Source organism: Amycolatopsis sp. NPDC006131 (genome assembly GCF_040614175.1).
Classification (GTDB): domain Bacteria; phylum Actinomycetota; class Actinomycetes; order Mycobacteriales; family Pseudonocardiaceae; genus Amycolatopsis_E; species Amycolatopsis_E tucumanensis.
This window is the reverse complement of sequence record NZ_JBEXTX010000074.1, coordinates 1-41,532: the sequence shown is the minus strand read 5'-3', so window position 1 is coordinate 41,532 and position 41,532 is coordinate 1. Positions and strand designations below refer to the sequence as shown.

Here is a 41,532-nt window from a genome sequence, read left to right as displayed (position 1 = left end):
GCTCGGACAGGTCCGGCTCCGCGGCCTTGCGGGACTTCTTCGGGCCGCTTCGGGTCCGTGGGCCGCTTGCCGTCGCCGGCCTTCGGCTTCGCGTCCGGGTCGCGCTCGCGGTAGATCCGGACGATGCCCAGCACCAGGGTGCAGCCCGTCGTGATCGCCATCGTCGGGAAACCGTTGATCAGCGGCGTGCCGACCGCCAGCACCTTCGTCAGCATGTCGCTGTTGTCCGGCAACCCGGAGACCAGCAGCACGACCCCGGGCACGGTGATCCCCAGAATCAGCGGGGGCTGCACCATCGGCCCGAACAGACTGCGTCGCTGCGCACCGCACACCGCGCCCACCGCGCCGACGAAGTACGCGCCCTGGAACAGCCAGCCGAGCTTGTTCTGCGTCTGCATGTCGATGACCGCGCCGATCACCGCCAGCCCGAAGGCGAGGAGCACGGCACCCCACCACGGCAGGCCCCGGCGTTCACCGACGATGGGACGCTGATCCCACGGCACGGGGATGTCGTCGGCGTCGGAATCGCTCCGGCGATCGGGAATGGCGGTCACGAGGCAACACCGTAACCTGTAGCCGGCCCCACTGGCTCCCCATCCCGGCGAGGATGCGGTTCAGACCACTGGCGCGCCCCTGCAGGAACCCGTCGTGATCAGGGGTTTCGGCTCGTCCGGCCGTGTTGGCAACGTGCCGGTAACGCGAATTTTTCGCTAGCTCGCGGCTATCTCGTCCCCCCTTCGGATGGGCGCCACCTCGGTCGGGCTCGCGGCCGCGTCCGACAGTGGCGCCACGGCTGCCCGGAACCCTTCGAGCGCCTCCATCTCCCGCCGGCGCGCCGACAGGAACCGCTGCAGGTGGGTGCTGCTGAGGTTGAGAGCCTCGACCGCGTTGCCCGCTGCCCGGTGCGCGGCCGCCGCGCCGGCCCGCACCCGCTCGATGTCGTCCACCACCGCCCGGTCGCTCGCGGCGAACAGCGCGGCCGACGCCACCACCGCGAACCCGGTCGGTCCGCACAGGAACACTCGCCGGTCGAGCATCCAGCGCAGCAGTTCGGGATCGGTGTCCAGCGCCGCCACCACAGCCGCGTCGGACGGCACGAACATCACCGTGCCGTAGATCGCGTCGGCCCAGCGCTGGTACCCCTTGCCCGCGAGCTCGGCCGCCCGGGAGCGGAGGTTGCGCACGTGGACCCGCAACGCGTCCATCCGCTCGTCCGGATCGTCGGTCTCGACCGCTTCCGCCCAGCAGGCCAAGCTCGCCTTCGCGTCGACCGGCACGGCCCGGTCGCCACCGACCCGCAGCACCATGTCCGGTTTGGCCGATCCACCGCCACCCAGGTCCGTCTGCAGTGTGTAGTGCAGCCCCTCGCGCAACCCCAGCGCCCGCGCGGTCTCCGCCAGTACCTGCTCGCCCAGTTCGCCCCTGCCGGTGATCGAGGCGAAGGCCACTTCGTACCTGCGCAGCGCGGCCTGCTGCTGATCCACGCGTGACCGCTCGGCTTCGACCTGGCGGGCCGCCGCGTCCGCGCGGCGCATGCTGTCGCCGTAGAGCCGCCACAGCAGGGCGACCGCCACGACCAGGACCAAAGCGATCGCGACGGCTGCCGTGCTGATCACGGTGGAGGCCACTGCCGCCCTCCTTTCTTGATCGTCGAGAACGTGACCGCATCATGACGGAGGGCACCGACAAAAACGGGGCCCGGCCGCGCGGATCCACTCCGAACACACGTTCGGGTGAAGCATCGCGGTGTGTCTGCGGGATTCTGTCGGACCCCCCTCCTAACTTGGGCCACGTGAGACTCCTGCACACCTCCGACTGGCACGTCGGACGCACCTTCCACGGGCTGGACCTGCTCGCCGAGCAGGACGCCGTGCTCGCGCACCTCGCGGACGTGGTGGCCGCCGAGGGGGTGGACGTCGTCCTCGTGTCGGGCGACATCTACGACCGCGCCGTGCCGTCCGCGGAGGCGGTGCAGGTCGCCAACCGCGCCCTGAGCCGCCTGCGGCACGCCGGCGCGCACATCGTCCTGACCTCCGGCAACCACGACTCGGCCCCGCGGCTGGGCGCGTTCGGCGAGTTCGCCGCCGCGGGCGGTCTGCACCTGCGGACCACGATCGACCGGATCGCCGACCCGGTCCTGCTCGACGACGAGCACGGGCCGGTCGCGCTCTACGGCATCCCTTACCTGGAGCCGGAACCGGCGCGGCACGCGCTCGGCGTTACGGGCGCGCGCGGGCACACGGGCGTGCTCACCGAAGCGATGCGCCGCATCCGCGCCGATCTCGCGGATCGCGCGCCGGGAACCCGCTCGGTCGTGCTCGCGCACGCGTTCGTGACCGGCGGCGCGCCGACCGAATCGGAGCGGTCCATCGCCATCGGCGGTGTGGAACAGGTTCCCGGCGCGGTCTTCGACGGCGCAGACTACGTCGCGTTGGGACACTTGCACGGCCCGCAGACGCTCGCCGAGCACCTGCGGTACTCGGGCAGCCCGGTCGCCTACTCGTTCTCCGAGGCGCAGCAACGGAAATCAGTGTGGATCGTGGACCTCGACGCGTCCGGCCTCGCCGGCGTGCGGCGGCACGAGCTGCCGGTTCCGCGCCGGCTCGCGAAGATCACCGGCAGGCTCGCGGACCTGCTCGCCGACCCGGCGCACGACGAGCTGGCCGAGTGCTACCTGTCGGTCACGCTCACCGATCCCGTCCGTCCGGTGGACGCGATGCGGTTGCTGCGGGAGCGGTTCCCGCACGCCGTGCACCTGGAGTGGCAGCCGGAGAACGGTAAGACGTCCGCCGCGTTGCGGTACGCCGCGGCGGTGCGGGGCCGGTCCGACGAGGAGATCGCGCACGGTTTCCTCGACGACTGCCGTGGCGCGCCGCCGAACGAGCGTGAAGCCGCGCTGCTCCGGACGGCCCTGGAGAAGGCGGACAGGGAGGACGCGGCATGAGACTGCACCGGCTGGAGGTGGCGGCCTTCGGACCGTACCGGTCCCGCGAGGTCGTCGACTTCGACGCGCTCGGCGCCGACGGGCTCTTCCTGCTGCACGGCGACACCGGCGCGGGCAAGACGACGCTGCTGGACGCGGTGGCGTTCGCGTTGTTCGGCACGGTTCCCGGTGCGCGCGGTCAGGTCAAGCGCCTGCGCTGCGACCTGGCGGATCCGGACGAGCCGACCGAGGTCGTGCTCGAACTGACCGTGCAGGGGCAGCGGCTGCGGTTGCAGCGCAGCCCCGAGTACCAGCGTCCGAAGCGGCGTGGCGAGGGAACGACGACGCAGCAGGCGAAGGCGGTGCTCCGGTGGGTCGGTCCGCCGCCCGCCGGCCAGCCCCCCGAGGGCCTGACGCGGATCGACGAGGTCGGCCGCACGGTCCAGCGCCTGCTCGGGATGAGCGCGGAGCAGTTCTTCCAGGTCGTGCTGTTGCCGCAGGGCGAGTTCGCCCGCTTCCTGCGCGCGGACACCGACGAGCGCGAGAAGCTGCTGGAGCGGCTTTTCGGCACGAAGCGGTTCGCCGAGGTCGAGGGCTGGTTCCGGGAGCGGCGGGCGGACCGGCGGCGCGAACTCGACCAGCAGCGCCAGGACCTGCGCGAGTGGACGGCGCGGTTCGCCCAGGTGGCTGGGGAGGATGTGCCTGAAGAGGACGTCGCGGGCTGGGTCGCGCGTACCGGCGAGCGGATCCGCTCCAGTGTGGAGCAGGCCCGCGAAGACGAGAAACGTGCCAGGGCGGCGCGCGAATCGGCTGACGAGCTGCTGGCCGAGCGGCTGTCGGCGGCGGAACGCGTGCGCCGGGTGCGGGAGGCGCACCGGCGGCTCGCGGCACTGGCGGAGCAGGAAGAGGACCGGAAGCGCTGGGCCGCCGAGCTCGAGGCGGCGAGGCGCGCGGCGGCAGTGGTGGGTGTCGCGGCACAGGCGGACCGGTGCGCGACACAGCTGGACGAAGCCCGCGTGGCTGAGGAGCGGAAAGCAGCCGCCCTCGTGGCGACCGGCTTCACGGACGCGCAGGCGGACACCGCGGAGTTGCGCAAGCTGTCCGGGAAGCTGCGCGAGGAGGCCGGTGCGCTCGCCGGGCTGGTGGCCGAGGCCGAGCAGCAGGTGCGCGATCGACGGGACATCGAGCGCCATGCCGAGGCCGCGAGCGAGGCCAGGGCCCGCGTCCAGGTGCTCGGGGAGAAGCTGGCGGGCATTCCGGAGCGCGTGCGGGACCTGCGGGGGCGGCTCGACGTCGCGATCGACGCCGAGGCGAAGCTCGGTGAGGTCCGCAAGCGCGAGTCCGAACTGGTCGCCGCGGTCCGGGACGCGGAACGCCTGCCCGCGGCCGAGCGCGCCGTGGCGGATGCCGGAGCGGCGGCGCGCGAGGCCATCGACCAGCACCAGGAGGCGCGTGAACGGTTCCTCGAACTGCGGAGGTGGCGGCTCGACGGGATGGCGGCCGAGCTCGCGTCCCGGTTGACGTCCGACTCGCCGTGCCCGGTGTGTGGTTCCTCTGACCACCCGGCTCCGGCCATGGCGGCGCCCGAAGCTGTTTCACCGGAGCAGGAGCAGGCGGCCGAAGAGGCGGAGAGCCGGGCGGAGCGGCGCCGGAAGGCGGCGGAGGCGGCCAAGCACGAAGCCGAAACGAAGCTCGCGGCGTTGCGTGAGCGTCTGCGGGGCCGGGACGGCGCACAGCTGACCGAGGAACTTTCCTTGCTGCGCAGGGAGATCGCGGGTCTCGACGCGCTGGCGAAACAGCGGGCGCCGCTCGCGAAGCAGGTGCAGGCGGCCGAGACCGAGCAACGGGAACTGGAAGAGAAGCGCGCTGCCGAACTGCAGGCGGCCACGGCCGCCGAGACCCAGCACCGGGCGCTGACCGAGCGCGTCGCCGAACGCGCCCGGCGCCTGGAGGAGGCGCGAGGTGAGCACCCCGACGTCGCCGCCCGGCGCGCGCACCTGACGGGAATCGTGCGAGCGCTGGACGCCCTCGCCGAGGCGCGGTCCGCGGCTGCGAGCGCCGCTGAGCAGCTCGAGCGTCAGCGCGCTGAGGTTCGGGAAGCGCTGTGGCGAGCCGGTTTCGAGACCGTGGAGGAGATGCGGGCCGCCGCGCGTGACGAGGCGACGGTCCGTGATCTGGAGAAACGGCTGGCTGACGCCGGGAAGGCAGAGGCAGCGGCGCGGGCCACGCTGAACGAGCCCGAGCTGTTCGGGGTCGGGCCGGACGACGAGGTGGACGTCGAGTCGGCGAGGGCGAAGGCCCAGGCGGCGCGGGAACGGGCCGAGGCCGCGGTGGCTGTGCTGCGGTCGGCGGCCGCCCAAGCCGACGCCCTGGGCACGCTGGCCGAGCGGCTGGCGGCCGCGACCGAGCGGCTGCGGCCGCTGGAAGAGGAGTTCGCCGAGCTCGACGCGCTGACCGACGTGGTCAACGGGCGCGGGCAGAACGCGCGGAAGATGTCGCTGCGGTCGTACGTGCTGGCAGCCCGGCTGGAAGAGGTGGCCATCGCCGCGACGGCGCGGTTGCAGACGATGAGCCAGGGCCGCTACTCGTTCGTGCATTCCGATGCGGCCGGATCGCACGGCACGAGGGGCGGCCTGGGACTGGACGTGCTGGACGACTTCTCCGGCACGGTCCGTCCGGCGAAGACGCTGTCCGGCGGGGAGTCGTTCCTCGCGTCACTCGCGCTGGCCCTCGGGCTGGCCGACGTGGTCGCGGCGGAGACCGGCGGCTCGCTGCTGGACACGTTGTTCGTCGACGAGGGCTTCGGGACGCTCGACTCCGAAACCCTCGATGTGGTGATGAACATCCTCGACGAGTTGCGGGCCGGAGGCCGAGTGGTCGGCCTGGTGTCCCACGTGGAGGAGCTGCGGCAGCGGATCCCGACCCGGTTGCGGGTGCGCAAGTCCCGCACCGGGTCGAGTTTGGAGCTGCAGATGGCGTGAACTTCAGGAGCGGTACGGGGTTTCGTGGTCGAGCAGCCAGCGCTTGACGTCCACGCCCCAGCGGAAGCCGCCCAGCGCGCCACCGATGCGGAGCACCCGGTGGCAGGGCACGAACAGCGCTGCGGCGTTGCGGGCGCAGGCCGACGCTGCGGCGCGGATGGCGGCGGGGCGGCCGGCGAGGGTGGCGTACTCGGTGTAGGTGACCGGCTTGCCGGCGGGCACCGTGCGCAGCACGTCCCACGCGTGCTGCAGGAACTCGCCGGACCGCTGGCGCACGGGGATGTCGTCGATCGCGTCCAGTTCGCCGTCGTGGTAGCGGCGGATCGCGGTGCTCACCGCGCCGAGGTCGCGCTTCTCGCGGAGGTCGGACGGGCGCAGTGAGGGGGAGATCTGGGGAGTCAGTTCGCCGAGTTCGGCGGTCCAGCCGGAGGCCAGGACGGCGCCGTCGCTCGCGACGATGGCGGTGAACGGTCCGATCCGGGTGTCGGTCGTGGACCAGTGGGCGATGCTCATGTCGGTTCTCCTTGACGGGGTTCAGGCTTGGCTCGAGCGCCACAGGTACATGCCGGCGTAGGACCGCCAAGGTCGCCACGCCTGGGCGCGTTCGGTGAGTGCGGGGATGTCGTCGGCGATGCCGAGGGCGGCCGCGCCCTTGCGGAGGACGAGGTCACCGGTGAGCAGCACGTCGGGAGCGCCGAGGACGCGCATCAGCACGTAGTCGGCGGTCCACGGGCCGATGCCGTTGAGGGCGAGGAGTTCGGCTCGCAGCTCGGCGGGGTCGCGTCCGACGTGCACGTCGACGTCTCCGGACGCGAGTGCGGCAGCGGCGCCGAGGATGGCGTCGGTCCGGCGCTTCGGGCCGCGCAGCACCTCGTGACCTCGCTCGGCCACCGCCTCGGCGGTGGGGAACAGCAGGAGGTCGGGCTGCCACGGGACCGGCTCGCCGAGCGCGGCGGTGAGCCGGCCGGCGGCGGTGCGCGCGGCGGCGACCGAGACCTGCTGGCCGAGCATGGCGCGCAGCACCAGCTCGAAGCCGTCGGCGGCGCCGGGGACGCGGATGCCCGGGGTCGCGGCGACCGCCGGTGCCAGTGTCGGGTCGGCGGCGAGCACGCGCGCGACGGCCTCGGGGTCGGCGTCCAGGTCCAGCAGGCGCCGGGCCCGGGTGACGGCCGCGCCGAGGTCGCGGACGTCGGCGAGCCGGAGGTCGCAGCGCACGTGCCCGTCCTGCGGCGTCAGCGTCACCGTCGCGGCGCCGTGCGGGAGCCGGAGGGTGCGGGCGTAGCTGTGCTCGTCGACGGACTCCACGCCGGGCACGGCCCGGGCGGCGAAGAAGCCGAGGAGCCCGGCGGCGTCGAACGGCGGCCGGAACGGCAGCCGCAGGGACAGCCTGGTCCCGGCCGTGCCCGCTTCGGGCTCGGCGGCGCCGGCGCGGCGGCGTGCTGCGGCGGCGGCCGTGCGCAGCTGCGACGGGGTGCGGGCGAAGACCTCGCGGATGGTGTCGTTGAACTGCCGGACGCTGGCGAAGCCGGCCGCGAACGCGACGTCGGCCAGCGGCAGCTCGGACAGCTCGATGAGCAGCCGTGCCGAGTGCGCCCGGTGCGCGCGGGCGAGTGCCAGCGGTCCCGCGCCGAGTTCGGCGGTGAGGACCCGGCCGAGCTGCCGCTCGGAGTAGCCGAGGCGGCGGGCCAGGCCGGGCACGCCCTCGCGCTCGACGACGCCGTCGGCGATCAGCCGCATGGCCCGTGCGGCCAGGTCGGCGCGCACGTTCCACTCGGGTGAGCCGGGCACGGCGTCGGGCAGGCAGCGGCGGCAGGCGCGGAAGCCGGCGGCCTGCGCCGCGGCGGCGGTCGGGTAGAACCGCACGTTCTCCTGCCGCGGGGTGAGCGCCGGGCAGGACGGCCGGCAGTAGATGCCGGTCGTGCGCACGGCCGTGATGAACTGGCCGTCGAAGCGGGCGTCGCGCGAGGCGACGGCGCGGTAGCACCGCTCGTTGTCGCGCCAGAGCGCCTGCTCGGCCGGTGCGGCGATCGCTGTCATGGGTTCGATCCTGCCAGCAGGTCAGGCGCCTGACTGGCGGAATTCCGACATGGCCGTGAACGGGCGGCCGGGCCGGGTGGTGGGCCCGCCCCGTAGACTTCGGGCCGTGAGTCTGACCCTCGGTATCGTCGGCCTGCCCAACGTCGGCAAGTCGACCCTGTTCAACGCGCTGACCCGCAACGACGTGCTCGCCGCGAACTACCCGTTCGCCACCATTGAGCCGAACGTCGGCGTCGTGCCGCTGCCCGACGAGCGTCTGGACAAGCTCGCCGAGATGTTCAGCTCCGCCCGCACCGTGCCGGCCACGGTGTCCTTTGTGGACATCGCAGGCATCGTCAAGGGCGCGTCCGAGGGCGCCGGCCTCGGCAACAAGTTCCTCGCGAACATCCGTGAGGCCAACGCGATCTGCCAGGTCATCCGCGTGTTCGACGACCCGGACGTGGTGCACGTCGACGGCCGGGTGGACCCGTCGTCGGACATCGAGACGATCAACACCGAGCTGATCCTCGCCGACCTGCAGACGCTGGAGAAGGCGCTGCCGCGGCTGGAGAAGGAAGCCCGGACGAAGAAGGAGAACCGGCCCGCGCTGGAAGCCGCGCAGAAGGCGAAGGACATCCTCGACAGCGGACGGACATTGTTCTCCGCGCAGAAGGAGGTCGACACCGCGCTGCTGCGTGAGCTGAGCCTGCTCACCCTGAAGCCGTTCCTGTACGTCTTCAACGCCGACGAGGGTGTGCTGACCGACCAGGCGAAGCGCGAGGAGCTGACGAAGCTGGTCGCCCCCGCCGACGCCGTGTTCCTGGACGCGAAGGTCGAGGCCGAGCTGCTCGAACTCGACGACGAGGAGTCGGTGCGCGAGCTGCTGGAGTCGGTCGGCCAGACCGAGCCCGGCCTGCACGCGCTGGCCCGCGCCGGGTTCCACACGCTCGGGCTGCAGACCTACCTCACGGCGGGCCCGAAGGAGTCCCGCGCGTGGACGATCCCGCAGGGCGCCACCGCGCCCCAGGCCGCGGGCGTCATCCACACCGACTTCGAGCGGGGCTTCATCAAGGCGGAGGTCGTGTCCTACGACGACCTCGTCGAAGCCGGCTCGATGGCCGCCGCGCGCTCCGCGGGCAAGGTCCGGATGGAAGGCAAGGACTACATCATGGCCGACGGCGACGTGGTCGAGTTCCGCTTCGCACCAACGTCTAAGCACTAGCCAAGCGGACCTCGACGCGAGTCGGCCCCGGCGGGTGGTTGCGTCACCACGCACGGGGCCTAGGCCGGAAGCGAGGTCCGACCCATGCGTGACACTACCCCCTGCCCTGGTGGGGGCGTTGCCCTGTGAGCATCGAGGCGATCTCCTGGGCGCTGAACCGCGCACCCATCCCGACCTGCCGCAAGGACGCGTCCAGCCTCGCCGTGGTGTTGATCGGCTTGGCGAACCACGCCGATCCCTGGGGGCGCAACGCGTTCCCGTCCGCCGCGACGCTGACGCGGTACACGCGGCTGAGTGAGAGCACCGTCCGGCGCAGCCTGGACCGGTTGGAGGCCCTGGGGCTGATCACCCCGTCCGACCCCGCGATTGTGGCCGCCCACATCAAGCGGGCCGACCGGCGCCCGCAGGGATGGGACCTCCAGTTGTCGCTGGGGGGTGTGGATAACCCTCCGAACGGGGTGTCACCACGCCATCCCGCTGACCTCGACGAGGTGTCATCCGCGCCGAACGGGGTGTCATCCGCAGGGGAACGGGGTGTCACCACGACACCCGAACCGTCCTATAACCCTTCCAGGAACCGTCCCGCGCGCGAGCGCGCGCCCGAAACGGCGCGCTCGCCGCTGCCGCCGGTGTGCGGCCAGTGCGACGCCCGCGAGTCGGACCCCGTGAGCGCCCGCGTGGTGTGGGACGCCGACGACCGGTGCACGCCGTGCCCGCGTTGCCACCCCAGCCGGATCGGGGGTGCCCGATGACGCGCGCTTGGATCAACTGGGGCGGCCTGGCTGTGGTGGCGCTGGCGGCGGCCGTGCTGTCGTTCGCGTCCCTGCGGCACCTGGCGATCGTGTGCGGCACGCCGACGGGCCTGGCGTGGCTGCTGCCGGTGTGCATCGACGCTGCCGCCGTCGTCGCCACGCGGCTGTGGCTGTCAGGCGAGACGCCCGCCGAAGCGCGCCGGTTCGCCCGGGCGCTGGCGCTGGCGATGATCGTCCTGTCCGTCGCGGGCAACGGTGCGGATCACGCGCTGGCCGCGTACGGCATCCTCCCGCCGTGGTGGGCGGTGGTGGCGGTGGCGTCCGTTCCGCCCGCCGTTCTGGGCGCGGTGGCGCACCTGTCGGCACTGGTGACCGGTCGTCCCGCCGACGCGGTTCCGGAGGTCCCGGCGGCCGTACCGGCGCCGGTCGAGGTCCCCGTACCGGAACCCGTCGCCGAGGTGCCGCCGACCGTGGCCGCGCCGGAGCCAGTTCCGGCCCCTGAACCTGCCCGTACCGGTCGTGACCAGGGGCCCCGCCGTCCCCGTCCCGTTCCGGCGGGTCACACGGACGCGGAACTGATGACGCGGCTCCGCGCCCTCGCCGACGAGCTTGGCGGGCCTCCGTCGGTCGGTCGGACCCGTACCGCGTTGGGCGTCGGTACCGGCCGTGCACAGCGGCTGCTGGCTGCCCTGAACGAACCCGTGCGCCTTGTCTCGACCGGCACGGACGGGGGTGCGCGATGAGCCAGAACGCGGTGGAGCTGGCCCCTGAGGTGCTGACGGGGGAGCTGCTGACCGAAGAGGAGTACCGCCGGTCCAAGGCACGCCGCCTGACGGAGACGGCCCGGTCCCGGCTGCCGGTCCAGTGGCAGACGCCCGAGTCCAGGCGCCAGGTCGCGGGAGCGCTTGCCGGCCAGTTTGCCCTGGCGCCTGTGCGCTATCCCCGCGCAGTGGGCCGGGGCCTGGTGATCGTCGTCCGTGCATGGTGGGGCTGGGTCCGGGTGAGCGACTTCTACGAGGCCGCCAAGGCGGGGGACAAGCTGGCGGACAAGTGGCTGGAGATCGCGGCCCTGCGGCGTCGGCGGGCCATCATCACGCTGGTGACGCTGGGCGTGCTCGGGGTCGGCTCCGGTGTCGTCGGCCTGGCCGTCGGGTCCGCCCCGGTGCTGCTGGCCGGAGGGGCGGCCTCCGCTGCCCTCGCGATCGCCGGACGCCGCAAGGACGGCGCCGGGGGCCGCAAGGCGGTCGTGGGCGCCCGGACGCTGGCGTGGGCGATGGACGGGGATCACCTGGTAGAGGCATTCCGCGCGGCCAAGGTCATCGGCAAGGACGACGGGTTGCAGTTCGTCCGGCTGCCCAAGCGTGACGGCTCCGGGTGGTACGTGGTGGTGGACCTGCCCGCGTCCCGCCGCGCTTCGCAGGCTGTGGCGCACCGGGAAGACCTCGCAAGCGCCCTCGCCGTGGACGAGTCGCGCCTGATCCTGGAGCGGGTACGCGGGGACGACGGCCACGCCGGACGGCTGGCGCTGTGGGTGGGCGACAGCGACCCGTACGCCGCGCCACCGGTGGAATCGCCGCTCGCCAAGGCGGAGAGCTGGGACCTGTGGCGGCCCCCGCCGTTCGGCACCACGGCGCGTGGGACGGCGGTGGCGCTGCCGGTGGTGTGGACGTCGCTGCTGGTCGGCGCGATCCCCCGCATGGGCAAGACGTACGTGATGCGGCTGCCGCTGACAGCCGCCGCGCTGGACCCACACGTGCGGTTGATCGTCGCCGACGGCAAGGGCGGCAAGGATCACCGGCCGTACGAGCTGGTGGCGCACCGGTACATCCGCGATGCCCGGGCCGATTCGGTGGTGCGGCTGATCGCGGTGCTGGAGGAAGCCGCCGCCGACGTGGAGGACCGGTTCTCTCGGCTGGCCGACATGGACGACGAGGTGTGCCCGGAATCCAAGGTCACGCCCGAGATCACCCGCAACCCTCGCTACGGGATGCCGCTGACGGTGATCGGTATCGACGAGATCCAGAACTACCTGGAAGACGACACCCCGGTGGACCCCGGCAACCCCAAGGGCAAGAAGCGGGGCCAGCGGGTGCTGGAGCTGCTGACGTTCATCGCCAAGACCGGACCGGCCGCCGGGTATTCGCTGGTGCTGGCGACGCAGAAGCCGGACAGCGCGGTGATCCCGGACAAGCTGCGCGGCCAGTTGGGCACCCGGTTCGCACTCAAGGTCATGACGTGGCAGGCGTCCGAAACCATCCTCGGCGCGGGCACCTACAAGGCGGGTATGGACGCGTCCAAGCTGCTGACCAGCCACAAGGGTGTGGGGCTGCTGCGCGGCGCGGACGGCGAAACCGACCTCGACGCGGGCGAGGCCGTCACCGTGAAGACCCACCTGCTGCCGATCAAGGACATCCGCGCGGCGTGTGAACGCGGCCGGGCGCTGCGCGAGGACGCCGGAACCCTGACCGGCGACGCGGCCGGGGACCGCGCGGTGGGCGACCTCCCGGCGCACGTGGCGGCCCGCATCGAAGAGGCTGCCCGGGTGGAACCGGCCACCGTTCCCGCGTCCGTGGACATCCTGGACGCCGAGGTGGTGGACGACGACTTGCCGGAGCCGCTGGGCGCCCTGGTCGACGCGATCGACGACGACGAGGACGGCCTGGTGGCGACGGCGGATCTGGCGGGCCGGATCGGCTGGGAGGCCAAGGATCTGGGGCAGGCGCTCCGGCGGTTGGGCGTGCCCGCGCCGACCCCGCCTCGGCAGCGCATCAACGGCTCACCGCACCCCGTCGCGGTGGTGAACCTCGCCGACATCCGGGCCGCCGTGGTGGCCCACTACGACGGCTGAGGTCCGCACAGGGGTCCGCACACCGTTGTGCGGACCCTGCCCGGGGTGTGTGCGGAGCCGCGGAGTGCGCCGAAACGGGCGCTGAGCTGCCCGGACAGCTCCGATCACGGCCAGCCGATGAACCTTGTGCCGACCGGCGCCGAACACTCCGCACAGGCCCGCACAGACCCCGTTTCCCAACTCCCCGGCGCCCGCCGGTTGAGGTCCGCACAACCACTGGAGGAGCAATGTCCCCGAGCACGGTCAACCACAGCCGCGAATTCCGGCCCCTGCGGTGGCTGGGATGGGCGCTGGTCGGGTGCGCGGTGTCGTTCGTGATCGGACTCGCCGCTGCCGAGTCGGCGACGCCGCCCGCCGACAGCCCGGTGACCTGCGCTCCCTGACGATCACCGGAAAACCCCCCGCCGAGGGGCTTACCCTGGTGTCGTGGCCTCGACCGGAAACACGCTCCGGCAGATCCGCCACGCGCGGGGGAAGTCCCTCGCCGTGGTGGCGGGCCTTGCTGGCATCTCCCCGTCGTACCTGTCCCGCCTGGAGTCCGGAGAACGCGCCCTTGACCGCCGATCGCTGATCGTGGCGCTGGCGAGCGCGCTGGAGGTCGCGCCCAGCGAGATCACCGGCGCCGCGATCACCGCACCCCGCGAGGCCGAAGAGGACCGGGCGCTGTCGGAGGTCCGCCTTGCTCTGCTGGCGGTCAGCCTGAACGAGCCACGCGGCGAGGTCCAACCGGTCGAACAGCTCCGCGCCCGCGTCGGCGGGGTGGTGTCCGCGATCAACGACGCCCAGGCCGACGCCGTGGGCGCGCTGCTGCCCGCGCTGATCCGGGACCTGCACACCACCCGCAACGCCAACCGCCACGAACGCGAGGTGCTGCACCTGCTGACGCTGGCCCACATGCAGGGCACCCAGGCGTGGCTGGCGATGGTCGGCGCCCCGATGGACCTGGCGTGGCAGGCCGCGACGCTCGCCCGGCAGGCCGCCGAGGAGCTGGACGAGCCGGTGCCGCTCGCGATCGGCGCCTACGGGACGTCGATGGGCCTGCTGGCGGCCGGAGCGTTCGACCTCGCCGCGCGGACCCTCGCCGCCGTGGAACTACCGCTGGTCACGACGGAGGACCTGCAACTGGCCGGCTCACTCGCACTGGCGTCGTCGCTGGTGGCCTCGGCGCAGAAAGACGCCGCCGAACGGGCCGCCGCGCTGGAGCACGCCGCCGAGCTGGCCGAGCGCACCGGCGAGACCAACGTCATGGGGTTCGGGTTCGGGCCGTCCAACGTGGGCGTGTGGCGGATGCAAGGCGCACTGGAGGCGGGCGAGCACGCCGAGGCCGCCAAGATCGCCGAGACCGTGAACCCCGACGCCCTGACCGTCCGCGCGCGACAGGCCGTGTACTGGCGCGACAGAGGCCGCGCCCTGGCGCGTCTGCCGCGTCAGCGGGACACCGCCGTGATGATGCTGCGCCGGGCCGAGGAGATCTCGCCGGAGCACGTCCGGCGGCACCCGTTCACGCTGTCCGTCGTGGCGGAACTGGTCGCCAAGGCCAAGCGTGACGCTGTCGGCCGGGAGCTGCGCGGGCTGGCGTACCGGGCCGGTCTGCCCGTGTAGTCCGTTCGGGTGTTTGCCACGCAGGCAACTTCCGTGGCCGCTCCGGCGCCAGGCTGATGATCATGAGCCTGACGAACCGCGAGCGGACCGCTCGATGACGGTCCGCCTGCTGATCGGCCGACCGCTGCCCGGCGTTGTCGGAGAGGCGAGGCGGGTGGCGCACCTGTTCCCCTCCAGGGGCCGGTACCCCGACACCCTGACGGCCTACTGTGGCGAGGTGTTCTGGTCCGGGGACCTGGAGTGGCTGGACGGTCCGGCCGGGATGCCGTGCACGGCGTGCCTGCTCCGCTCGCGTCGTTCGCAGGCTGCCGCCCCCCGGCCGGTGCGGGATGCCTCCCCCGAGATCCCCGACGCCTCGCACCGGCCGGGCCTCCAACCCCCCGGCGGGGGGTGAACCGCTACTGTCCGGCCGTGCCGAACGACGACTACAAGCTGTTCCGTGTGACGGTCCGCCCGCCGCCTTGGGATGAGGAGCCGGTGCGGCACATCGTCGAGGCCCGCACTGCCCAGGAAGCGGCCAAACCGTTCCCGCGCAACAGCGTCATCAACGTGGAGCGCTACAGCGGCGTGAAACAGCCGACGATCCGCGTGGAGCCGGAACCCAGCCGGGTCGGCCGGGGCATCGTGTGGGCGGCCCGGCAGCTTTGGCGCGGGACCAAGGCTGCCGGACGCGGCGCTCGGGTGGCGTGGCGCTGGGCGTCCAACAAGGACGCGCGCTGATCACGCATCAGCAGCGGCCCTGTAGCTCGCGCACGGCGCCGTCTTCGGCAACGGCATAGAGATCGATCCGCAGCAGCGTCAGCACCCGCTCAGGGACCCGCTGGGCCGCCCGGACTGATCGGGGCTCGTCCCGGACGACGAGCGCATAGCGGGCCGCCGGATCGTCGCTGGTCGGCATTCGGGCGAGGAGCTGCCCGATCGCGGTATTCACGTCCAGGCCCGGTGCTGAGGTCTTGCCCTTGGCCTCGGCGTACAGCCGGTCACCGTCCCGGTCGGCCACGACATCAACGTGGTTGACCTCTGTGCGAACGGTCCACCCCGCAGCCGTCAGCCACGCGCAGAACGCTTGGACGACCTGCGCCTCGTCGCCCCTCATGGAAACTCATCCGCGCCAGCGTCGCGGTTAAGGACGACGGTCGTGCCAGCCAGATACTCCAAGGCGAGGGCGGTGGTCTCTACCAGGACGCGGGCAGATGTGCGCATCAGTGGCAAGGGGCGGGGTTGGGAACCCACCACAATCTCGGCTGACTCGATGACCTCCAGGTGCATAACGCCCCCGCGCGCCAGGTGCGAAACCCACAGGTCGTGGTTGTGCCCGGCGGTGTACTTCGTGCTGGGCCGCCGGTAGTTGGCCAAGCGGGACCTGAGCGAGCCACCCTCACCGATGTACACCTCGGGAAGGTGTTGCCCGGCCCGGCCTGTCAGGGATACCCGGTAGACGCCCGGCGCGGAAGGCAGGGGCGGCAGCACGAGGAAACGGTTGGCGTCGAGCGTGATCGGTCCGGCCGCCCGCCACTCAAAGCGCACGGTCCCTTCGGTGATCACTGCGACTCCGGCAGCGGCGGGATGATGCCGGGCCTTCGTGGAGGTGGGGCAGGCGGTATGGACCTCGCTTCCGCCCTGTTCGCCGGGTCCGCTAGGAAGGCCAGCATCTGCTGGAGGTCTGTCAACTCGCAGTCGTCCCGCCATGGGAACCCGTGCTCCTTGACCAGCCACAGCGAGATCGTGCGCGTGTCGTGTCCGACCTCCTCCGCCAAGCCCTCCACCGCGCGGTGTACCTCGGTCCGATGGGCGTAGTACTGGTCGTGCTTGCCGAACCGTCCGGCCAGCGCGTGCAGGTGCCAGATCCGCTCGTATTCGTCGTTCGCAGCCTCGTAGTCGCGCTCGCGGGCCTCGACGCCGCCGGGATACTCTCGGCCGATCTCAAACCGTGGATCGTCGTACGGCTCGGGCGGCAGGGGCGGCAGCGTGGAGCCCATCAGAGACCGATCCCAGCCACAGCGTTGTCGGCCCACTGGTCGACCACGCGCATGTACCCGTGCAGGACGGCGGACGTGGGCGACCAGCCGCCCTGCGCGGCGATGGTCTTGGCGTCGTGCCCTGCACGCCGCGCCTCCGTTGCCAGCCCCGCGCGCGCACTGTGCCCCGTGTAGCGCACCGTCAGGCCCGCACGGGCAGCGGCGCGGTTGATGACCTCGCCGACCGCCTGCCCACTCAGGCCTCCGTCCTGGAGCTGGTCGTGCCGGTTGATCCGGCGGAACGCCGGGCCGTCGACCAGGCCCGCCACGGTGCGCCAGCGACGCCACGCACGCACCGGGCACGTGCCCTCGTGGCTGCCGTACGGAACGGCCACCGTCCGCGCGCCCGTCTTGCCGAACCGCACGGTGACCACAAGACCCTCCGGCTGGTCCACGATGTCGCTCACGAGCAAGCTCGCCACCTCGGACCGACGCCCCGCGATGCCGAACGCCAGCAGCACCAGCGCGCGGTCCCGGATACCCGCCAGCGTGTCCGGACAGGCAGCGCAGATGGTGCGCAGGTCTTTCACGGTGAGGGCTGGTGCCTGCCCGCGTCCCCGCTTCTCGCCAGCCTCGGCGAGGCGCCGTCGGTAGCCGTTCAGGGCCGCACGGGCCGATTCGGACGCGGCCTTGGGGGGATTGGCCCCGCGTGCTCGGAGGCCCACCACGACACCGCCCAACCGACGGTCGATCGTGCTGGGCGCCGCGCCCCTGTTCTCCAACCACGCCACGAAGCCGACCAGCGCCCCGGCGGTGTCGCTGGATTCGGGGATGCCGATCTCCGCCGTGTACTCCTGCCAGGCCCGCCAATCGGCGGCGTACGCGCGGATCGTGTTGCGCGGCCGTTGCGTTGCCACGTAGTCAGCCGCCGCGCGCTCCAGTTCGGCGAGACGAGGAGTGGCAGGGGCGAGTTCAGCACCGGTCATGACAGTGATCCTAACCCACGATATGGAAACATATCGGTGGTTAGGAGTGCGGCTGAGCGGTGACCGTGCAAACCACACGCCTGCCACGTTGCGCCACTGCGGGGGTAAACCTCATTCGCGCTGCTCATGCTGGGACCGGGGCGGGGTTGGGGGCTGCCGCACGCCTGTCGCCCACTCTGGTCGTGGCAGTCCGCGGAGTCACCCCACGTCGGGGGGTGAACCGTCGGCGAGCAGCCCCACCAGGTCGTCCAGGTCCGTGTCCGTTGCGATCACCGCCAGCAGTTGCTGTATCTCGGTGTCGATGACGCGCCGTGCCACGATCGGGCACCCCGGTGCGTCGAGGTCGCGCACCAGCTCGGTGCGCTCCGGCTGTGGGTCGTGGTGGGTCATGGTGCGGTCGGGGCCGTCACTGGCCGGCTGCCTTCCTGGCCTTCTTCGCGGCCGTGCGCTTGGCCTTGTCCGCCTTGTGCTTGGCGCGGGCCTTCCGCCGCTGGAGGTCCAGCTTGCGGCCGTGGACGCACATCGGGTCGTGGCGCACCGCGAACACCACGCCGGGGCCGTCGTGGTCGCCCGTGTGCGGCTCCACGGTGCTGACGCAGTCCGGGCACTGCGCCTGAGCCACAGCCTCCTGGTAGGTCATCAGGCCGGGGAACGGCGCGAGGACGAGTTCACGGGTGGACTTCGGCATGACGGTCTCCTGTCTGTGCGGTGATCTGCCGGGCCTGCTCGGCGAGGGCCGGAAGCGCTTCGGGGTAGTGGGCCGTGATCTCGGCGAGGGCGGCGAGGCCGGTGCGGACGGTCTCGGCGATGTCGGCGCGGACGCGGTCAGTCATCACGGCACCAGCTCCATCGCCCGGAGCTTGGCCTGCATCTCGGGGGAGCCCTTGTTGGCGCGGCGAGCCCACTGCGCCAGGGTCTTCGCGCTAGGAACCTGGAAGCGGCGGTACACGTCCGGGACCCTGTCGTACGCCTCAGCTGCCCAACGCTCCGGGTCCGGGATGTCCGTCCACTCCGGCCCGGAACGGGTGTCCTCGGCGTCCTCAGCCCTCTTTCCGGCCGGGGACGGCACGGTGTCCGTACTGGGCTCCCGACTCGCCTCGTGCTCGTCCTCAGCCTCTTTCGTCGGGGACGGCACCGACGGGGCGTTGGCCTCGCTGTCGGCCAGCTCGTCCGCCCAGTCGTAGGCGTCGCGGCCTTCCTCGGGGGAATCGCCGACGGGGTCGCTGGCGCCGCCCCGCGCCGGAGGCGTGGGGGAGGCCGCGCGGCCGGTGGAGCGCGTTCCCCCCAGCGGGGGGCGGAGGGGGGAGAAGTTGGTGTGGTCCTCCTTGGTGTGGTTGTAGTTCGTATGGTTCTTGTCCCCATTCGGGGACCGACCCATGTCCTCGTTCAGGGGCGACCCCGTGTCCCCGTTCGGGGACACACCCCGATCGGGCGCAGCCCCTGTAGGCCCGGTTACGGGGGCATGTCCCTGTTCGGGGACGTCCCCCTTCGGGGACGTACCGTCGCCGGGGACCAAGTCCCGCAGGTGGGTCGGCCACTGGAGGCCGGTGGGCGGGTTCTCCGCAAGCGTGTACTCGTTGTGAAGGCCGTGCCGCGTCCTCACCTTCGCCACCGAGACCGCGCCGATCTTCTCCAGCTCGCGCATCCACTTGCCGATGTTGTTCCGCTTCGCGAGGCGCATCATCGTCGCGAGGCGCTCTTGCGACGCCCACACTCGCCGGTCAGGGGAACCGTCTTCGAGCTTCCTTGTGCGGTTTACATGGGACATGAGAACGCAGTAGAGGCGCACGGCCTGGGTCGAGATCGGAGCCGAAAGCACCCACTCCGGCACCTGGACGAACGGCAGGCGGCTACCAGAATCCCCCGCAGGCGGGGTAGAATCGGCGGTAGGAAACGTCCTCCCAGCAAGGGTTTCCGTGGCCGCCCCGTTGCCCCCGGGGCGGCTTTCCCTTGTCTTCACCGGATTTCACCCCCCGTCGAGGGGGAAAGCAGGGCTGCCAGGCGGGCGCGCTGCTCGTCAGTCAGCGGCGGCCACGTCGCCAAGGCATCGGTGATGTGCCTCTGGAGGATCGCCGCGCGGAGTTCACGCTGGAGATCCTCCGCGTCCGGCTGGTTCCACCGCTTCGCGTTCGCTACACGGGCGCGCAGGTGGTGGATCGTGCTGCTATCACCACGGACGGTCAAGGAGACCGCACCTCCCTCACGGGCCGGTGTCCCGGCCCAGTCGGTGCGCGGTGGATTCTCCTTGTTCAGTCGTTCCGGTGCGCTTGTTTACTTCGGACGGCCTTGATCCTTCCATCGGTTGGACGCGGCCAGCAACCGTCGTTCTCCGGGTATCCCTTGTGGCACAAGATTTTTACCCCATTTCGGGGGGTAAACATGTTGTGTGACCAGGGAAAACGCGATCGCGTTCGTAGTGTGATCCGTGCAGCACGACAGATAGTCGGGGGCGTGCTGTTCGCGTCCATCGCGCGTAGGGCCGACAGTGGGTGCGTGCGCGCAGGGCCTAGCCCGGCTCACCTCGAATGGACAGACACAGCGCCGGAGGCCTAGCCCGGCTGGGGAGTCCACGGAACCCCTACCTAGGAGGCACACCCAATGCGGGTGACGACTTTCAAGCAGGCTGACGAGGTGCTGGCAAACCTCGCTCGATCGGCGGCCAAGTACCGAGGGCAGTACACCGAGGAGGCGGTGCGGTCGCTGGAGCAGTTGGCGGCTACCAAACGCGAGGTGCTCGCCCAGAAGGCACGCCTGGAGGCCGCCCAGACGCCCATCCGCGCGGAGGTGATCATCCCCGGCCAGGGCACTGTCAAGAGCGCGGATCGGCTCGTGGAGCACGTTGCGGACGCCCTCCAGCGCACCGCAGGCGCTCCGGCGGCGAGCAGCAAGGTGCTGATGCGGGTGAACACCACCTATCCGGAAGCGCGGACGCTCCAGACCGGCGTGCCCTCCGCAGGCATCATGCCGAGGATCGACGCCACGCGTTCCCTGGATGCGCTGACCGCCGCTGGTGGCCTCTGTGCGCCTCTGGAGACGGTCTACGACATCCCGGTGGTGGGCGTGGCTGATCGACCCGTCAGGGACGCGCTGAACCGGTTCCAGGCTGAGCACGGTGGTATCGAGTTCCGCCGGGTGATCGATGCCAGCAACCTGACGGCTGGCGTGTGGACCGTGGACGACGATGTGGCCGCCGACGCACCCGACGGCGCGCGCAAGACGGTCCAGCAGTTCGACTGCCCGCCCGTGGAGACGGTCGCGGTACGGGCGATCTACTCCGTGCTGGAGTTGGCGAACTTCATGGCACGGTTCGACAGGGAGTACGCGCAGGCCGCCGTGGAAACGAGCCTGATCGCGGCTGCCCGCGTCGCCGAGAACGAGCTGCTGGCCGACATCCTGGCCGGGTCCACGCTGGTGACCGTCCCGAAGCGGCTGGGCGCGGCCCGGGACCTCCTCGCCGGTCTCGATCAGGCCGTGAGCTACTACCGCAGTCGCCGCCGCTTGGCGGTCCAGCCGCCGCTGACCTGGATCGCGCCGGTGTGGCTGCGCGACGAGATCCGCGCCGACATCGTCCGCCAGCAGGCCAGCGCCGACACCGCGCAGGCTCTCGCCGAGGCTGATGCGGAGATCGAGCGGTGGTTCGCGGTCCGGCACGTCACGCCGGTGTGGCACCTGGACGGCCTGCCTCAGCAGACCGTGGGCGCCCTGACGATCCCGGCGCAGTCGTTCCCCGCTGCGCTTGCCGGCCAGCCCCTCCCCGCGTGGCCGACCTCGGTAGACACGGCCCTGTTCCGGACCGGCGACTGGCTGTACCTCGACGGTGGGCGCCTGGATCTCGGCGTGGTGCGGGACAGCGAGCTGAACGCCCGGAACCGGTTCCAGACGTTCGTGGAGACGTTCGAGGCCGCCGCGTTCGTCGGTGTGGAGTCCCTGCGCGTGGTGTTCCAGAACCTCGCGCCGACCGGCGAGGCCCAGGCCCCGATCGCTGTGTAGGCCTCGCACAAACGGCCGTCAGGGGTCTTCTCCCGCCCCTGGCGGCCGTTTCTCATGCGGCCAGAGACTTCCGCCACAGCATCACCACGGAGTCCTCATCGAACGTGCGGCGCCCGCGTGGCGCTGGAAGCAGGAACACCATCGCCAGCATGTCGATGACGTTCCGGCGGATCATCAGCGGTGAAGCCTCGAACGCCGCTACTGGGTCAGCAGCGAGCAGCAGCGATGCCGCGCCCGTGTTAACCGACAGGCGCGCCAAAGCGGCCTCGGCTCCTACGAGTTCGGCCTGAACCTTGGCCGTCGCGACCTGGTACCGGCGGCCATCGATTAGACCGCTGTCGTAGTCCTCGCCGATGCGGTCCAGGCGGGCTCGCAACCGGGCCACTTCCTCCTGTGCCTCCGTGGCTTCACCGGACTCTCCCAGTGGCAGCAGGTCGGCGAGGTCCGGGGCGCCCAGCCGCGCCCGGATGTGATCCGTCACGAACGTATCGATGCCTCGCTGCGCCCGGGTGATGCACCCGCTTGGACAGCGGTACCGGTTGCCCGACCACGACACCACCGGCGACTCGCACACGCCGCACCGGTACAACCCGGCGCCGAGGTGCTTCCGGTCGGTGCCGTAGCCGTTCGTTCTCCGCCGAGGATCGGCCAGCCGAGCCTGGACCACCGCGAACGTGTCGTCAGGCACGATCGCCTCCCAGGTCCCGCGCTTGCCGATTTCGCGGCCCTGATACACCGCGCGTCCGGCGTAGCGGGGGTTCGTGAGCATCGTGCGGACGCTGGACGGGTTCCACGCCTGGCCGCGCCGCGTCGGCACGCCGCTCTCGGTGAGCCATGCCGCCAGCGAGCGCAGGGAATCCCCTGCCGCGAACCGGTCGAACACCTTGCGGACGATCTTGGCTTCCTCACCGATCAGCTCACCGGACACGGTGTAGCCGGTGAGCCGCACTCCGAGGGGCGGTTTCCCCATCTCAGCCCGCTGGGCTGCCGCACGTCGCTGCCGGGCCGCCTTGCGCTGGACCTCGCTCCGGGCAACGCTCGCCTTGATCCGGGCGAAGAGTTGGCCCGCGTCCGTGGAGAGATCCGCTTCGCCATTGGCGGTGACCAGCAGCAAGCCGCGTTCCTCGGCGGCCTCGATCCAGTCTTCGAGCTGGCGAGGCTGCCGCGTCAGACGGTCCAGGTCCCAGCACACCAGCGCGTCGAACTGCCCCGCCTGGTACGCCTCCACCAACCGGTCGTATCCCGGGCGCGCGCGACGCCGGTCGGACGCGCTCACCGAGTTGTCGACGAACTCAGCGACGATCTGCCAGCCGCGCTGTTCGGCGATCCGCTGGCAGTCCTCCCGCTGCCGCTGGATCGCCAACTGCTCGCCGGTCGCGTCGAGGGAAATCCGCAGGTAGATCGCGCAGCGGATCGGTGATCTGGGGCCGGTGGTTGTCTCCACCCGTATATGGTTGCATGATGTTGTAGTCAGGTGGAGTTCAGGTTCAACGTCTGACCCGGCCTACCGCGCTGATCGCTCCGGCGAGGGCGACACCCGGTGCCGTGTCCCGCAGGAGGGCCGGCATCCGGGCGTCGGCGAGTTTGAACAGTGCCGCGAACGCCAGGGCGAGCACCACGACGCGCCCCGCGTTGCGGATGGCTGCTCCGAGGCCCAGTTTCGTCACGTCCAGGAACGGGTACGGGTACCAGTCGGTGAAGGCGCCCTGCGTGAAGATGTAGACGAGCCACGCCAAGGGCCACACAAAGGCGCCCGCGACCGTCGACCACGAGATCCGCGGGCGCGGCCCGAACAACAGCGACGCCGCGATCGTCGCCCACGGGGAGATGTAGTGGAAGCCGATGGTCACGGCCAGAGCGGCTCCGGTGAGGTGCACCTGGGGCGCCAGCATGATCGCGAAACCAGCCCGGTGATGAGGATCCCGAGTAGCGCGTCCAGCCGCACCACGCGCCAGACCGGGCCGTCGAAGGTGGTGCGCCACACGAGCACCAGCGCGGCGGCGAGCACGAGCAGGTTGCTCTCGATGGTGAAGTAGCTGAAGAGCCGCCACAGGCGGACCCCGAGGTTGAGCGCCTCGGCCTGGCCGGAGTTCGCGTCGGCGCCGCCGGTGAAGATCAGCGCCAGCTGGACGGCGAGCGAGGCGATCACGACGAGCGCGACGAGCCCGTGCCAGCAGCGGGACACGGTCCGGGACGTTCGAGCCGCGGGAATCAGGTGACCGAAAGTAGCTCGTGGGTCCACGGAGCGCGAGCTCATGGCGCCGGGTCGCGGTCTCCGGCGCGGTGGGGTGGGGTGGGGCGGCGCGAGGGCCGTGGGGGGTGTGGGGCTGGTGGGCGGTGCGCGGGCTGGCGGGCCGGTGAGCCGTTGGGGGTGTCAGGGGCTGGTGGGCGGTGCGCGGGCCGGCGGGCCGGTGAGCCGTGGGCGATGTGTCGGCTGGCGGGCTGGTGGGCTGTGGGGGTTCCAGGGGTTGGTGGATGGTGCGCCGGCTGACGGGCCAGTGGGCCGTGGGGGTGTCAGGGGCTGGTGGATGGTGTGCCGGCTGACGGGCCGGCGGGCTGTCGGGGTGTCAGGGGCTGGTGGGCGGTGTGCCGGCTGACGGGCCGGCGGGCTGTCGGGGTGTCAGGGGCTGGTGGGCGGTGTGCCGGCTGGCGGGCCGGTGGGCCGTGGGGTTCCAGGGGCTGGTGGGCGGTGCGCCGGCTGGTGGGCGGTGCGCGCGCCGCAGGGCGGGTGGACCATGAGCGGTGGGGCGTGCTGAGGTGGCAGGGCGCCTGCTCAGGGCACAGCGGAGCCCGCCGCCGGCGGCTGGGCGACACCGAAAGAACAAGAGAACGCCCAGGCCGGGGAAGCCTGGGCGTTCTCTCGTGAACTGCGGGCGTCGAGCCCGTAACCGCCGATCAGCAGGTCACGTTCACCGATCCGCTCGACTCGAACGACACGTGCACGTGGTCGTAGTGGTTGGCCGTGGCGTCGCCGCGGTCTTCCATCGTCGACCAGCCGCTGCCGTCGTTGTAGCGCTGCCTCCAGATCACGTACTTGACGTTGAACTCGGACTGGTTGGCCAGCAGGTAGTCGGCGATGGCGTTGCCCGTCGACGTGTCCACCATGAAGTCCAGCGCGAGGCCACTGGGGTGGTCGCTCGTGCCGGAGCGGCCCGCTCGGCCGCCGATGTCGTCCACGCCGAACTTCGCGGCGATGTGGTTGCCCACCTTCGCCACGTGCGGCAACGTGCCCTCGAGCACCGACGAGCAGGCGTTCGCCGCCTTGGTCGTCGTCTTCGGGGTCGTCTTCGTGGACTTCGGCGTCGACTTCGAAGTGGTCGACGGCGGGGGCGCCACCGGCGGCGTCGTCGTCACCGGCGGGGGAGGCGGTGGCGGCGTGGTCGTGCTGCTCGACGTGCTCGTCGGGGCCGAGGTCGTCGGCAGCGGCTTCATCTGCGCCGCCATGCTGGCCGTGTCCTGCCTGCTGAAGTTGCCGGTCAGCCAGACCGCGAAGCCCAGCACGAACGCCGCGGCCAGGCCGATCGCCAGGGGGACTCTCAGCGATTTCGCTTTGGATCTATGTCGACCCACCATTCGGAAGATCACCATTTTCGGGGAGGGGACTTTTCGGCCGTTCGGGGGATGGCCGCCCGTGACATTACGAATAGGACACGGAAAAGTCACCAACGAGTGGTCATGGACACAGATCAACTGCGCGTGAAAAAGGCCCGCCGGGGTACCGACGGGCCTTTGACCTGCTGGAACTCAGCCCAGCGCGGCGAGCACGAGAACGGCGAGCAGGGTGATCACGGTGGCCAGAGCGGTGACCCAGGCGCGCTGGGCGGGCGACAGGGCGGGCGTGGTGTTCATGGCGGCGAACCTCGGGGTGAGCAGGGACTTCCGCGCGTGACAGCGCCCGCGACACCCCTGTCGTTACAGACCGGCGGCCGACGTGACCGAAATCACTCCTGCGGTCCCCGATGTCGCGCCGTGTACCAGAACACGGCCCCCGCCGCGGCGATCATCAACCCGAACGCCAGCGTCCCGACCACCACCGCGCGCGTCTCGCCCGGCGGTTCGACGGCGGTGGACGTGACCGCCGAAGCGGTCCCGGCGAGCACTCCCAGCAACAAGGCGACGGCGGCCCCCACGGCGGCCAGTCGCGTGACAACCTTCCTCATGGTGCGTTCCCTCCACCAGGGGCAACGCACGGGACCGGCCGCGAAGTTGCCGGTCCGGCCTAGATCACAGCGCGTCGATCGTGCCGTCGATCTGTTCGGCGAGCGACACGTCCTTCGCGGTGATCCCGCCCGCCGAATGGGTGCTGCACCGGAACGTCACGGTGCGCCACCGGATGTCCATGTCCGGGTGGTGGTTCACGCCCTCGGCGATCTCGGCGACGCGATTGACCACCGCGATGGCCTGCGGAAAGTCGCCGAGTTCGGCCGTGCGCTCCAGCGCGTCGCCCGCGCGCTGCCAGTACGGCAGCTTGTTGAGGGCCTCGGAGATCTCGGTTTCGCTCAGTAGTTCCGCCATGTGCTCCATGGTGGTACGGCGGCGGGTACGCTGCACGGTTGCCACGGGAGTCCGGGTCCACCGGGCTGAGAGGCGGGTTCGCCCCGCGACCGTTCGCACCTGATCCGGATCATGCCGGCGCAGGGAGGGCCCCGACCTTTCTCGCCGGAACGAGCGAGGAGTGGTCATGAGATTCCGCACGGGCGTCCTGGTCGGCCTTGTCGCCGCCCTGACCGCGGGCTGCACGCTGGCCGGCAACGACGCGGAGGACGGCCCGGCCACGGTCACGCTCGTCACCCATGACTCGTTCGCCGCGCCGCAGCAAGTGCTCGACGCCTTCCGGCAGCAGACCGGCATCACGATCAACGTCGTGAAGAAGGGCGACGCGGGCGCGCTCACCAACACCCTGGTGCTCACGAAGGCCAACCCGATCGGCGACGCGGCGTTCGGCGTCGACTCGACCTTCGCCTCGCGCGCGCTCACCGAAGGCGTCTTCGCGCCCTACACCAGCCCCGAGGCCGACCGCGGCCCGCAGCGCTACGCCGTGGACTCCGAGCACCGCCTGTCGGCCGTCGACGTGGGCGACGTCTGCGTCAACATCGACACCGCCTGGTTCGCCGAGCGCGGCATCCCGGAGCCCGCGACCTACGACGACCTGGTCAAGCCGGAGTACAAGGACCTGCTGGTCGTGGAGAACCCGGCCACCAGCTCCCCCGGCCTGGCGTTCCTGCTCGGCACCATCGCCCGCTACGGCGAGCAGAACTGGCAGGCCTACTGGACCCAGCTGAAGGACAACGGCATGCGCGCCGTCGCTGGCTGGGAGGAGGCCTACGGCCAGGACTTCTCCGGCTCCTCCGGCAAGGGGCCGCGTCCGATCGTGGTGTCCTACGCGTCCTCGCCCGCGGCGGAGATCGGCGAGGACGGCAAGCCGCGCACGAAGGCGCTGCTGGACACCTGCTTCCGCCAGGTCGAGTACGCCGGTGTGCTGGCCGGCTCGCCCAACGCGGCCAACGCGCAGAAGGTGATCGACTTCCTGCTGTCCCAGCAGTTCCAGGCGACGGTGGCGGAGAACATGTACGTCTACCCGGCGCGGGAGGGCGTGGCGTTGCCCACGGCGTGGACGACGGCCGCCCCGCTGCCGCCGAACCCGGCGAGCCTGCCCGCCGAGACGGTGCAGGCCGGGCGTGAGCGGTGGATCGAGCAGTGGCGCTCCTTGCTCGGCCAGTGAGCCGTGCCGGGCTCGGGCTGGCGGCACTGGCCGTGCTGCCGCTCGGGTTCCTGGTTGTCTTCTTCGCCTGGCCGGTCGGCGCGATCCTGCGGCTGGGCTTCGTCGACGGCGAGGTGCTCGCCGCGCTGGCCGAGGGCGAGACGTGGCGGCTGGCCTGGTTCACGGTCGCGCAGGCCGCCGGTTCGACCCTGATCGCCGTGGTCGCCGGCCTGCCGGTCGCGTTCCTGCTGGCGCGCGTGCGGCTGCCCGGGGTGGCGGTCGTCCGGACGCTGGTGCTCGTCCCGTTCGTGCTGCCCACCGTGGTGGTGGGCCTCGCGTTCCGGGCGCTGTGGACCGACGGCGGCTGGCTGTCCATCGTGCTGGCCAACGCGTTCTTCAACGTCGCCGTCGTCGGCCGCACGGTCGCCGGGCTGTGGGCGTTGCTGGACTCGCGGGCCGAGGACGCCGCCCGCGCGCTGGGCGCGTCCCGCTGGCGTGCGTTCCGCTCGGTGACGCTGCCCGCGCTGATGCCGGCGATCACGTCCGCGGCCGCCGTCGTGTTCCTGTTCTGCGCCACCAGTTTCGGTGTGGTGCTGATCCTCGGCGGCGCGCGGTACCGCACGCTGGAGACCGAGATCTACCTGCGCACCGAGAACCTGCTCGACCTGACCGGCGCGGCGGCGCTGTCGCTGGTGCAGATCGCCGCCGTGCTGGGCGCGCTGCTGCTCGGCGCGGCCGCTCGCCGCCGCCGGGAGAGCGCGTTGCGGCTGCGGTCGCGCCGGGAGACCGCGCGCCGCCCGGTCGGCGGGGAGTGGGCCGTGGTCGGCGCCGCGGTCGTCGTGCTCGGCCTGCTGCTGACCCCGATCGTCGCATTGCTGGTGCGCTCGGTGTCCACCGCGGACGGCTGGAGCCTGGCCGGTTACCGGGCGCTGTCCAGCACCGGCAACGACGGCACGCTCCAGGTGTCCGGCTGGGACGCGGCGCTGAACTCGCTGCGCACCGCGACCGACGCGACGGTGCTGGCGATGGTCATCGGCGTGTCGGCGTCGGTGCTGCTGGTCGCGTTGCGCCGGTCGCCGGGACGGCTCGCGCGCGGCGTCGGCGAGTCGATGGACGCCGCGCTGATGCTGCCGCTCGGCGTGTCCGCGGTGACCGTCGGGTTCGGCTACCTCATCACGCTCGACGCGCTGCCGGGCGACCTGCGCCGGTCGCCGCTGCTGGTGCCGCTCGCGCAGGCGCTGGTGGTGATCCCGCTGGTGATCCGCACGGTGCTGCCCGTGGTGCGGTCGATCGACGACCGCCTGCGCCAAGCCGCGGCCACCCTCGGCGCGAGCCCGGCGCGGGTGTGGCGCGAGATCGACGTGCCGCTGGCGTTCCGCGCCGTCGTCGCCGCGGCCGGGTTCGGCTACGTCGTCGCGCTCGGCGAGTTCGGCGCGACGAGCTTCCTGGCGCGCCCGCAGACGCCGACCCTGCCGGTCGCGATCGCGGCGCTGATCGCGCGGCCGGGCCAGCTCAACAACCAGATGGCGTACGCGGCGTGCGCGCTGCTCATGCTGGTCACCGCGGCCGCGGTGATCGTGATCGACCGGCTCGCGTCCGGCCGGGTGGGGGAGTTCTAGCCATGGCGTTGACCGTGTCCGGCCTGACCGTGCGGTACGGCCCGTTCACCGCCGTCTCCGGCGTGGACCTGGAGATCGCCGACGGCGAGGTGCTCGCGCTGCTCGGCCCGTCCGGCTCCGGGAAGTCGACGCTGCTGCGCGCGATCACCGGTCTGGAGCCGATCACCGCGGGCAGCGTGCGCTGGGACGGCGCCGACCTGGCCCGCGTGCCGGTGCACAAGCGCGGGTTCGGGCTGGTGTTCCAGGACGGCCAGCTGTTCCCGCACCGGGACGTGGCCGGGAACATCGCGTTCGGCCCGCGGATGCACGGGATGCCGCCGGCCGAGCGCGCGGAACGCGTGAGCCGGCTGCTCGACCTCGTCGGCCTGGCCGGCTACCAGAAGCGGCGGGTGACCGAGCTGTCCGGCGGGGAGGCGCAACGCGTCGCGCTGGCCCGCGCGCTCGCGCCGGAGCCCCGCCTGCTGCTGCTCGACGAGCCGCTGTCCGGTTTGGACGCCGGGTTGCGTGAGCAGCTGGCCGTCGACCTGGCCGAGATGCTGCGCAGCGCGAAGATCACCGCGCTGCTCGTCACGCACGACCAGGAGGAGGCGTTCACGCTCGCCGACCGCGTGGCCGTGCTGCAGGCCGGGAAGATCCGGCAGGCCGGGGCGGTGCGCGAGGTGTGGCGGCGGCCCGCGGACGAGAACGTGGCGCGCTTCCTCGGCGTCACCACGGTCGTCGACGGCGAGGCGGCGGACGGGATCGTGCGCTGCCCGTTCGGCGAGGTGGCCATCCCGGAGGCCGCGAACGGACCGGTCCGGCTCGGCCTGCGCCCCACCGGGCTGCGGCTCGCGACCGCCGGGATCACCGGCGAGGTGCTGAGCAAGGTGCACCGCCGCGACAACGTCCGCCTGTCCGTGCGCACGAGCGCAGGCACGGTGGACGCGGTCGCGGCGGTTTCCGCCGACGTGAACCCGGGCGACGAGATCAGCATCGCCCCCGACCCGGACGGCGTCGCCCTGATCGGCTAACCGTCCTTCGTGGACAGCCGCGCGTAGGCCAGCGACAGGCCGATCACGACGTAGCACGCGGCGCGGATCGCGCCCTCGCCGAGCTGGTCGGCCGGGATCGGATCGCGCAGGATGTCCGCGATCGCGGTCCAGGACTGCGGCAGCAGGAACGGGTGCAGCCAGTCCACCGCCGACAGCAGGAGCAGCACCGTCGACACCACGACGCCGGCCAGCATCGACACCACGACGACCATCGGGTGCTCGGTGCACGCCGAGATCGCCAGCGCGATAGCCCCGACCGCCCACAGCTGCAGCGTCACCCACACCGCCGCCAGCGCGACCCGGCCCAAGGCGTCCACAAAGGACAGCGTGTTGCCGGACAGCGTGAACAGCGATCCGGTCCCGTTGATCACCAGCCCGGTCACCATCGCGACCACGGCCATCAGCAGCGCCGCGGCCAGCGTGAAGGACGCGACCCCGAGCGCCTTCATCAGCAGCAGCCTGCCGCGGCTCACCGGCGCGAGCAGCAGCCCGCGCAGCGTGCCCACGGCCGATTCGCCGGCGAGCGCGTCGCCCGCCGACATCGCCGTGACCAGCGGCAGCATCAGGTTCAGGGTCAGCCCGAGCGTGGCCAGCGGCAGGACCAGCGCGTTCCCGGCCGCGGACGCCAGCAGCGCGTTGTCGCCCTCACCGCCGCTGGGCCCGCCGCCGCTGTCGCCCGCGATCGTCAGCCCGATCCCGACGATCACCGGGATCAGCGCGAGCAGGCCCAGCACGATCAGCGTGCGCGGGCGGCGGAAGATCCACCGCAGCTCGGCGCGGTAGAGCCGGTGGAACGGCACACTCCACCGTTCCACCGGCGCCGCGTCCAGTGTCGCCGTCATGACGCCCCCTCGTCCACATCCGGCAGGCCCCCGGTTTCGGAATCCCGTTGCGTCAGGCGCGCGAACAGGTCCTCCAGGCCGGTGCGGGCCCGCTTCGCCTCGTGCACGGACACCCCGGCCCGCACCAGCGTCTCGATCACCTGCGGCGCGGTCGCCGCGCTCAGGTCCGCCCGCACGCCCTCCGGCGTGAGCCGGCCGGGGATGCGGTTGTCGCGCAGGGCGGTGAGCGCCTTGTCACCGTCCGGAGTGGACACGACCAGCGACGGCGTGCCGGACTCCAGCAGCTCGTCCAGCTCGCCCTGCGCCACCACCGTGCCGTCGTGCAGGACCGCCACGTGCGTGCAGGTCGCCTCGACCTCGGCGAGCAGGTGCGAGGACACCAGCACGGTGACGCCCTCGGCGTGCAGCTCGCCGATGATGTTGCGGATCTCCCGCGTGCCCGCCGGGTCCAGGCCGTTCGTCGGCTCGTCCAGCACGACCATCCGCCGCGGCACGAGCAGCGCCGAGGCGAGCCCCAGCCGCTGCTTCATGCCCAGCGAGTACCCCCGGTAGCGCCGGTGCGCGGCGTGCCCGAGCCCGACCCGCTCCAGCGCGTTCTCGACCGCGCGGGGGATCGCCGCCGACGACAGCCGCGGCTCGGCGGCCGCGACGCGGCGCAGGTTCTCCCGCCCGGACAGGAACGGGTGGAAGCCCGGCCCCTCGACCAGCGCGCCGACATCCGGCAGCGCTCGCGGCGCGCCGTCGGGCATCCGGTGACCGAGCAGCTCCACCTCGCCCTCGGTCGGGCGGACCAGGCCGAGCAGCATCCGGATCGTGGTGGTCTTGCCCGACCCGTTCGGCCCGAGCATGCCCAGCACCGCGCCCTCCGGCACGTCCAGATCGACCTGGTCCACCGCGACCGCGGTCCGGTACACCTTGCGCAGCCCCCTGGTCCGCGCGGCGAGTGCCGGACCCGCGGTGGGCGCTTCGACCGAAGCGCCCACCGGCAGTGTCTCCGTCATTTCGCTCCCAGAGCCTCGATCAGCACCTGCTCCGGCACCGCGCCGACGGCGAAGCGGCCGTCGTCGGTGACCAGCGCGGTGCCGACCTTCGTGGTGATCACGTAGCCGGTGCCGAACGCGCCGCTGACCGGCTTGCCGAACTGCGCCAGCAGGGCCTTCGGGTCCACGTTCTGCCCGCGCTCGCCCTGCTGCGGCGCCAGCGCCTCGGCCGGGAACGAACCGGTCAGGACGCTGTCCCAGCCGTCACCGCTGACCTGCACCGCGTCCTCGACGGCCCGCTGGTCCGGGTGCTCGGCAGGCGCCTGCTCCTCGGTCACCTTCGCGCCCTGCGGCGGGGTGAACTGGAACTCGCTCGCCGGCTGCGGCGCGAACGCGATGTCGCTGAACGCCACCTGGAACGCCGGGTCCGACGTGCCGTAGGTCATCACGGCCAGGCGCAGCGGCACGCGCTTCTCGGCGTCGACCGCGACGCGCACCTCGCGCAACAGCGTGCGCTCGGTCGGCTTCGGCGTCAGCACCAGCTCGTACGCCGCGCGTCCGGCGACGCGGGCGGTGCCCTCGACCGTCACGGTGCTGCTCTCGCGGACCTTCGCGAGCACCTGCGTCGTCGCCGTCGCCGGGTCGCTGAGCTGGTACTCCTCCGGCTTCTGCAGCGCCTCCGGCGGCACCGTGACCTTCGTGGCCTCGTTCGACGCCGAGTTGTACGTCCACACGGTCGCCCCGTTGCGGACGACGGTGTGCTCGCTGGCCCCCTGCTCGATCGCGAGCTTGCTGTTGCCCGCGCCGTCGTTGTAGACGCGGGCCGCGTCGATGTCCAGGCTCGCGCCCCCCGGCAGGGTCGAGACCGGCAGGCCCAGGTTGTTGTCCACCTCGACCGTGCCCGCCAGCGCCGGCGTCTTGGTGGTGGCCACCGACTGCACCAGCTCCTCCGCGCTGATCGGCGGCAGCTCGGGCGCCTCGCCCGCGGCCGCGGGCATCGCGAGCCAGGCGAGCCCGGCGGCGCCGAGCGCGGACCCGGTGACCGCGGCGGTGATGGCCTTCGTCTTCGGCTGCATCTCTTCTCCCTGTGTCAACCGAGCACCAGTGTGCTCTTTCCCCGCCGCTGACACTCCTCGATCCGCCCTGAGATGGCCCTGAGATGCTGAGAGACCGCTGAGAGCGCGCGCCCGAGCTGGAAAAACCGGGCATGCTAGACAACCGTGAACCCTCGGATCCTCGTGGTGGACGACGAGCCCGGTGTGCGCAAGGCGCTGCACCGCGGGCTGCGCGCGGAGGGCATGGACGTCGTCACCGCCCCCGACGGCCCGAGCGGCCTGCGCCTCGCGCAGACCGGGTCGTTCGACGTGCTGTTGCTGGACATCATGCTCCCCGGCCTGTCCGGGTACCGGGTGCTGCAGGCGCTGCGCGCGCAGGGCATCACCACGCCGGTGCTGATGGTGTCGGCCAAGGACGGCGAGGTCGACCAGGCCGACGGGCTCGACCTGGGCGCCGACGGCTACCTGGTCAAGCCGTTCTCGTTCGTCGTGCTGGTCGCGCAGATCCGCGCGGTGCTAAGGCGCGCCTCCAGCGAGGGGACGCGCGGGCCGCTGCGGATCGGCGGTCTCGTCGTCGACCGCGCCACCCGCGAGGTGCACTGGCACGACGACCCGGTCGCGTTGAGCCCGCGCGAGTTCAGCCTGCTCGAAGTGCTGGTCGGGCGGGCCGGGACGGTCGTCACCAAGGACGAGCTGCTGCGTGCGGTCTGGGGTGACGAGCAGGCCGCGACCCGCAACGTCGTCGAGGTCTACGTCGGGTACGTGCGCCGCAAGCTCGACGCGGTCGGGGCGGGCGCGCTGGTGCGGACCGTCCGCGGCCACGGCTACCTGGCCTCCGACGCCGCGCTGGACGAGGTCCTGCCCGGGTGAGCTTCCTCCGCCGGTGGTGGGAACGCCGGTCCATGCAGTTCCGGATCACGGCGCCGGCCGCCGCGGTCACGCTCGCGTTCCTGCTCGGCCTCGCCATCGTGGCGGGGCGCGGCCTCGGTCCGCTGCGCGACTCCTCCGTCGACACCGAGCTGTCCGAGGCGCTCGCTCCCGCCGCCGCGGCCGTGTCCGCGGGACAGCTGCCGGTGCCGCCGGACGGCGTGACCTTGCGCGTGCTCGACACCGCGGGCGCGCCGGTCGACGGCGGTCCGGTGGCCTCGCTCGGGCCGGGTGACGTGCGCGCGCTCAAGGCGGGGCAGTCGGTGACCGTGGACCGGATGCGGTGGCTGGGCTCGGTGGTGACCGCGCCGGACGGGCAGCTGCGGCTGGTCGCGGCCGGGACCGGGCTGGTGGGCCAGCGCGCGGCCGTGCACAAGGCGGCGACCTGGTTGCTGTGGGCGGCCGGGATCGGCGCGGTGCTGGCCGCGATCGCGACCTGGCTCGTGGTGCGGTTCGCGTTGCGGCGGGTGAGCCGTCTGCGCCGCACAGTCCGCGCGCTGCCGCCGGGGGAGCGGGTGCCGCTGCCCGAGGCCGACGACGAGGTGCGTGCGCTGGCGGCGGACTTCAACGCGCTGCTGGCGCGGCAGGAGGAGGCGGCGCAGCGGCTGCGGCGGTTCACCGGCGACGCCGCGCACGAACTGCGCTCGCCGGTCGCGTCGATCCGCGTGCAGGCCGAGGTCGCCGTCGCGAACCCCGATCCGGAGCTGGCGCAGGAGACGCTGGCCGACATCCTCGCCGAAGCCGAGCGGCTGTCCGCGCTGCTGGACGGGCTGCTGACACTGGCGCGGTCGGACGCCGGGGAGCTGCCGCCCGCCGAAGCGGTCGAACTGCTCACCGAGGCCCGCGCGGCCGCGGACCGGCTGCCGCCCGGATCGCCCGCCGTGCGCGTCACCGGGGTGGTCGGGCAGGCGTGGGCGCACGCGGCGCACTCCGAAGTCGAGCTGGTGCTGAACAACCTGCTGCGCAACGCCTGCCGGTACGCGTCATCGCAGATCGTGGTGTCGGTGCTGCCCGGCCATTCCACGGTGCGGCTGGTCGTGGACGACGACGGGCCGGGCATCCCGCCCGAGCACCGCGACCGCGTGTTCGACCGGTTCTACCGGGTGGGCGACGACCGCGCCCGCACATCCGGCGGCACCGGGCTCGGGCTGGCGATGGTCGCCGAAGCGGTGCGGCGGCGCGGCGGGCGGGTGTCCGTCGGCGAATCCCCCGACGGCGGTGCCCGCTTCCAGATCGTCTGGCGATCGGCCGGTAACGTCTCCACCTCGTGAAGGTGATCGTGGGAGCGGCCATCGTGCGGGGCCGGTCCCTGCTCGCCCAGCAGCGCGCGTACCCGCGCGAGGTGGCCGGGCTGTGGGAACTGCCCGGCGGCCGCGTCGAACCCGGGGAGTCCGAAGTGGACGCCCTGCGGCGGGAGTGCCGCGAGGAGCTCGGGGTGGATGTCGTGGTCGGCTCGCGCGTCGGGCCGGACGTGCCGCTGCGGGCCGGGCTGGTGCTGCGGGTGTTCGCCGCCGCGCTGACCGACGAGCGCGCCCGGCCGGAGGCGCTGGACCACAAGGCGCTGCGCTGGCTCGACGCGGACGGCCTGGACGGCGTCGAGTGGCTGCCCGCGGACCTGGAACTGCTCCCCGACCTGCGGCGGTTGCTGACCTGAGTCAGCGTCCCGTTGCGCCGTCGATCAGTTCGCGCAGGATGTCGGCGTGCCCGGCGTGGCGCCCCGTCTCCTCGATCAAGTGGGTGAGGGTCCAGCGCAGGGACGGCGCCGCGCCACGCCGCCCGCCCGGTCGCGGTCCGGGCGCGGACAGGTCCGGGCAGGCGGCGATCACGTCATTGGCGCGGGCCGTGGTGTCCTGGTAGGCGAGGACGACGTCGTCGGCGCTCTCGTCCGGTTCCGGGTGGAAGGTGGCCGCCCAGTCGCGCACCGGCTCGCCGAGCAGCCAGTGACGTTCGACGTGGGTGAGGTGCTTGACGAGGCCGAGCAGGTTCGTGCCCGACGGCACGCCGGGGGTGCGGACCTGCGGTTCCGGGACGCCCTGCGCCTTCGCGACCACTGCGCCGCGCAGGTAGTCGAGGAAGCCCACGAGCACGTCCCGTTCCGCGGGCCCGGTCCTCGGCGGGCGAGCGTCGCGGCGGCGCTTGGTGGACGGCATGGCCGCCACCCTGGCACGGGCTCTCCCCGGCGGGCACGGAAATTTGCCGGATCAGCAAGCTCGGGTCACCTGCCCGCGCCGACGAGCCGCATCGCCGAAGTCAGGCGGTGCTCGCCGCGTTCGGCGGCCCGGCTCGCGCCCTCCTTGCGGATCCGCGTCAGCTCCGCCGGGTCCGCCAGCAGCTCCAGCGTCCGCTCCCGGATCGGGCGCAGCGTCTCGACCACCGCCTCAGCCACGGCCTCCTTCAGCGCCCCGTACGAGGAGAACTCCGGGGCCACGTCCGCGGGCCGCTCGCCCCGGCAGCCGGCCAGGATCTCCAGCAGGTTCGCGACCCCGGGACGCTCCTCCGGCGCGTACTCGACCCGGGTGAACCCGTCGGTGACCGCGCGCCGCACCTTGCGGCGGATCAGGTCCGGCTCGTCCAGCACGAACACCACCCCGGCCGCGTCACGCGCGGACTTCGACATCTTCCGCGCCGGGTCGCTCAGGTCCCGCACCCGCGCGCCCGTCGGCGGCAGCACCGGCCGCGGCACCGTGAACACCTCGCCGTAGGTGCCGTTGAACCGCCGGGCCAGCGCCCGCGCCAGCTCCACGTGCTGGTTCTGGTCCTCACCGACCGGCACCTCCGCCGCGCCCTGCAGCAGGATGTCGGCGGCCATCAGCACCGGGTAGGTCAGCAGGCTCAGCCGCACCCCGGGCTGGCCGCTGCCCTTCTCCTTGAACTGGATCATCCGCGCGGCCTCGCCGTAGCTGCACGTGCATTCCAGGATCCAGGTCAGCGCGCCCAGCTCGCGGGACAGGTCCGACTGCACGAACACCCGCTCGGCGGGGATCCCCGCCGCCACCAGGATGGCCAGCATCTCGCTGGTCCGGCCGCGCAGCTTCCCCGGGTTGTGCGTGGTCGTCATGGCGTGCAGGTCGGACACGAAGTACAGGTCGTCCGGCCCGCCGTCGGTCACCCAGCGCTGGATCGCGCCCAGGTGGTTGCCGAGGTGGGTGTGGCCGGACGGGGTGATCCCGGAAATTCGCATCGGTTGCTTCCTCGGGTCGGTGGCCACCCCCGCCACGGCCCCGGGAACGACGAAGGCCGCCTGCGCGGGCGGCCTTGTCGTGGGTTTCAGCGCACGTCGGAGGGACCGCCTGCGGGCGGCCACCAGAAGTTCACGATCGTACGCACACCGGCAGCGTAGCAGCGCCCGAAAGTAATATCCACATTGCCTTCCGGAAAGCAATTCTTTGGAATGTCGAACCGCTGTTGCACAGATTACTGGCAAATGGCTGAGAATTGTTTCCCGGGGGTCCTCGCCGGGGCTACCGTGAAGGTATGTACATCGTGCTGATCGACTACACGGCCCCGGTGGAGGAAGTCGACTACTACCTGGCCGACCACGCGAAATGGCTGGACCGGCACTTCCGGTCGGGCGAGTTCCTGACGGCCGGGCGGCGCACGCCGCATTCCGGTTGCGTCATCATCACGCGGCCGATGCCGCGGGTGAAATTGGAGGCGATTCTGGCTTCCGACCCGTTCCGCCTGCGCCGGCTCGCGCGACACGAAATCGTCGAATTCGACGCCACCCGCACCGCGCCGGAACTCCGGCTGGTGAACGAGGCGCTCGCCGTCTAGGCCGCCTTCTTGATGTCCGCCTTCGCCCGCTGGAGTGCGAGGACCGGGCACTTCTTGCAGCGGGGCTTCGAGCGGCAGCACTTCTTCTTGACCTTGCCCGCCTTCATGAGCTTGCGCACGACCTTGCGCGGGTCCGCGTCCTTCTTGCCCAAAACCACCACTCCACGACTCGGGGGTGTCCTCAGGTTAGGTGAGCCTAAGTGATCATCCACCGTGGCACTGGTCACAATGTGGTACCGGGTATCCTGAACGGGATCGCGTATGCCAAAGCGGGCCCGCGATTCATCCCTTCGAAATGTTCAGGAGCCCTCGCGTGCCCACAGCTACCGCCGAGAAGGTCCGCACCGACCTCCGCAACGTCGCCATCGTCGCGCACGTCGACCACGGGAAGACCACCCTGGTCGACGCCATGCTGCGGCAGTCCGGCGCCTTCGGCGAACGTGCCGAGCTCGTCGACCGCGTGATGGACTCGGGCGAGCTGGAACGTGAGAAGGGCATCACGATCCTCGCCAAGAACACCGCCATCCGCCGCCAGACCGCCGACGGCCCGGTCACCATCAACGTGATCGACACCCCCGGCCACGCCGACTTCGGCGGCGAGGTCGAGCGCGGCCTGTCCATGGTCGACGGCGTCCTGCTGCTGGTCGACGCCAGCGAGGGGCCGCTGCCGCAGACCCGGTTCGTGCTGCGCAAGACCCTGCAGGCGGGCCTGCCGGTCGTGCTGGTGGTCAACAAGGTCGACCGCCCGGACGCCCGCATCGCCGAGGTCGTCGAGGAGACCCACGACCTGCTGCTCGACCTGGCCGGCGACATCGAGGACGCCGACCTGGACGCGGTCCTCGACCTGCCGGTGATCTACGCCTCCGCGCGGGCGGGCAAGGCGAGCCTGGAGCAGCCCGCCGACGGCGCGCTGCCGGACAGCGAGAACCTCGACCCCCTGTTCGACGTCCTGCTGCGCCACGTGCCGCCGCCCAAGGCCGACCCGGACAGCCCGCTGCAGGCGCTGGTCACCAACCTCGACGCGTCGAACTTCCTCGGCCGCATCGCGCTCATCCGCATCCACGCGGGCAAGCTCCGCAAGGGCCAGACCGTCGCGTGGCTGCGCGAGGACGGCTCGGTGCAGAACGTCCGGATCTCGGAGCTGCTGGTCACCGAGGCGCTGGAGCGGGTGCCCGCGCAGGAGGCCTCGGCCGGTGACCTGGTCGCCATCGCCGGCATCCCGGACATCACGATCGGCGACACGCTGGCCGACGTCGAGAACCCGGTGGCGCTGCCCCGGATCACCGTCGACGAGCCGGCCATCTCGATGACCATCGGCGTGAACACCTCGCCGCTGGCCGGCCGCAACGGCGGCGACAAGGTCACCGCGCGCCTGGTCAAGGCGCGGCTGGACCAGGAGCTGATCGGCAACGTGTCGATCCGCGTCCTGCCCACCGAGCGCCCGGACACCTGGGAGGTCCAGGGCCGTGGCGAGCTGGCGCTGGCGATCCTGGTCGAGCAGATGCGCCGCGAGGGCTTCGAGCTGACCGTCGGCAAGCCGCAGGTGGTCACCAAGACCATCGACGGCAAGCTGCACGAGCCGTTCGAGCGGCTCACGCTGGACATCCCCGAGGAGCACCTCGGCGCGGTCACCCAGCTGCTCGCCGCCCGCAAGGGCCGCATGGAGGACATGAGCGGGCACGGCACCGGCCGCATCAAGCTGGAGTTCGTGCTCCCGGCGCGCGGCCTGATCGGGTTCCGCACCGACTTCCTGACCGAGACGCGCGGCACCGGCATCGCGAACCACGTGTTCGAGGGCTACCACCCGTGGGCGGGCGAGATCCGCACCCGGCACAGCGGTTCGCTGGTCGCCGACCGGTCCGGGCCGGTCACCTCCTACGCGATGATCCAGCTCGCCGACCGCGGCACGTTCTTCGTCGAGCCGGGCGCCGAGGTGTACGAGGGCATGGTCGTGGGCGAGAACCCGCGCGCCGAGGACCTCGACATCAACATCACCAAGGAGAAGAAGCTCACCAACATGCGCTCCTCCACCGGCGACGAGCTGGAGCGCCTCGCGCGCCCGCGCAAGCTGGGCCTGGAGGAGGCGCTGGAGTTCTGCGCCGCCGACGAGTGCGTCGAGGTAGCGCCGAACGCGGTGCGGGTGCGGAAGGTGACGCTGGAGATCACGCAGCGGGCCAAGGAGCGTTCGCGCGCCAAGTCGCGCGGCTGAGTTCGCCGGGCCGGGGGACGTCCATCGCGGTGGGCGTCCCCCGTTCCGTTTCCGGGGGGAACCACGACACGCTCAGCAACGTCAACCTTTCGGCGGTACCTGATCCGGTGACAGCGAGTCCCGGCCGGTCTGGCAATCTCGGTACCGCGGCTACAGGCCTTGTGACACCATCATGGGCTCATCAGGGGAGGCAGCGTGCGGGGAAGCGGTAAAGCGGCGGCACTGGTCACGGTGCTGCTGACCGCACTGGCCGCCTGCACCAGCACCCCGCCGCCGCCGGTCGTGACGTCGCCGGTGGCCCAGTCGTCTAGCCCCGCGGCGCCGACTGCGTCGCAGATCGTGATCGGCGTGGACGACATCGCGGGCGGTTACAACCCGCACAACCTGGCCGACCAGTCCACGATCACCACGGCGCTGTCGCAGATGCTGCTGCCGTCGGTGTTCCGGCCCGACGCCAACGGCGAGAACCAGCTCGACACCACGCTGATGCGCTCGGCCGAGGTCACCTCGACCGACCCGTTCACGGTCACCTACCTGATCCGGCAGGACGCCTCGTGGTCCGACGGCGCGCCGATCGCGGTGGAGGACTTCGTCTACCTCGCCGAGGCCATGCGCGACCAGCCCGGTGTCGTGCAGCCCGCCGGGTACCGCCTGATCAGCAACATCCAGCCCAGCGAGGGCGGCAAGGGCGTCCAGGTGACGTTCTCCGAGCCGTACCCGGGCTGGCAGACGCTGTTTTCGAACCTGCTGCCGCAGCACCTGCTGAAGGACGCGCCGGGCGGCTGGCAGGGCGCGCTGCAGGACAGCTTCCCGGCCTACGGCGGGCCGTTCTCGATCAAGACGCGGGACAACGCGCGCGGCGAGATCATCCTGGAGCGCAACGAGCGCTACTGGGACAAGCCGGCCGCGGTCGACCAGATCGTGCTGCGCCGGTCCGACGCCACCGGCCTGGCCGGCGCGCTGCGCAGCGGCAACGACCAGTTCGTCATGTCCCGCACCGACAGCGCCGGCCTGAACCAGTTCCAGGTGCTCGGGCCGAGCGTCCAGCTGGCCACGGTGGCCAGCCCGCGGGTGGCCGAGGTGCTGTTGCGCCCGGCGAACGGCCCGCTGGTGGACGACCAGGTGCGCGAGGCCGTGTCGGCGATCATCGACCGGAACAAGCTGATCGACGAGGGCACCGGGGGCGGTCCGTCGGCCGCCCTCCGGGCCGACGCGCAGGTGCGGTGGCCCTCGCAGGCCGGATACGCACCGACGATCCCCGCCGGTTACGGCGTGCCGGACCCGGCGAAGGCGGAGTCGCTGCTGACCGCGGCGGGCTACGTCAAGGAGGCCGGGATCTGGCGCAAGGACGGCAGGGCGCTCACGCTGGTCGTCGCGTCGCCGGGGCAGCAGGAGCCCTACGCGAGCATCGCGAAGGAGCTGAGCAACCAGCTCATCGCGGCCGGCATCCAGGTGAACACCCTGAACGCCCAGCCGCGGGACCTGTTCGCCAACCTGCTGGCGTTGCCGGTGAGTCAGGGCTCGACCGCCCCGACGGGCAACTCTGGCGCGGTGGGCGTCGACATCGCGGTGGCGCCGCTCCCGGTGGGCGGCGACGCGGCGACGGTGCTGGCCTCGACGTTCGGCTGCCGCCCCGGGCAGTCCACGCCGTCGGCGAACGTGGCCGTGATCCCGGCGAACCCGGCCGCCGTCTGCGACGAGAACCTGCAGACGACGATCGAAGAGGCGCTGACCGGGGAGAAACCCCTGGCGGACGCGCTGGCCGAGCTGGAGCCGAAGCTGTGGGCGCAGCACACGGTGCTGCCGTTGTTCCAGCTGGCCGACACGCTCGCCACGGGACAGGGCATCTCCGGGATGACCGCGGGCCCGCCGCTGCTGGGCCCCTTCAGCGAAGCCGTGAACTGGACCCGCAGCCCCCGCTGACCCCGCAACGACGAAGGCCCCCGGGCGGAACCGGGGGCCTTCTTCTCGCACGAAACAGACCACAACCGCCACCCGGCAACGCCACGCACCAACCCCTTCGAGCCACCCCTCTCCCGCAACCCGATCCCCAGCCCAATCGGTTGCCGAGCCACCGGGTCAAGGCACGCTTTCCCGCCTTGACGCGGTGTCTCGG

At 72.0% G+C, this 41,532-nt stretch carries 45 protein-coding genes and 1 riboswitch; of the genes, 20 read left to right on the top strand and 25 right to left on the bottom strand.

The window, feature by feature from the left end:
* The coding region (locus ABZ215_RS30085; protein WP_354953387.1) for a DUF6542 domain-containing protein at window positions 1–554 on the bottom strand (554 nt) is incomplete at its 3' end.
* A 156-nt stretch (window positions 555–710) separates the two neighbouring features.
* Complete coding sequence (gene rmuC, locus ABZ215_RS30080; protein WP_020422321.1) at window positions 711–1,628, bottom strand: DNA recombination protein RmuC; 918 nt, start codon at window positions 1,626–1,628, stop codon at window positions 711–713.
* A gap of 164 nt (window positions 1,629–1,792) precedes the next feature.
* On the opposite strand from rmuC, the gene ABZ215_RS30075 reads away from it, so the two are divergent.
* Window positions 1,793–2,944, top strand: coding sequence for an exonuclease SbcCD subunit D (locus tag ABZ215_RS30075; RefSeq protein WP_020422320.1), 1,152 nt, complete (start codon window positions 1,793–1,795; stop codon window positions 2,942–2,944).
* Window positions 2,941–5,904: an SMC family ATPase gene (locus tag ABZ215_RS30070; RefSeq protein ID WP_354953385.1), complete on the top strand. Its 2,964-nt coding sequence runs from the start codon at window positions 2,941–2,943 to the stop codon at window positions 5,902–5,904. The genes ABZ215_RS30075 and ABZ215_RS30070 overlap by 4 nt, the downstream gene beginning before the upstream one ends.
* A 3-nt stretch (window positions 5,905–5,907) precedes the next feature.
* Here the strand turns inward: ABZ215_RS30070 and ABZ215_RS30065 are convergent, their stop codons facing one another.
* Both ABZ215_RS30065 and ABZ215_RS30060 read right to left on the bottom strand, forming a co-directional pair.
* Window positions 5,908–6,417: a methylated-DNA--[protein]-cysteine S-methyltransferase gene (locus ABZ215_RS30065; protein ID WP_237336075.1), complete on the bottom strand. Its 510-nt coding sequence runs from the start codon at window positions 6,415–6,417 to the stop codon at window positions 5,908–5,910.
* A 21-nt stretch (window positions 6,418–6,438) separates the two neighbouring features.
* Window positions 6,439–7,941 (bottom strand): AlkA N-terminal domain-containing protein, encoded by a 1,503-nt coding sequence (locus ABZ215_RS30060; RefSeq protein WP_354953383.1) that lies wholly within the window; start codon window positions 7,939–7,941, stop codon window positions 6,439–6,441.
* Window positions 7,942–8,047: 106 nt separating this feature from the next.
* On the opposite strand from ABZ215_RS30060, the gene ychF reads away from it, so the two are divergent.
* The 7 genes from ychF to ABZ215_RS30025 all read left to right on the top strand — a co-directional run bounded on the left by ychF (window position 8,048) and on the right by ABZ215_RS30025 (window position 15,064).
* On the top strand, window positions 8,048–9,142 hold the full coding sequence (gene ychF, locus ABZ215_RS30055) for a redox-regulated ATPase YchF (protein ID WP_354708985.1): 1,095 nt from the start codon (window positions 8,048–8,050) through the stop codon (window positions 9,140–9,142).
* A 125-nt stretch (window positions 9,143–9,267) separates the two neighbouring features.
* The gene (locus ABZ215_RS30050) at window positions 9,268–9,894 is read left to right on the top strand and encodes a helix-turn-helix domain-containing protein (RefSeq protein ID WP_354953381.1); all 627 of its coding nucleotides are present in this window, start codon (window positions 9,268–9,270) and stop codon (window positions 9,892–9,894) included.
* Window positions 9,891–10,637, top strand: a complete 747-nt coding sequence (locus tag ABZ215_RS30045) for a DUF2637 domain-containing protein (RefSeq protein WP_354953379.1) — start codon at window positions 9,891–9,893, stop codon at window positions 10,635–10,637. Before ABZ215_RS30050 ends, ABZ215_RS30045 begins: the two co-directional genes overlap by 4 nt.
* A complete protein-coding gene (locus ABZ215_RS30040) occupies window positions 10,634–12,742 on the top strand; it encodes a cell division protein FtsK (RefSeq protein WP_354953377.1) in 2,109 nt (702 codons plus the stop codon). The genes ABZ215_RS30045 and ABZ215_RS30040 overlap by 4 nt, the downstream gene beginning before the upstream one ends.
* Before the next feature lie 227 nt (window positions 12,743–12,969).
* Window positions 12,970–13,125 carry a hypothetical protein gene (locus tag ABZ215_RS30035; protein WP_354953375.1) on the top strand — a complete coding sequence of 52 codons (156 nt, stop codon included), beginning with the start codon at window positions 12,970–12,972 and terminating at the stop codon, window positions 13,123–13,125.
* A gap of 43 nt (window positions 13,126–13,168) precedes the next feature.
* A complete protein-coding gene (locus ABZ215_RS30030; protein ID WP_354953373.1) occupies window positions 13,169–14,344 on the top strand; it encodes a helix-turn-helix transcriptional regulator in 1,176 nt (391 codons plus the stop codon).
* A 411-nt stretch (window positions 14,345–14,755) separates the two neighbouring features.
* Window positions 14,756–15,064: a hypothetical protein gene (locus ABZ215_RS30025; protein WP_354953371.1), complete on the top strand. Its 309-nt coding sequence runs from the start codon at window positions 14,756–14,758 to the stop codon at window positions 15,062–15,064.
* Window positions 15,065–15,071: 7 nt separating this feature from the next.
* Here ABZ215_RS30025 and ABZ215_RS30020 read toward each other — a convergent pair whose 3' ends face one another.
* From ABZ215_RS30020 to ABZ215_RS29980, 9 genes are all read right to left on the bottom strand, one after another.
* Window positions 15,072–15,440: a hypothetical protein gene (locus tag ABZ215_RS30020; protein WP_354953369.1), complete on the bottom strand. Its 369-nt coding sequence runs from the start codon at window positions 15,438–15,440 to the stop codon at window positions 15,072–15,074.
* Window positions 15,437–15,889 carry a hypothetical protein gene (locus tag ABZ215_RS30015; protein WP_354953367.1) on the bottom strand — a complete coding sequence of 151 codons (453 nt, stop codon included), beginning with the start codon at window positions 15,887–15,889 and terminating at the stop codon, window positions 15,437–15,439. Before ABZ215_RS30015 ends, ABZ215_RS30020 begins: the two co-directional genes overlap by 4 nt.
* Complete coding sequence (locus ABZ215_RS30010) at window positions 15,886–16,323, bottom strand: hypothetical protein (protein WP_354953365.1); 438 nt, start codon at window positions 16,321–16,323, stop codon at window positions 15,886–15,888. The genes ABZ215_RS30015 and ABZ215_RS30010 overlap by 4 nt, the downstream gene beginning before the upstream one ends.
* Complete coding sequence (locus ABZ215_RS30005; protein ID WP_354953363.1) at window positions 16,323–17,288, bottom strand: site-specific integrase; 966 nt, start codon at window positions 17,286–17,288, stop codon at window positions 16,323–16,325. The genes ABZ215_RS30010 and ABZ215_RS30005 overlap by 1 nt, the downstream gene beginning before the upstream one ends.
* A gap of 198 nt (window positions 17,289–17,486) precedes the next feature.
* Window positions 17,487–17,678 carry a hypothetical protein gene (locus tag ABZ215_RS30000; protein WP_354953361.1) on the bottom strand — a complete coding sequence of 64 codons (192 nt, stop codon included), beginning with the start codon at window positions 17,676–17,678 and terminating at the stop codon, window positions 17,487–17,489.
* A 16-nt stretch (window positions 17,679–17,694) separates the two neighbouring features.
* Window positions 17,695–17,976 (bottom strand): hypothetical protein, encoded by a 282-nt coding sequence (locus ABZ215_RS29995; RefSeq protein ID WP_354953359.1) that lies wholly within the window; start codon window positions 17,974–17,976, stop codon window positions 17,695–17,697.
* A complete protein-coding gene (locus ABZ215_RS29990; RefSeq protein ID WP_354953357.1) occupies window positions 17,957–18,121 on the bottom strand; it encodes a hypothetical protein in 165 nt (54 codons plus the stop codon). The genes ABZ215_RS29995 and ABZ215_RS29990 overlap by 20 nt, the downstream gene beginning before the upstream one ends.
* The gene (locus ABZ215_RS29985; protein ID WP_354953355.1) at window positions 18,121–19,056 is read right to left on the bottom strand and encodes a hypothetical protein; all 936 of its coding nucleotides are present in this window, start codon (window positions 19,054–19,056) and stop codon (window positions 18,121–18,123) included. The genes ABZ215_RS29990 and ABZ215_RS29985 overlap by 1 nt, the downstream gene beginning before the upstream one ends.
* Before the next feature lie 188 nt (window positions 19,057–19,244).
* Complete coding sequence (locus ABZ215_RS29980; RefSeq protein WP_354953353.1) at window positions 19,245–19,472, bottom strand: hypothetical protein; 228 nt, start codon at window positions 19,470–19,472, stop codon at window positions 19,245–19,247.
* A 414-nt stretch (window positions 19,473–19,886) separates the two neighbouring features.
* Here ABZ215_RS29980 and ABZ215_RS29975 point away from each other — a divergent pair, with 414 nt between their 5' ends.
* Entirely contained in the window at window positions 19,887–21,278 is a 1,392-nt protein-coding gene (locus ABZ215_RS29975; RefSeq protein WP_354953351.1) for a major capsid protein, read from the top strand.
* A 52-nt stretch (window positions 21,279–21,330) separates the two neighbouring features.
* On the opposite strand, the gene ABZ215_RS29970 is transcribed toward ABZ215_RS29975, so the two are convergent.
* From ABZ215_RS29970 to ABZ215_RS29955, 4 genes are all read right to left on the bottom strand, one after another.
* Complete coding sequence (locus ABZ215_RS29970; RefSeq protein WP_354953349.1) at window positions 21,331–22,722, bottom strand: recombinase family protein; 1,392 nt, start codon at window positions 22,720–22,722, stop codon at window positions 21,331–21,333.
* Between the two features lie 43 nt (window positions 22,723–22,765).
* A complete protein-coding gene (locus ABZ215_RS29965; RefSeq protein WP_354953347.1) occupies window positions 22,766–23,170 on the bottom strand; it encodes a Pr6Pr family membrane protein in 405 nt (134 codons plus the stop codon).
* Window positions 23,125–23,463: a hypothetical protein gene (locus ABZ215_RS29960; protein WP_354953345.1), complete on the bottom strand. Its 339-nt coding sequence runs from the start codon at window positions 23,461–23,463 to the stop codon at window positions 23,125–23,127. Before ABZ215_RS29960 ends, ABZ215_RS29965 begins: the two co-directional genes overlap by 46 nt.
* Before the next feature lie 710 nt (window positions 23,464–24,173).
* Window positions 24,174–24,494, bottom strand: coding sequence for a hypothetical protein (locus tag ABZ215_RS29955; protein ID WP_308191146.1), 321 nt, complete (start codon window positions 24,492–24,494; stop codon window positions 24,174–24,176).
* Here ABZ215_RS29955 and ABZ215_RS29950 point away from each other — a divergent pair.
* The gene (locus ABZ215_RS29950; RefSeq protein ID WP_345072982.1) at window positions 24,472–24,978 is read left to right on the top strand and encodes a hypothetical protein; all 507 of its coding nucleotides are present in this window, start codon (window positions 24,472–24,474) and stop codon (window positions 24,976–24,978) included. The genes ABZ215_RS29955 and ABZ215_RS29950 overlap by 23 nt on opposite strands.
* A gap of 241 nt (window positions 24,979–25,219) precedes the next feature.
* Here the strand turns inward: ABZ215_RS29950 and ABZ215_RS29945 are convergent, their stop codons facing one another.
* On the bottom strand, window positions 25,220–25,438 hold the full coding sequence (locus ABZ215_RS29945; protein WP_020422310.1) for a hypothetical protein: 219 nt from the start codon (window positions 25,436–25,438) through the stop codon (window positions 25,220–25,222).
* 64 nt (window positions 25,439–25,502) lie between these two features.
* A complete protein-coding gene (locus ABZ215_RS29940; RefSeq protein ID WP_354953343.1) occupies window positions 25,503–25,793 on the bottom strand; it encodes a 4a-hydroxytetrahydrobiopterin dehydratase in 291 nt (96 codons plus the stop codon).
* Between the two features lie 33 nt (window positions 25,794–25,826).
* Window positions 25,827–25,937: riboswitch (TPP riboswitch) on the top strand.
* Window positions 25,938–25,959: 22 nt separating this feature from the next.
* Between ABZ215_RS29940 and ABZ215_RS29935 the strand changes: the two genes are divergently transcribed.
* From ABZ215_RS29935 to ABZ215_RS29925, 3 genes are read left to right on the top strand one after another with little or no spacing between them, the layout of a single operon-like run.
* Window positions 25,960–27,000 (top strand): thiamine ABC transporter substrate-binding protein, encoded by a 1,041-nt coding sequence (locus ABZ215_RS29935; RefSeq protein WP_354953341.1) that lies wholly within the window; start codon window positions 25,960–25,962, stop codon window positions 26,998–27,000.
* Complete coding sequence (locus ABZ215_RS29930; protein WP_237336068.1) at window positions 26,997–28,598, top strand: iron ABC transporter permease; 1,602 nt, start codon at window positions 26,997–26,999, stop codon at window positions 28,596–28,598. The genes ABZ215_RS29935 and ABZ215_RS29930 overlap by 4 nt, the downstream gene beginning before the upstream one ends.
* Before the next feature lie 2 nt (window positions 28,599–28,600).
* Complete coding sequence (locus tag ABZ215_RS29925; RefSeq protein WP_354953339.1) at window positions 28,601–29,608, top strand: ABC transporter ATP-binding protein; 1,008 nt, start codon at window positions 28,601–28,603, stop codon at window positions 29,606–29,608.
* On the opposite strand, the gene ABZ215_RS29920 is transcribed toward ABZ215_RS29925, so the two are convergent.
* Genes ABZ215_RS29920 through ABZ215_RS29910 form a run of 3 tightly spaced genes read right to left on the bottom strand, consistent with a single transcriptional unit; the run spans window position 29,605 to window position 32,527 of the window.
* Window positions 29,605–30,471 (bottom strand): ABC transporter permease subunit, encoded by an 867-nt coding sequence (locus ABZ215_RS29920; protein WP_020422305.1) that lies wholly within the window; start codon window positions 30,469–30,471, stop codon window positions 29,605–29,607. The two genes, ABZ215_RS29925 and ABZ215_RS29920, sit on opposite strands and share 4 nt — an antisense overlap.
* Window positions 30,468–31,472 carry an ABC transporter ATP-binding protein gene (locus ABZ215_RS29915; protein WP_020422304.1) on the bottom strand — a complete coding sequence of 335 codons (1,005 nt, stop codon included), beginning with the start codon at window positions 31,470–31,472 and terminating at the stop codon, window positions 30,468–30,470. Before ABZ215_RS29915 ends, ABZ215_RS29920 begins: the two co-directional genes overlap by 4 nt.
* Entirely contained in the window at window positions 31,469–32,527 is a 1,059-nt protein-coding gene (locus tag ABZ215_RS29910; protein ID WP_237336066.1) for a sigma-E factor regulatory protein RseB domain-containing protein, read from the bottom strand. The genes ABZ215_RS29915 and ABZ215_RS29910 overlap by 4 nt, the downstream gene beginning before the upstream one ends.
* 144 nt (window positions 32,528–32,671) lie before the next feature.
* Here ABZ215_RS29910 and ABZ215_RS29905 point away from each other — a divergent pair, with 144 nt between their 5' ends.
* Genes ABZ215_RS29905 through ABZ215_RS29895 form a run of 3 tightly spaced genes read left to right on the top strand, consistent with a single transcriptional unit; the run spans window position 32,672 to window position 35,087 of the window.
* Window positions 32,672–33,376: a response regulator transcription factor gene (locus ABZ215_RS29905; protein WP_020422302.1), complete on the top strand. Its 705-nt coding sequence runs from the start codon at window positions 32,672–32,674 to the stop codon at window positions 33,374–33,376.
* Complete coding sequence (locus ABZ215_RS29900) at window positions 33,373–34,704, top strand: ATP-binding protein (RefSeq protein ID WP_354953336.1); 1,332 nt, start codon at window positions 33,373–33,375, stop codon at window positions 34,702–34,704. The genes ABZ215_RS29905 and ABZ215_RS29900 overlap by 4 nt, the downstream gene beginning before the upstream one ends.
* Window positions 34,701–35,087, top strand: coding sequence for an NUDIX domain-containing protein (locus ABZ215_RS29895; RefSeq protein WP_020422300.1), 387 nt, complete (start codon window positions 34,701–34,703; stop codon window positions 35,085–35,087). The genes ABZ215_RS29900 and ABZ215_RS29895 overlap by 4 nt, the downstream gene beginning before the upstream one ends.
* A 1-nt stretch (window position 35,088) precedes the next feature.
* On the opposite strand, the gene ABZ215_RS29890 is transcribed toward ABZ215_RS29895, so the two are convergent.
* Window positions 35,089–35,583: a DinB family protein gene (locus tag ABZ215_RS29890; protein WP_354709000.1), complete on the bottom strand. Its 495-nt coding sequence runs from the start codon at window positions 35,581–35,583 to the stop codon at window positions 35,089–35,091.
* 65 nt (window positions 35,584–35,648) lie between these two features.
* Window positions 35,649–36,614 carry a tryptophan--tRNA ligase gene (gene trpS, locus ABZ215_RS29885; RefSeq protein WP_354953334.1) on the bottom strand — a complete coding sequence of 322 codons (966 nt, stop codon included), beginning with the start codon at window positions 36,612–36,614 and terminating at the stop codon, window positions 35,649–35,651.
* A 293-nt stretch (window positions 36,615–36,907) separates the two neighbouring features.
* Between trpS and ABZ215_RS29880 the strand changes: the two genes are divergently transcribed.
* Window positions 36,908–37,207, top strand: a complete 300-nt coding sequence (locus ABZ215_RS29880; RefSeq protein ID WP_354953332.1) for a YciI family protein — start codon at window positions 36,908–36,910, stop codon at window positions 37,205–37,207.
* On the opposite strand, the gene ABZ215_RS29875 is transcribed toward ABZ215_RS29880, so the two are convergent.
* Window positions 37,204–37,365 (bottom strand): hypothetical protein, encoded by a 162-nt coding sequence (locus ABZ215_RS29875; RefSeq protein WP_157358800.1) that lies wholly within the window; start codon window positions 37,363–37,365, stop codon window positions 37,204–37,206. The genes ABZ215_RS29880 and ABZ215_RS29875 overlap by 4 nt on opposite strands.
* Before the next feature lie 155 nt (window positions 37,366–37,520).
* Here ABZ215_RS29875 and typA point away from each other — a divergent pair, with 155 nt between their 5' ends.
* Together typA and ABZ215_RS29865 are read left to right on the top strand one after the other, a co-directional pair.
* A complete protein-coding gene (typA, locus tag ABZ215_RS29870; RefSeq protein ID WP_017984751.1) occupies window positions 37,521–39,416 on the top strand; it encodes a translational GTPase TypA in 1,896 nt (631 codons plus the stop codon).
* 231 nt (window positions 39,417–39,647) lie between these two features.
* Window positions 39,648–41,339: an ABC transporter family substrate-binding protein gene (locus ABZ215_RS29865; protein ID WP_020422295.1), complete on the top strand. Its 1,692-nt coding sequence runs from the start codon at window positions 39,648–39,650 to the stop codon at window positions 41,337–41,339.
* The last annotated feature ends 193 nt before the right edge of the window (window positions 41,340–41,532 follow it).

Bases quoted from the DNA above. Each gene is read 5' to 3' on its own strand.
- ABZ215_RS30070 (WP_354953385.1), top strand. From the start codon at position 2,941: ATGAGACTGCACCGGCTGGAGGTGGCGGCCTTCGGACCGTACCGGTCC.
- ABZ215_RS30065 (WP_237336075.1), bottom strand. From the start codon at position 6,417: ATGAGCATCGCCCACTGGTCCACGACCGACACCCGGATCGGACCGTTC.
- ABZ215_RS30060 (WP_354953383.1), bottom strand. From the start codon at position 7,941: ATGACAGCGATCGCCGCACCGGCCGAGCAGGCGCTCTGGCGCGACAAC.
- ABZ215_RS30045 (WP_354953379.1), top strand. From the start codon at position 9,891: ATGACGCGCGCTTGGATCAACTGGGGCGGCCTGGCTGTGGTGGCGCTG.
- ABZ215_RS30040 (WP_354953377.1), top strand. From the start codon at position 10,634: ATGAGCCAGAACGCGGTGGAGCTGGCCCCTGAGGTGCTGACGGGGGAG.
- ABZ215_RS30035 (WP_354953375.1), top strand. From the start codon at position 12,970: ATGTCCCCGAGCACGGTCAACCACAGCCGCGAATTCCGGCCCCTGCGG.
- ABZ215_RS30020 (WP_354953369.1), bottom strand. From the start codon at position 15,440: ATGAGGGGCGACGAGGCGCAGGTCGTCCAAGCGTTCTGCGCGTGGCTG.
- ABZ215_RS30010 (WP_354953365.1), bottom strand. From the start codon at position 16,323: ATGGGCTCCACGCTGCCGCCCCTGCCGCCCGAGCCGTACGACGATCCA.
- ABZ215_RS30005 (WP_354953363.1), bottom strand. From the start codon at position 17,288: ATGACCGGTGCTGAACTCGCCCCTGCCACTCCTCGTCTCGCCGAACTG.
- ABZ215_RS30000 (WP_354953361.1), bottom strand. From the start codon at position 17,678: ATGACCCACCACGACCCACAGCCGGAGCGCACCGAGCTGGTGCGCGAC.
- ABZ215_RS29995 (WP_354953359.1), bottom strand. From the start codon at position 17,976: ATGCCGAAGTCCACCCGTGAACTCGTCCTCGCGCCGTTCCCCGGCCTG.
- ABZ215_RS29990 (WP_354953357.1), bottom strand. From the start codon at position 18,121: ATGACTGACCGCGTCCGCGCCGACATCGCCGAGACCGTCCGCACCGGC.
- ABZ215_RS29985 (WP_354953355.1), bottom strand. From the start codon at position 19,056: ATGTCCCATGTAAACCGCACAAGGAAGCTCGAAGACGGTTCCCCTGAC.
- ABZ215_RS29975 (WP_354953351.1), top strand. From the start codon at position 19,887: ATGCGGGTGACGACTTTCAAGCAGGCTGACGAGGTGCTGGCAAACCTC.
- ABZ215_RS29965 (WP_354953347.1), bottom strand. From the start codon at position 23,170: ATGCTGGCGCCCCAGGTGCACCTCACCGGAGCCGCTCTGGCCGTGACC.
- ABZ215_RS29950 (WP_345072982.1), top strand. From the start codon at position 24,472: ATGTGGTTGCCCACCTTCGCCACGTGCGGCAACGTGCCCTCGAGCACC.
- ABZ215_RS29945 (WP_020422310.1), bottom strand. From the start codon at position 25,438: ATGAGGAAGGTTGTCACGCGACTGGCCGCCGTGGGGGCCGCCGTCGCC.
- ABZ215_RS29940 (WP_354953343.1), bottom strand. From the start codon at position 25,793: ATGGCGGAACTACTGAGCGAAACCGAGATCTCCGAGGCCCTCAACAAG.
- ABZ215_RS29935 (WP_354953341.1), top strand. From the start codon at position 25,960: ATGAGATTCCGCACGGGCGTCCTGGTCGGCCTTGTCGCCGCCCTGACC.
- ABZ215_RS29925 (WP_354953339.1), top strand. From the start codon at position 28,601: ATGGCGTTGACCGTGTCCGGCCTGACCGTGCGGTACGGCCCGTTCACC.
- ABZ215_RS29920 (WP_020422305.1), bottom strand. From the start codon at position 30,471: ATGACGGCGACACTGGACGCGGCGCCGGTGGAACGGTGGAGTGTGCCG.
- ABZ215_RS29915 (WP_020422304.1), bottom strand. From the start codon at position 31,472: ATGACGGAGACACTGCCGGTGGGCGCTTCGGTCGAAGCGCCCACCGCG.
- ABZ215_RS29910 (WP_237336066.1), bottom strand. From the start codon at position 32,527: ATGCAGCCGAAGACGAAGGCCATCACCGCCGCGGTCACCGGGTCCGCG.
- ABZ215_RS29890 (WP_354709000.1), bottom strand. From the start codon at position 35,583: ATGCCGTCCACCAAGCGCCGCCGCGACGCTCGCCCGCCGAGGACCGGG.
- trpS (WP_354953334.1), bottom strand. From the start codon at position 36,614: ATGCGAATTTCCGGGATCACCCCGTCCGGCCACACCCACCTCGGCAAC.
- ABZ215_RS29880 (WP_354953332.1), top strand. From the start codon at position 36,908: ATGTACATCGTGCTGATCGACTACACGGCCCCGGTGGAGGAAGTCGAC.